Source organism: Vibrio sp. 1F169 (genome assembly GCF_041439605.1).
Lineage (GTDB): Bacteria > Pseudomonadota > Gammaproteobacteria > Enterobacterales > Vibrionaceae > Vibrio > Vibrio tasmaniensis_A.
This window is the reverse complement of record NZ_JBGOOI010000026.1, coordinates 1-57,671: the sequence shown is the minus strand read 5'-3', so window position 1 is coordinate 57,671 and position 57,671 is coordinate 1. Positions and strand designations below refer to the sequence as shown.

Annotated in this window: 46 protein-coding genes and 1 pseudogene (1 of these 47 running past the window's edge); 24 read left to right on the top strand and 23 right to left on the bottom strand. The window is 44.6% G+C overall.

Annotated elements, in window-relative coordinates:
• Positions 1-368 carry the 5' portion of a hypothetical protein gene (locus ACED53_RS12090; RefSeq protein ID WP_017099814.1) on the bottom strand. Its footprint begins 130 nt before the window's first position, so 368 of the gene's 498 nt are visible here — the first part of the coding sequence; it begins with the start codon at positions 366-368; the stop codon falls past the left edge of the window.
• Positions 369-507: 139 nt separating this feature from the next.
• Entirely contained in the window at positions 508-1,074 is a 567-nt protein-coding gene (locus ACED53_RS12085; RefSeq protein WP_102580030.1) for a dihydrofolate reductase family protein, read from the bottom strand.
• A gap of 60 nt (positions 1,075-1,134) precedes the next feature.
• Between ACED53_RS12085 and ACED53_RS12080 the strand changes: the two genes are divergently transcribed.
• A complete protein-coding gene (locus ACED53_RS12080) occupies positions 1,135-1,698 on the top strand; it encodes a TetR/AcrR family transcriptional regulator (RefSeq protein ID WP_017097576.1) in 564 nt (187 codons plus the stop codon).
• A 160-nt stretch (positions 1,699-1,858) separates the two neighbouring features.
• A complete protein-coding gene (locus ACED53_RS12075) occupies positions 1,859-3,391 on the top strand; it encodes a phospholipase D family protein (RefSeq protein WP_017099812.1) in 1,533 nt (510 codons plus the stop codon).
• A 109-nt stretch (positions 3,392-3,500) separates the two neighbouring features.
• On the opposite strand, the gene nfsA is transcribed toward ACED53_RS12075, so the two are convergent.
• The 3 genes from nfsA to ACED53_RS12060 form a co-directional block, all read right to left on the bottom strand.
• Positions 3,501-4,223 (bottom strand): oxygen-insensitive NADPH nitroreductase, encoded by a 723-nt coding sequence (nfsA, locus tag ACED53_RS12070; protein ID WP_017099811.1) that lies wholly within the window; start codon positions 4,221-4,223, stop codon positions 3,501-3,503.
• Between the two features lie 237 nt (positions 4,224-4,460).
• Positions 4,461-5,573, bottom strand: coding sequence for an OmpP1/FadL family transporter (locus ACED53_RS12065; protein WP_017100595.1), 1,113 nt, complete (start codon positions 5,571-5,573; stop codon positions 4,461-4,463).
• 140 nt (positions 5,574-5,713) lie between these two features.
• Complete coding sequence (locus ACED53_RS12060; RefSeq protein ID WP_017100596.1) at positions 5,714-7,114, bottom strand: DUF1254 domain-containing protein; 1,401 nt, start codon at positions 7,112-7,114, stop codon at positions 5,714-5,716.
• Positions 7,115-7,356: 242 nt separating this feature from the next.
• Here ACED53_RS12060 and ACED53_RS12055 point away from each other — a divergent pair, with 242 nt between their 5' ends.
• From ACED53_RS12055 to ACED53_RS12030, 6 genes are all read left to right on the top strand, one after another.
• Entirely contained in the window at positions 7,357-8,508 is a 1,152-nt protein-coding gene (locus ACED53_RS12055; RefSeq protein ID WP_032499169.1) for an anaerobic sulfatase maturase, read from the top strand.
• A gap of 17 nt (positions 8,509-8,525) precedes the next feature.
• Positions 8,526-9,422 carry a LysR family transcriptional regulator gene (locus ACED53_RS12050; RefSeq protein WP_017100598.1) on the top strand — a complete coding sequence of 299 codons (897 nt, stop codon included), beginning with the start codon at positions 8,526-8,528 and terminating at the stop codon, positions 9,420-9,422.
• A gap of 186 nt (positions 9,423-9,608) precedes the next feature.
• Complete coding sequence (locus ACED53_RS12045; protein ID WP_017096312.1) at positions 9,609-11,147, top strand: sulfatase-like hydrolase/transferase; 1,539 nt, start codon at positions 9,609-9,611, stop codon at positions 11,145-11,147.
• Positions 11,148-11,219: 72 nt separating this feature from the next.
• Positions 11,220-12,668 carry a DUF1254 domain-containing protein gene (locus ACED53_RS12040; RefSeq protein ID WP_017100311.1) on the top strand — a complete coding sequence of 483 codons (1,449 nt, stop codon included), beginning with the start codon at positions 11,220-11,222 and terminating at the stop codon, positions 12,666-12,668.
• Positions 12,669-12,844: 176 nt separating this feature from the next.
• Positions 12,845-14,089 (top strand): NADH:flavin oxidoreductase/NADH oxidase family protein, encoded by a 1,245-nt coding sequence (locus tag ACED53_RS12035; RefSeq protein ID WP_017100310.1) that lies wholly within the window; start codon positions 12,845-12,847, stop codon positions 14,087-14,089.
• A 218-nt stretch (positions 14,090-14,307) separates the two neighbouring features.
• Positions 14,308-15,222 (top strand): LysR family transcriptional regulator, encoded by a 915-nt coding sequence (locus ACED53_RS12030; RefSeq protein ID WP_017100309.1) that lies wholly within the window; start codon positions 14,308-14,310, stop codon positions 15,220-15,222.
• 90 nt (positions 15,223-15,312) lie between these two features.
• Here ACED53_RS12030 and ACED53_RS12025 read toward each other — a convergent pair whose 3' ends face one another.
• The gene (locus tag ACED53_RS12025; RefSeq protein WP_017096307.1) at positions 15,313-16,353 is read right to left on the bottom strand and encodes a DUF1214 domain-containing protein; all 1,041 of its coding nucleotides are present in this window, start codon (positions 16,351-16,353) and stop codon (positions 15,313-15,315) included.
• Between the two features lie 669 nt (positions 16,354-17,022).
• Here ACED53_RS12025 and ACED53_RS12020 point away from each other — a divergent pair.
• On the top strand, positions 17,023-17,259 hold the full coding sequence (locus tag ACED53_RS12020; protein WP_017100308.1) for a YdcH family protein: 237 nt from the start codon (positions 17,023-17,025) through the stop codon (positions 17,257-17,259).
• Positions 17,260-17,517: 258 nt separating this feature from the next.
• On the opposite strand, the gene glpD is transcribed toward ACED53_RS12020, so the two are convergent.
• The 5 genes from glpD to ACED53_RS11995 all read right to left on the bottom strand — a co-directional run bounded on the left by glpD (position 17,518) and on the right by ACED53_RS11995 (position 23,733).
• The gene (glpD, locus tag ACED53_RS12015; RefSeq protein WP_029224413.1) at positions 17,518-19,077 is read right to left on the bottom strand and encodes a glycerol-3-phosphate dehydrogenase; all 1,560 of its coding nucleotides are present in this window, start codon (positions 19,075-19,077) and stop codon (positions 17,518-17,520) included.
• Positions 19,078-19,357: 280 nt separating this feature from the next.
• The gene (locus tag ACED53_RS12010; protein WP_017100307.1) at positions 19,358-20,143 is read right to left on the bottom strand and encodes a DeoR/GlpR family transcriptional regulator; all 786 of its coding nucleotides are present in this window, start codon (positions 20,141-20,143) and stop codon (positions 19,358-19,360) included.
• Between the two features lie 275 nt (positions 20,144-20,418).
• Positions 20,419-21,939, bottom strand: coding sequence for a glycerol kinase GlpK (glpK, locus tag ACED53_RS12005; RefSeq protein ID WP_017082581.1), 1,521 nt, complete (start codon positions 21,937-21,939; stop codon positions 20,419-20,421).
• 59 nt (positions 21,940-21,998) lie between these two features.
• Positions 21,999-22,853, bottom strand: coding sequence for an MIP/aquaporin family protein (locus ACED53_RS12000; protein WP_004732234.1), 855 nt, complete (start codon positions 22,851-22,853; stop codon positions 21,999-22,001).
• Between the two features lie 448 nt (positions 22,854-23,301).
• A complete protein-coding gene (locus tag ACED53_RS11995; RefSeq protein ID WP_017096304.1) occupies positions 23,302-23,733 on the bottom strand; it encodes a PACE efflux transporter in 432 nt (143 codons plus the stop codon).
• Positions 23,734-23,860: 127 nt separating this feature from the next.
• Between ACED53_RS11995 and ACED53_RS11990 the strand changes: the two genes are divergently transcribed.
• Entirely contained in the window at positions 23,861-24,751 is an 891-nt protein-coding gene (locus ACED53_RS11990; RefSeq protein WP_017096303.1) for a LysR family transcriptional regulator, read from the top strand.
• A gap of 78 nt (positions 24,752-24,829) precedes the next feature.
• On the opposite strand, the pseudogene arsB reads toward ACED53_RS11990, so the two are convergent.
• Positions 24,830-25,885 (bottom strand): annotated as a pseudogene (gene arsB, locus ACED53_RS11985) (ACR3 family arsenite efflux transporter).
• Between the two features lie 105 nt (positions 25,886-25,990).
• A complete protein-coding gene (locus tag ACED53_RS11980; protein WP_017096301.1) occupies positions 25,991-26,332 on the bottom strand; it encodes a helix-turn-helix transcriptional regulator in 342 nt (113 codons plus the stop codon).
• A gap of 482 nt (positions 26,333-26,814) precedes the next feature.
• Here ACED53_RS11980 and ACED53_RS11975 point away from each other — a divergent pair, with 482 nt between their 5' ends.
• The 3 genes from ACED53_RS11975 (at position 26,815) to ACED53_RS11965 (ending at position 29,669) form a co-directional block, all read left to right on the top strand.
• Positions 26,815-27,612 carry a Cof-type HAD-IIB family hydrolase gene (locus ACED53_RS11975; RefSeq protein WP_017096300.1) on the top strand — a complete coding sequence of 266 codons (798 nt, stop codon included), beginning with the start codon at positions 26,815-26,817 and terminating at the stop codon, positions 27,610-27,612.
• Between the two features lie 181 nt (positions 27,613-27,793).
• Positions 27,794-28,441 (top strand): DsbA family oxidoreductase, encoded by a 648-nt coding sequence (locus tag ACED53_RS11970; protein WP_017096299.1) that lies wholly within the window; start codon positions 27,794-27,796, stop codon positions 28,439-28,441.
• 34 nt (positions 28,442-28,475) lie between these two features.
• Complete coding sequence (locus ACED53_RS11965) at positions 28,476-29,669, top strand: winged helix-turn-helix domain-containing protein (RefSeq protein ID WP_102580029.1); 1,194 nt, start codon at positions 28,476-28,478, stop codon at positions 29,667-29,669.
• Positions 29,670-29,734: 65 nt separating this feature from the next.
• Here the strand turns inward: ACED53_RS11965 and ACED53_RS11960 are convergent, their stop codons facing one another.
• Positions 29,735-30,592 carry a LysR substrate-binding domain-containing protein gene (locus ACED53_RS11960; RefSeq protein ID WP_017096297.1) on the bottom strand — a complete coding sequence of 286 codons (858 nt, stop codon included), beginning with the start codon at positions 30,590-30,592 and terminating at the stop codon, positions 29,735-29,737.
• A 106-nt stretch (positions 30,593-30,698) separates the two neighbouring features.
• Between ACED53_RS11960 and ACED53_RS11955 the strand changes: the two genes are divergently transcribed.
• The 3 genes from ACED53_RS11955 to ACED53_RS11945 all read left to right on the top strand — a co-directional run bounded on the left by ACED53_RS11955 (position 30,699) and on the right by ACED53_RS11945 (position 32,537).
• Positions 30,699-31,022, top strand: coding sequence for a putative quinol monooxygenase (locus tag ACED53_RS11955; RefSeq protein WP_017100305.1), 324 nt, complete (start codon positions 30,699-30,701; stop codon positions 31,020-31,022).
• Between the two features lie 3 nt (positions 31,023-31,025).
• Positions 31,026-32,000, top strand: a complete 975-nt coding sequence (locus ACED53_RS11950) for a Gfo/Idh/MocA family protein (protein ID WP_017100304.1) — start codon at positions 31,026-31,028, stop codon at positions 31,998-32,000.
• Between the two features lie 198 nt (positions 32,001-32,198).
• Positions 32,199-32,537, top strand: coding sequence for a hypothetical protein (locus ACED53_RS11945; RefSeq protein WP_017096294.1), 339 nt, complete (start codon positions 32,199-32,201; stop codon positions 32,535-32,537).
• An 81-nt stretch (positions 32,538-32,618) separates the two neighbouring features.
• On the opposite strand, the gene ACED53_RS11940 is transcribed toward ACED53_RS11945, so the two are convergent.
• The gene (locus ACED53_RS11940; protein ID WP_017100303.1) at positions 32,619-33,518 is read right to left on the bottom strand and encodes a GyrI-like domain-containing protein; all 900 of its coding nucleotides are present in this window, start codon (positions 33,516-33,518) and stop codon (positions 32,619-32,621) included.
• Between the two features lie 409 nt (positions 33,519-33,927).
• On the opposite strand from ACED53_RS11940, the gene ACED53_RS11935 reads away from it, so the two are divergent.
• The 4 genes from ACED53_RS11935 to ACED53_RS11920 all read left to right on the top strand — a co-directional run bounded on the left by ACED53_RS11935 (position 33,928) and on the right by ACED53_RS11920 (position 40,141).
• Positions 33,928-36,159 carry a hypothetical protein gene (locus ACED53_RS11935; RefSeq protein WP_017100302.1) on the top strand — a complete coding sequence of 744 codons (2,232 nt, stop codon included), beginning with the start codon at positions 33,928-33,930 and terminating at the stop codon, positions 36,157-36,159.
• A gap of 56 nt (positions 36,160-36,215) precedes the next feature.
• Entirely contained in the window at positions 36,216-37,385 is a 1,170-nt protein-coding gene (locus ACED53_RS11930; protein WP_017100301.1) for a glycerate kinase, read from the top strand.
• A gap of 201 nt (positions 37,386-37,586) precedes the next feature.
• The gene (locus tag ACED53_RS11925) at positions 37,587-39,038 is read left to right on the top strand and encodes a catalase (protein ID WP_017100300.1); all 1,452 of its coding nucleotides are present in this window, start codon (positions 37,587-37,589) and stop codon (positions 39,036-39,038) included.
• 230 nt (positions 39,039-39,268) lie between these two features.
• Complete coding sequence (locus tag ACED53_RS11920; protein WP_017100299.1) at positions 39,269-40,141, top strand: patatin family protein; 873 nt, start codon at positions 39,269-39,271, stop codon at positions 40,139-40,141.
• Between the two features lie 120 nt (positions 40,142-40,261).
• On the opposite strand, the gene ACED53_RS11915 is transcribed toward ACED53_RS11920, so the two are convergent.
• The 3 genes from ACED53_RS11915 to ACED53_RS11905 form a co-directional block, all read right to left on the bottom strand.
• On the bottom strand, positions 40,262-41,254 hold the full coding sequence (locus ACED53_RS11915; RefSeq protein ID WP_017081793.1) for a 2-hydroxyacid dehydrogenase: 993 nt from the start codon (positions 41,252-41,254) through the stop codon (positions 40,262-40,264).
• Positions 41,255-41,742: 488 nt separating this feature from the next.
• On the bottom strand, positions 41,743-42,075 hold the full coding sequence (locus ACED53_RS11910; protein WP_017100298.1) for a DUF1971 domain-containing protein: 333 nt from the start codon (positions 42,073-42,075) through the stop codon (positions 41,743-41,745).
• A 62-nt stretch (positions 42,076-42,137) separates the two neighbouring features.
• Positions 42,138-42,941, bottom strand: coding sequence for a ferredoxin--NADP reductase (locus ACED53_RS11905; RefSeq protein WP_032499110.1), 804 nt, complete (start codon positions 42,939-42,941; stop codon positions 42,138-42,140).
• A gap of 341 nt (positions 42,942-43,282) precedes the next feature.
• On the opposite strand from ACED53_RS11905, the gene ACED53_RS11900 reads away from it, so the two are divergent.
• Positions 43,283-44,227 carry an acyltransferase gene (locus ACED53_RS11900; protein WP_017100296.1) on the top strand — a complete coding sequence of 315 codons (945 nt, stop codon included), beginning with the start codon at positions 43,283-43,285 and terminating at the stop codon, positions 44,225-44,227.
• 149 nt (positions 44,228-44,376) lie between these two features.
• Here ACED53_RS11900 and ACED53_RS11895 read toward each other — a convergent pair whose 3' ends face one another.
• The 3 genes from ACED53_RS11895 to glgX all read right to left on the bottom strand — a co-directional run bounded on the left by ACED53_RS11895 (position 44,377) and on the right by glgX (position 49,272).
• Entirely contained in the window at positions 44,377-45,120 is a 744-nt protein-coding gene (locus ACED53_RS11895; protein ID WP_017100295.1) for a tRNA (adenine(22)-N(1))-methyltransferase TrmK, read from the bottom strand.
• 153 nt (positions 45,121-45,273) lie between these two features.
• Positions 45,274-47,016, bottom strand: coding sequence for a diguanylate cyclase domain-containing protein (locus tag ACED53_RS11890; protein WP_032499109.1), 1,743 nt, complete (start codon positions 47,014-47,016; stop codon positions 45,274-45,276).
• Positions 47,017-47,298: 282 nt separating this feature from the next.
• Complete coding sequence (gene glgX, locus ACED53_RS11885) at positions 47,299-49,272, bottom strand: glycogen debranching protein GlgX (RefSeq protein WP_017100293.1); 1,974 nt, start codon at positions 49,270-49,272, stop codon at positions 47,299-47,301.
• Between the two features lie 432 nt (positions 49,273-49,704).
• Between glgX and ACED53_RS11880 the strand changes: the two genes are divergently transcribed.
• The 3 genes from ACED53_RS11880 to ACED53_RS11870 all read left to right on the top strand — a co-directional run bounded on the left by ACED53_RS11880 (position 49,705) and on the right by ACED53_RS11870 (position 53,080).
• The gene (locus ACED53_RS11880) at positions 49,705-51,111 is read left to right on the top strand and encodes a carbohydrate porin (RefSeq protein ID WP_017100292.1); all 1,407 of its coding nucleotides are present in this window, start codon (positions 49,705-49,707) and stop codon (positions 51,109-51,111) included.
• A gap of 78 nt (positions 51,112-51,189) precedes the next feature.
• Complete coding sequence (locus ACED53_RS11875) at positions 51,190-52,071, top strand: MalM family protein (protein WP_012600160.1); 882 nt, start codon at positions 51,190-51,192, stop codon at positions 52,069-52,071.
• Between the two features lie 181 nt (positions 52,072-52,252).
• Positions 52,253-53,080 carry an alpha/beta hydrolase gene (locus tag ACED53_RS11870; protein ID WP_102580028.1) on the top strand — a complete coding sequence of 276 codons (828 nt, stop codon included), beginning with the start codon at positions 52,253-52,255 and terminating at the stop codon, positions 53,078-53,080.
• Between the two features lie 116 nt (positions 53,081-53,196).
• Here ACED53_RS11870 and ACED53_RS11865 read toward each other — a convergent pair whose 3' ends face one another.
• Entirely contained in the window at positions 53,197-56,073 is a 2,877-nt protein-coding gene (locus tag ACED53_RS11865; RefSeq protein ID WP_017101562.1) for an amylo-alpha-1,6-glucosidase, read from the bottom strand.
• A gap of 50 nt (positions 56,074-56,123) precedes the next feature.
• The gene (gene malE, locus ACED53_RS11860; RefSeq protein WP_017101561.1) at positions 56,124-57,302 is read right to left on the bottom strand and encodes a maltose/maltodextrin ABC transporter substrate-binding protein MalE; all 1,179 of its coding nucleotides are present in this window, start codon (positions 57,300-57,302) and stop codon (positions 56,124-56,126) included.
• Positions 57,303-57,671: the final 369 nt, after the last annotated feature.

Below are 57,671 nucleotides of genomic sequence, written 5' to 3'. Positions count from 1 at the left end.
AGTCGGGTTAACTCATCGTTGAGGCGCACAAACATATAGTAGCCATCGGCATGGGTATTGGCGTAACTCGCGATTGTTGCGATATCACCAGAAGGTAATTTTACGTATCGACCCAGTGGATAGAGCTGGTGCAATGCGAAACTCACTTTGGGATCTTCAAGTTTGCCTTGCTTAAAGCGTTCTAATCCGATGGCGGTTGAAGTAGTGCGCGGCTTCCACCCCGTGAGGAACAATCCACTCAAGTTATCTTGGAACGGTTTACCCTTTCGATTGCCTTCATTGGTAATGAATTGAACCGTCAGCGTGTCTCCAGATTCTTGCAGAATTTCTAAAAACTGTTCACCAGTGCGATCGACCAAAAGCTTCATAATATCCAGCTACCATCAAGAATGAGAGACGATAAAGGGTACTACTTTAGGGGAGGCTTGTGTAGAGACGGTAAAGCTTACGTCGCGTGAACAATGTTTTCGGTGTTGATCCTTTCATGCCCTTAGAGCAACAACAGCTTTAACGCTTACGCAAGTAATGAGTTTGCACTATCTCATCAAGGTACGTCGTGACGCCTTTCAACGTAAAGTCGACGGGAGATACTAAGTCACCAAATAACGGGGACCCACCACCAAGCACGACAGGAATGGTCGAGATGATCAGCTCATCAATCAGGTCTTCTTTCATGAAGTTTTGAATGGTAATGCCGCCATCAATGTACAAGTTCTTTAGGCCTTTGTTATTCAAATCCGCGACAATCTGTTTAAGCTCGCCCTTCATCAAAAATACTTTACCTTCAAGCTCTTGAGGTACTTCATTTAAAGTGTTGCTCAGTACATAGACTGGCTTGCTGTAAGGCCAATCAATGCCAAAGCTCAACACCATGTCCATTGTATTACGTCCCATGACCAGTGCATCGATATGATCAGTATGAGCGTTGTAACCCATGTCGTCACCGTCTGGATTTGGAATCGCTTGCAGCCAATCTAAGCCACCTTGCTTGTCTGCAATGTAACCGTCAAGGCTGGTTGCGATGAATACAATATTTGACATTTTTAACTCCGATATCAATGAGAAACTTGGCATCTACACGGTAATAAATTAAAATATTCTACAGTGTAGAAATAAAGTTTAAGAGGTGACGGTATGACTGTCAAGGATCAGAAACGAGGTCGACCAAAGAGTGGATCAAGCCAACTCAGCGCAGAGAGAATTCTCACTATTGCTAAAAGCATGATGCGAGAGAGTGGCAAAGTGCCAAGTGTTCGAGGGTTGGCGACGGAACTCGGGGTCGATGCGATGGCTATATACTATTACTTCAAAAACAAAAACGATCTGCTTGAGGCAATCACAGTTTCTTTGATTGAAGAAGTGGCACAGCCAGAGCTGAATCAAGACTGGCAAGATAACCTATATCGGCTCAGTGTGAGTTACTTGTCGATGCTCAACGAATATAGAGGCTTGTTAGAGACCTTATTGACCATGAAATCCCTCGGGCCAATGGAAGTATTTAGTGAACGCTTTGAAGCGGTGTTGAGCCCGTTAGCGTTAACCGATGAGCAAACCAAAAACGCGCTGGATTTGCTGGTGGATTATTTACACGGCTACGCTTTGGCGTTGAACTGCAACCCAGACCGAACTGAACTCACCATTGAAATGGTCGAAAAGCCGCTGAGTTTATACTGTTTAGCACTCACTCAACTTAAGTGATCTGTAGGCAATTTACTGACCTTTAAATTTATACTGGATAATTACCTATAAATTTCAGGATTTAGCAGTAATAATCAATGAATAGATCGGAATAGCTTGTTCATTGAAAAGCTGTACGGAAAGTTTCTAAAGACGCCATCGTGAAAAGGAAGTCAGATACATGCCTGTGCTCCAACGCATCAGTTTAACGTTAATCTTAATCGCCGTTTTAGGTGGGTGTTCTTCACTTCCTGAAGGCATCGATCATCCAACAGAACCGCCAACCTCTCCTGCACCTAGTTCTTTATCGGTTCTAACCAATGAATTTCAGCCTGAAGCTTTAGAGCAAGGCACCACCGCGGTTCGTCTGCAAGAGTCTGGTTGGGATGCTTTGGCACAGCGATTAGCACTGGTCGAAAGTGCCGAGCACACCATCGACATTCAATACTACATCTGGAACTCTGACGAATCGGGCAGCTATCTCGCTAGCCGTTTGTTAGCCGCGGCTGAGCGTGGTGTGAAGGTGCGCGTAATGCTGGATGATATCAACCTCAACGAACGTGAAGGTTTGCTGTCGGCACTGGATGCGCACCCTAATGTCGAGATTCGTATCTTCAACCCAACACCAACACGTCGCGGTTTCAGTAAATGGCTGAGCTTTGTCGGTGACTTTTCTCGTTTAAATCGCCGTATGCACAATAAGTCGTTTACCGTAGATGGCACTTTGTCTGTGGTGGGCGGCCGTAATATTGGTGATGAATACTTTGACCTTTCTGATGAAATTAATTTCCGAGACCGCGATGTATTAGTCATGGGCTCGGTAGTTAACACCATCCAAACCAGTTTTGTTGAATACTGGAACAGCCGTTGGTCTTACCCTGTCGATATGCTGGGTGATGACGAACAACCTGATCTCTCGAAGATAGATAATATTGTCGTTCCGCATTATCAAAATTACCCTGAATTACCATTAGACCGTGAGGCTGCTGATAGCTTACTGAAAGAGGTGATTGGTGAGATGACATGGGTGAATGCGCGTTTTGTTTACGATCAGCCCGTTCCTGATGATTCAGACAATACCGATGAACCGAAAGCGACCGCGATTCTTCTAGGGAAATTAGCGAGCGAATCGAAACAAGAGATCTTGCTGGAATCCGCTTACCTTGTATTCGATGATGGTCAGCTTGAAGAGTGGCAGGTATTGAACAACAAGGGCGTTGAGATAAAAGCGCTAACTAACTCTATGGCGTCTAATGATCTGGTGACTAATCACTCCGCTTATGCAGGCAGACGTTACGACATGTTGGAGCATGGCATCGACCTGTTTGAGCTAAAACCAGAATCTAAGCTGTGTGAAGCATCGACTCAAGACGTGTCTAAATGTGCGCCTGAGACGGCCTATGGCTTGCACGCTAAATCAGTCGTATTCGACCGCAGCATCGCGAGCATCGGCTCATTTAACTTCAACTTGCGTTCTACCTACTTGAACACGGAATCGGTTTTGATCATCGAGAATAAAGAGATTGCTGAAACATTAGCAGAAACCATTGAGCAAGCAATGAGCGAAGAAAACAGCTGGCGATTAGAGCTTGAAGACGGTGATGTGTATTGGTATTCAGGCGACCAACGTTGGGACAGCGAACCTGACACTGGTCAATGGGAACGAATGCAGTCAGGCTTTTTGCAATTGCTACCGATTGAGAAATATCTGTAAGCTAGCCGCCTCCGGATAAATAAAAATGTCAGCGTATATTACGCTGACATTTTTGTTTGTACTGTTGTTTGCTGTTGTTTGCTGTGGTTTGTTGCAAGCTATTAACGGCTTAACGCTTGGTCAGCTGCTTGCTGTTCAAGTAAGGCAGGATATGCGGGCGAGATTCGCCAGACAGCTTTTGCGTGATCTGCTGTGACCAACTGCTCTGTTTTTGGTTGCTTGAACGGCTTGCGTAGTAGCTTTGCATCGAATCGTCGTAGCTGGCAATTTCATCTAAGCTCAACGGTTGGTATTGATTTTCGTGCATGACCACGTGAGCAGGAAGGCGAGGTTTGACTTCAGGCTGCTGCGCAGGGTGACCTAAACACATACCAAATAGCACGGCCGTGTGTTGTGGAAGTTCCAGTAGTTCATCGACTTGTTGCGCGCTGTTACGCAAGCCACCGATGTACACGCCACCTAAACCAAGAGACTCCGCAGCCAGCATGCAGTTTTGCGCCATGATGCCCGAATCGACCGCGCCAATCAGGGTCAGTTCAGTAAAGTCGGTTTTCACTTCAGGGTTGATTTGAGCGTGGCGTTGATAGTCGATAGAGAACACCAAAAACTCAGCCGCGTTCTCAACGTAAGCTTGGTTGCCTGCGTATTCGGCTAACAGTTTGCGCTTCTCTTTGTCTGTCACTCTCACGATAGAAACAGCCTGCAGTAAGCTTGATGATGAAGCCGCGAGACCAGCCTGAATAATCACATCAAGTTGTGCTTTTTCAATCGGTTGATTTGTATATTGACGAATGGAGCGGTGCCCCAGAATAGTTTCAATCGTGCTGTTCATAACTCTCAGACAGTCCTTGTGATGATGGCGTAGAGAATCACAATAACGACAATTACCATGAGCGTAAAGGGTGTTCGAGCCTTTCTGGTTGGCAGAATGATATTCATGAATTTAAAAGGATTGCTGTCACAGCCAATCCTTTTTTGTACTGTTTCCTGCTAGAAGCTAGAAGCTAGAAGCTAGAAGCTAGAAGCTAGAAGCTAGAAGCTAGAAGCGAATAACGCTCAAGAGTTCGCTTTAATGGCGAAGAGACAAAGTGATGAAGTGAACTCTGTTGGTCGAATAGCTGCCAGAAGGCTGAAATAGTCCTGAGTCAGCATTAATTTCACCATGGCCTAAATCTTGGTATTGGTAGCTCAATCCTAGATGTAAGTCGTTGGATATCTTCTTCTCAGCGCCGAATCCGATACGCCACTGTTTATCGAGCGGGAGTAACACATCTCTGTTTTGACTGCTTACAGGGCTCGTGTCACCGCTCACTCCGCTGTACAGCAACCAATCCTCGTATGCGTATTCCACACCAACCCCAAGAGAATAGGTGGTTGAGTATTTGTCATCATAATCTTGCCATGTCTCCATGTTGGAGCTGAGTAGAAGGTTTAAGTCTTCATTTAATGAATGCTTCAACCCTAAGTTTAAGCTTCGAACCCATGTTAGTTCAGAGCTAATGCCAAAAGCGTTGGCGTTATCAAGGGAAAGGTCGTGATCAAATTGGCCCTGATAACTGACACCCAATTGTGTGTTGTCACTGATGTGGTGATTGAGACTCAGGCCGAATCCTAGGTCGAGGCTATCTCCTTGAAGCTCTCGACCATTCAATGCTTGAGTTTCAAGCGCAGCGTGCTGCAATATCAAAGAACCACCAAGAGACAGTTGTTCATTGACCTGATATGACAATGACGACGTAAAGTTGAGTGCCGAAATGCTATTTTCTTTGATCAATAAAGCAGGGTGTGCGCCAACGCCGTGTGAGTATTTAACGCCAGTGCCGCCAGCTGCGTGCAATGCTGCGCCGACGACCCATTGGTCATTGAGCCTTGATGCGTAAGACAAATGAGGGAGAACATCGGCGCTGCTTCCTGTGGTCGAAGCCGAGTTATCGTCACGGACAAAAGTGGTTTCAACATCGAGGTATTGAACGCCGAGAATCCAAGCGCTTTCTTCAATAGCCGATAACCCCGCAGCATTGGTGATCACGGCGGATGCATCGTTCGCGGTTACGTTTCCTGCGCCTGCTGTGCCAACGCTTTTGGTTGTCGCAATCTGAGATAGATTTAACCCTCCCGCGTGAGCGAGAGAGTTGACTATCCCTGTTACTAACAGAGACAGTGTGATGAAAGGTGTTTTCAAGAATAGAACCTCATTTTCAGTGTATGAGTTATGTTGCTAGCAGCTTGAGCCATGTATTTGGGGAGAGAACGAATTGCCACGAGCGAACATTAAGAACGCCGTGGCAATCGACTTGACCTACTTAATTGACCAAGTTGGGGCTAGAGCTTTTCAACTTGTGGCAGTGGATATTCATTGTCGAGAACGGCTTGAGTTGGCTCATACAGGCGCATGTGAAGATAGAAGTCATCTTGAGGCGCGGGTAGCCAGTTACACGTCGGATCGGACGGTTTTACGTATTGAATGCATATTGGCAAGGTGCCGTCTTCTGCGTATTTCAGCTCATCTTTACGATTGGTTGAAATGGAGTAGCGTTGAATGAAGTTCTCAACCATGAACAGGTTTTTAGCGTCGTACATGGTCAAAGACCAAAAGGCGTCAGCGGGTGCATCGGCAGGCATGGTCATTCGATATTGATTGGATCCCGACAGTTGCTCGCCATTCGAGTCTGTGTATCGATTTGGGTAGAGTGCTCGCTCTGGTACATTCAAACCAGCCGCACGCATATTGATGCTCGCTCGGCTCAGGTAATCATTTCCGTAGCGGCCACCCTCGTACATCATCGACCAGCCATTATTGACATCGCCGATGCTTCGACCAGCGTATTGAATGATCTGTTGTGAAGACTCAATCGCGCGCATTAGCCCTTTTTTCTGTGCTGAGGTTAGCGCTTCAGGGTTAAAGGGGGTCGATCCTCCAATACCAATTTGTTGGAATTGATCAACGATGGCAGCATCTTCTGGAATCGGGTTTTTTCGTAGTTCACGGTCAATTAGCGAATACCACTCTAGCCCTTCAGGCCTCGCCATGGGTGGGATACGACCTGTCGAAGCTTTGAGCTCTACGATGTCATGCTCTGCGCCGAGTTGATCGAGTGGGTAGCTGAGGAATTTATCGTGAATAACCAGTGCGTCATTGAGGTCTTGCTCGCCAAACACGCCCGTTCGTTGAATCAACCAAACCATAGGAGTGCGAGATTCTACGACACGATCAATTCCCTCTGGTACTTCACCAGCCCATCCTTTGTTGACCAAAAGCACTTTTGAACCTTGGTCGCCTACATTCTTCACGTGCAGATCTTCAATCGAATCTGAGTAAGCATCCAATAGCTGAACAATGTAGTAACGGTTATCGGTGCGAGGAATATCAATCACCATTGGACCTGATAAATCCAGATCGTAGTGAGCTTGTGAGTAGAGCGTATCGTTGTTGACGGTCGGTACAATCCTATCCTGAGGTCCGGATAGAACGCGTGTTTTACCCATCTCATTCAATGGTGCCATAGCGTTGTCCATCGGCGCATCAACAGATGTGGTCGTTTGCCTAACCGCAGCCACGGTTAATGGACCCGTACCATAGATAAATGCTTGAACACCTAGATTGTAAGCGAGCTCTTCTTCAGGATTAATAGATTGTTGGGCAAGGGATGGCATCGCGATAATACTGGATAAAGAACACACTAAGCTGGTCAGTACACTTTTCTTATAGAGGAGCTTTCTCATGGAACACCTTAGATCGTAGGAACAGAATTAGGCATTTATCATATGAGCAAGTGAGATTAAGGAGTGTAATAGCCGATATTAAGGATGTTAATAGTCTAATTTTACCACTCAAGTATTTGTTTTAGTTAACATTATTTTAGGGTGGTGAAGCGACTCTACGACGTGTGCAGGTAGGGGGCGTGAGGCGCTATTGTTTGATTGATTTTCGGTTGATATGTTGGCAAAAAAGTACGGGAATCGATATGAACACATCTACTTATCCTTTTAGCTTATTCATTAAAGCAGAAGGGGCTCAGTGCAATCTGGATTGTAGCTACTGCTATTATCTCAATAGACAAGATGGCGATAAAAGATCGTCAATGTCTCTGGACATGATGGAGCAAATTGTCGTTGCTCATATCGACGCGCAGCCAATGAAAGATCAACAAGTGGATTTTATCTGGCACGGTGGCGAGCCTATGTTAAGAGGGCTCGATTTCTATGAAACGGCGATGAAAGCACAGGCAAGCAAAGCGACGAAAAAGCGCATCGTGAATACGATGCAGACCAACGGAACCATGATTAACGATCGCTGGGCGAGTTTCTTTGCTAAACATAATTTCATGATGGGCATCAGTATCGATGGCCCCAATATTCTGAATGACATCGCTCGGATCGACAAAAATGGCGAGTCGTCTTTTGATCGCACAATGCGTGGCATGTCTTATCTAAAGAAGCACAATGTTGATTTTAATACGTTAACGGTCGTGAACAATAAAACCTACAAACACGGTAAAACGATCTATCAGTTTTTGGTTGAAAATGGCAGTGGTTACATGCAGTTTCAGCCTTGTATCGATCATGAGTTGGACAGGCGAACAGGGCATGATTGGTCGTTAACCGGTGAGCAATGGGGGCAATTTCTTTGTGATTTGTTTGATGCATGGAGCGCCAATGATGTCGGTAAAGTGTATATCCAGTTTTTTGAAAACTGTCTAATGGTATTGATGGGTTACCAAAGCCAAATGTGCCATCACAGCGCGACTTGTGGACAGCAATTAATGGTTGAGCATGACGGCAATGTTTACAGTTGTGACCATTATGGGTATCAAGATCATCAACTGGGCACCATGAACAGTGATAAGCTTGCAACCATGGCGAGCTCACCAGAACAAATCGCGTTTGGCACCAACAAATATGAAGAGTTAAACAGCACTTGTCGACGTTGTGACTTTGTTGAACTCTGCCAAGGTGGTTGTCCTAAAAACAGAATAGCAACAATCGAAGATGGCAGTCCGATGAATCATTTATGCCAAGGGTATGAGATGTTTTTTCGTCACGCATTACCCAAATTATTGCCTATGGTAGAAGCGATGAAAAAAGGGTATTCGCCAGCGTACTTTCCACTTTTCTAAATCATTTGGAGTAGGGCATGACCAAAGACCTAAACTTACTGCGGCTCATTTTGGTGCTTAATGAAACTCGTCAAACGGTGAGTGCAGCCAAAACCTTGAACGTAAGTCAGCCGACGATCAGTGTCATGCTTCGTAAGCTCAGAGAACAATTTGATGATGAGTTGTTTGTTAGAGATAAAGCAAGGCTTGAACCCACCCCAAAATGCTTGAAGCTCATCGAAACCTTGCCTCTACTATTAGAACAGCTAGACAACCTTTACATACCCAATGATGAGTGGGGCTTGGAAGATTTAAGAGGGGAGGTTCAAATCATGCTGCCTTCCCCGCTGTTGATCCCAGTGGGTGTGCCACTAATCAAAAAGCTGACCAAAGAAGCGCCGCAAGTGACGTTTCAATGCTCACCTTGGTTAGATAACGGCGTCCAGTCTCTAGAGACCAACCGAATGTGTTGGGGAGTGAGCTATCTTCCTATGGACGTTAATAAAACCCTGACTGAGCGCCCAGTTGGCTTTGATAAGTTCATGTTGGTGCTAAGAGCAGACCACCCAATTCAAGGCAACTCCCTTGAGGACATTCTGAAATCCCCACTCTGTATCAATATGATCCCTGGTTACATTCAGCCGACCAAGACGGAAATGTTGATCAAAAAATACGACTTAGATAAACACATCGGGCTCAGAAGCAACAATATGAATTTGATGCTAGAAGTCGTTAAGGACAGCGACTTCATCTATGTAACATCGTCGAAATGCCGCTATTTGCTTGATCACTCTTATCGTTGTATCGATTTACCGCCGGAACTATTGAAAGATACCTATCGTCGAGAATTGGCACTGTTTACTCATCAAGCAAACCGCAATAATCCGTTCACGGATTGGCTTCAAAAAGAAATCACGTCGATTATTCAATCCTAGCATCACGCTACTATTCTCTTTAAATAACTCCCCCTTTCTAACGGCCACTATTAAGAATCGTAATAGTGGCTATCAAGCCATTTTTGGCCTCTTTCTTATACCATTTACCTCAACAATGGTTCGCTGAGACATGCACAATTTTCGTTGTGACTTCAGCGATTTACTCATAGTGAATGAGGGTTATAAATGTATAAGTCTTTTGTTAAATCCGCTCTGGCGCTTTCGGTACTGGCGAGCGTCAATGTACACGCAGCGAGCCAACCCAACGTGGTTGCCATCATGCTCGATGATGTGAGCCCAACGGATCTGTCTGCTTACCACCGTGGTTTAGGCGCGGTGGATACGCCGAACATTGATCGAATTGCCGAACGCGGCATGATGGTCAGCGATTACTACGCACAAGGCAGCTCTACTGCGGGGCGATCTGCCTTTATCACGGGTCAATATCCTTTCCGAACAGGCTTAACGTCTGTCGGTCAGCCGGGCTCTTCACTTGGCCTTCAAAAAGAAGATCCAACCCTAGCCGAAATGCTGAAAGACAAAGGCTATGCGACCGTGCATGTCGGTAAAAGTCACCTAGGCGATAACAACAGTCACTTACCAACGGTGCACGGCTTTGATGAATTCTTCGGTTTCCTTTACCACCTCAACGTTATGGAGATGCCTGAACAGCCGGAATTCCCAACAGACCCTAACTTCAGAGGTCGCCCTCGTAATGTTCTTCACACCATCGCTACCGAGAGTGTAGACATGCAAGAAGACCCAAGGTTTGGTGTGGTTGGAAAGCAAACGATTGAAGATAAAGGTCCTTTAGGCTCTAAACGCATGCAAACCGTTGATGGCGAATTTTTGGAGTTTGCTACGAATTGGCTTGATAGACATGAAGCAGAGAAAGACGAACAACCTTACTTCATGTGGTACAACCCGACTCGTATGCATCAAAAAACACACGTGCGTCCTGAGTATCAAGGCGCGAGCCAAATCAACACGTATTACGATGGCTTGATCGAACTTGATGACCAGATCGGTGTATTACTCGATAAGTTAGAAGATCTTGGTGAAATTGATAACACGATAATCTTGTTTACCTCAGACAACGGCGTAAACCTAGATCATTGGCCTGATGGTGGTTCTGCCTCTTTCCGTGGTCAAAAAGGCACGACATGGGATGGCGGTTTCCGTGTACCAATGCTGGTCAGCTGGCCAGATAAAATCCCTCAAGGTGAATACACCGATGGCTTCATGACTTCTGAAGACTGGGTGCCAACCATTATGGCTGCAGTGGGTGAAGGCGACATTAAGCAAGAGCTGCTAGATGGAAAAGAGTTAAACGGCGAGCGTTACCAAGTCCACTTGGATGGTTATAACCAGCTGGATATGTTGACCAAAGGCGAGCCGAGTCAACGTCATGAGTTCTTCTTCTACAACGAGCAAGATTTGAATGCGTTCCGAGTTGATGATTGGAAAGTACACCTAAAAACCAAAACGGAGTGGATTGCGCCTCCTGAAGAGTGGCCACTAGGGATGCTCATCAACATCAAGGCTGATCCTTACGAGCGTAGCCCTGATACTCGTGGTTGGTTCTTATGGATGAAAGAGAAGTCTTGGGTATTACCAAAGCTGCAAAAATCAGCGGCGGAATATCAGAAGTCACTCAAAGCGTTTCCACCAAGACAGAAAGCCGGTGGTATTGGTATGGCAGACAAATCAGTGGTTGCTGACTAATGCCAAATACGACTAATGCAAGGTGTGCTGTAACAAGCGCACCTTACATATTGCTTTTAGTTGGGACATTAAATGATGAAAAAAAACATACTTGCGGCAGCACTGACTTGTGCTTTCATGGTTGCACTTCCGTCTCCGGTACTTGCGAGCCAATCCGTGGACGCGACCAGCGCATCTGTCGCAACAAAAACAGCAATGGGGATCAAGACGGAAACTCTACCCATTGAAATGGCGAGTTTAGCGTCGCTCAAAAAGGATAATCAGCTATTGGCACAACTTGCCTATGAGTACGCGTACTCGATAGATGAAGCCTACAAATACTTTTACAAAACCGTCGTTGAGCAAGACTACCCTTTGAATCGATTCCAAAATATTCGAATACTTGCTGACGACACTTACACTGCGCATCCGACGATTAACAATGACACGTTACATTTGATGGGTTGGATGGATCTAGCAGCAGAGCCTGTCATCGTTACGATTCCAGACCATGATGACAATCGATACTGGTTGTTCCATACCATGAATATGCAGCACTTTACTGACTCGGCTTTTGGCTCTCCACAGCGAGGCACAAAAGGCGGCAGCTTCATGTATGCAGTTGAAGGGTGGAAAGGTGAAGTGCCTGCGAGTGTCGATCAAGTCATCTATGTCGAGCATCCGCTGGTCAAGATGATGGGGCGAATCATGGACCTTGGCGGTGACGATTCTGCAACTGCTCAAAAGTTAATGGATCAATGGAATATTAGGACGTTGTCGGAATATTTAGGTCAGAAAGGGCCAGATCCTGTTGTACGCGAGTATCCAGATCTTAAAGACTCTAATTGGGTCGAACGAACCAATTTCATCCTGTCTGAAGGAACAATGAAGACGCATGACCAAAAGCTGCTTGAACTGTTCGAGTACATTGGCTTAGGAGATGTTGAATTAGGCAAAGCCAATCATCCATTTACGGCAGAGCAGCTTAGTATGATCGAGTCTGGTCAAAAAGACGGACTGGAACGAATCATTAATGCGGGCTTTGATGATTCACGTGACGTATTAGGCACTCGCGATGAAATGACCAAGGTTCCAAGCTTTCAGCACGCCTACGGCACCTTAATGGGCCAATGGGGGCTGCCTGCAAAACACACTATGTACAGCGGTGACTTCTTCGATAGTGAAGGTGGTGCGCTCGATGGTAGTAAGTATGATTACACGGTGACCTTCGATGCGCCGCCGCTAGAAGAGGGTGGTTTTTGGTCATACACGGCCTACAGTGGTGAAACCCGATTGATGGAGAAAAATGACTTAAACCGTCATTCCCGTGGAGACAGAACGCTAACGCCTAATGCTGATGGCAGCTACACCATTTACATGAGTAGCGATGTAAAAGGGCATGAAGATGATCCTAACTTCTTACCTATCCCCGATCATCAATGGTATTCAGTGTTACGTATGTACACGCCCGGTGAAGAGGTAAGAACAGATAAATGGAAATCGACACCATTTACTAAGGTCAAGAAATCCACGATAAAGTGATGACTTAAATCGCCTGTTTAAGGTTTTGTTTATAATCGATTAATGCCAGCTGCTATGCCGCTGGCATTTTTTATTGAGCGAAACTTGCTTCGAAATAGGCGTTAAATGCTCAGAACTGTCGGATAAAATAAGGCATACTGGACGCAATATATAAACCAAAGAAAGTAACCACGCGCATGAATCCGATTTGCCTCAATGATCCTTTTTCTCTTCCTAATGGCCAAGTGACCAAAAATCGCCTGTTCAAATCGGCAATGAGTGAACAGCTAGGTGATAAACACCATAACCCTAAGCGAGGTTTAGTCACGCTCTATCAGCGTTGGGCTCAAGGAGGAATTGGCTTATCCATGACGGGTAATGTGATGGTCGATAGAGGCGCGCTTGGTGAACCTAAAAACGTTGTGTTGGATGAGCACAGTGATTTAAGCGTATTTCGTGAGTGGGCGAGTGCCGGAACACAGAATGGTTCGCAGATATGGATGCAACTGAATCACCCAGGTAAACAAATTCCTAAGTTCTTATGTGATAGCCCGGTTGCCCCTTCAGCTATCTCTTTAGAGCGCGGATTAGAAAAAGGCTTTAATACGCCACGAGCTCTGACTGAAAAAGAAATAATCGCGATTATTGATAAGTTCGCGCTGAGTGCAAAGCTTGCAAAACAAGCGGGTTTTACTGGTGTCCAGATTCACGGTGCTCATGGTTATCTTGTAAGTCAGTTTTTGTCTTCGAGACACAATCAACGCCAAGACAAATGGGGTGGCTCACTCGAAAACAGACTTCGTTTTGTGCTTGAGGTTTATCGTGCGATTCGAAAAGAGGTCGGTGACGATTTCCCTGTCGGGATTAAGCTCAACAGCGCTGACTTCATGAAAGGTGGCTTCACTGAAGAAGAGTCGATGCAAGTTGTGCAAACATTGAGTGATAACGGTATCGACCTGATTGAGATCTCTGGCGGCACCTATGAAAGTCCATCAATGATGGGTTCAAAGAATAAGGCTGAACCAATCAAGGCCAGCACGGTAAAGCGTGAAGCGTATTTTATGGATTACATGGTGAAGGCGAGAAAACTCGTCAGCACTCCGCTGGTGGTCACGGGTGGTTTTCGAACCGCGCAAGCAATGAACGAAGCATTAAACACCTCGGCGACCGATTTTATTGGTATTGCACGCACAATGGCGGTTGATCCTGATTTCCCTAACAAGTTAATTGAAAACCCTAGCCACGGTATGCCGCTAACGGTGCCAACCACAGGAAAACCTGCATTAGACAAGGTGGCGATGGTCGGGCTGGTTTGGTATGAACATCAAATGTGGCGCATCGCCTCTGGCAAGAATACCGACCCTAAACTAAGCGCATTAAGTGTGGTGGTAAAAACAATTCTCAGCGCCGGCTGGCACGCTTTCAAGAAGCGCAGAGCGTAAGCAGTCATGGATTGTTAAATCAGAACTTTAAGGAATTGAAGTTCTGCTTTTTTCTATGATGATTTATTGTTTAGTTTGTCTAGAGAGTAAGAAAGAGTTAAAGATCGTTAAGCGAATCAATCGTCAAATGAGCCATAATGAGAGAGATATTCGCTAAGTTAGCGTTTATCGCCAGACGGCTAAATATCTCCCTGACCAAACTTTAATGACAGGTAACTATGAAACAATTGGATCTCAATTTAATCCGCGTTTTTCTGGTTTTGCTAGAAACCAAAAATACTCGCATTGCTGGCAATAAATTGGCGCTGAGTCAGCCCGCAGTGAGTAAAGCACTAGGGCGATTGAGAGAATACTTTGATGACGAATTGTTTACTCGTGTCCATTCCGGTTTGAAGCCAACTCCACGTGCGTTAGAGCTTGGTGAACGGCTGCCAATGATCATGGAAAGCTTGGACGACGTGATTCTTGAAACCCCAAGCTTTGACCCTGCCGAGTATCAAGGCAACATCACGATTGCAATTAACGGTTTTATCTCGAACTGGCTTGGTGCGCGTTTATGCCTTGGTCTCATTCAAGAAGCGCCCAATGCTCAAGTCAATATTGTTAATTGGGGCTCTCAAACGCTGAAAAAATTGTTGGATGGCGAGATACAAGCAGCTATCAACTTTTCTCCAATCGACACGAATAAGCAGTTTACCCATCAGATTATCGGTGAGGATGACTTTGTCGGGTTGGTTAAAACCGGCCATCCATTAGCTGGCAAAGTGATTTCACAGCAAGAGATAGATGAAGCGGAATACGCGAGTTTGGTGATACCGGGGTGGAATGATATTCAGCCTTATATCGCCAAGCATTTGTCGACAGAGCAGCTTAAAGTGAAAGCAAGAAGCTCGTATTTGCACACGCTATTAGAGGTCATTAAACAAAGTGACATGATTCTACCGTGTTCCAAGCAGCTTGCGCTTTATCTTAATGAAGAGTTCGATTATCTCTCTTTTCCTGATTATGCACCGGAAGAGCTCAAAAAAATCGTGCTGGTGGAATCTCATAACAAGAGAATGCCCCCGATGAATCAATGGCTTAAGCGAAAAATTATCACTACCTCCCAAACCATCATAAAAGAAAAGCAATAAGCCTCTCAAATGAGAGGCTAGGTTATTGTTAGTAGCTGTTATTGCCAGTTAATTAACACTAATCACTCGCAACTCAGTCGTTATTCCCCGCTATTGAGCAGTGACCTGTGGGAAGTTGTGCATCTCACCTGATGCTACCGCTTCATCACTAGGACGGTATGCACGAACCGCAAAGTTCCAGCCATCATCGTTTACTTCAATTACGTTATTTGCAGCGTCACAGGTTTGTCCTTTTGGCGCAAAGTGGATCGTGTAAGAACCGTCTTTATTGGGTGTTGATGTCGTTGAATCAGCACTGTTGTTGTTCGTCATCAACCAGCCTTGGCTTGAATAGGCCGTAATTGACCAATAACCGCCTTCGTCATAACGTAATGAGGGTGCTTCAAACGTGATGTTTGCACATTCTGTTTTACCTGTGCCCGCTCGTGATGTATACACAGCATGCTCTGCCGGCATACCAGCCCAACCCACCGCAGTACCAATCATAAACTGCTTGTTATCTGATGTTGCTGTGATGTTTGGTGTGAAGGCTTCTTCTGTCTTGATGTCATTAACTAGCTTCTCCCATTTTGCTCGGACGTTATCTCGAGATGCATCATCCCAATCTGAAGCAGGTTCAAAAGGCTTAGCTGATTTCGCATTAATGACCGCCGCATCTTGCAGTCGATGCGCTTCATCTGCGCCAGCACTTGTTGCAGTTCGCATCAGTATGTAGATGTAGTCTGAACCTGCGATTTCTGAGTCGATGTAAATTTCTTCGCCACCATAAATGGCCATGTGGTTATCATGATTGTTATTGAAGATATGCATGATCTGGTACGCATCGCCTTTCGCCAGTTTGAATGTTGCGCCTTCTGAGACATCGACAACCGCGGTTGAATAGAGCAGGTCGGTGTTAGAGCGGATAATCATTTGGTTCTCTACCGTTACGTTTTCGCGATTATGCTCAAAAACATTAACCGGTTGATGCTCTAACTGTTGAGTGAAGTAAAGGTCGCTTTCTGCACGAGCGAAGTTTTCGTCGGTTACTTCAACTGCTGCCATTGTTTGCATTGATGTGATGGTAATCAGTGTTGCTAAAATGGTCTTTTTCATATCGTTTACCTTGAGGTCGTCATTAGGAGATGACACTAATGTATCGGTTTGGTGGTGATTCTAAAAATGAATTGATGTTATTTATGTAATAACCAAAAGGAATTGAAAGGCCGGTTTTTGTGAAGCTTAGAGAGAGAGTTGTGACTGTTTTTTGTTCGTTTGGTGAAAGTTTTTTGCACGAAGACAGGTCGTTAGTTAATGAAGCGATGCTTTGTTCATTAACTAAGGCTTTATCGGCAGGTAAGGCTTTAGTTAATGACTGAGGTATCCGCGCTTTTAAGCACTATGCTTTAGTCATGACTAAAAGAGGATTAATTATGAAATGGCTTATCTTATCTGTAACGCTATTGTTCGTGGCAGGATGCCAATCGACAGGCTCTGACACGTCTTCACATGATCAAATGAATCGAGTTCATTCTGGTGGTTGTAGCAGCTAATCCTTTTTTGAAAATACTTTTTAGCTGCTGTTATTATCATTTCTGTCACTGTTCTTATAAAGAACTCACTTCTACAAAGCCTTGCGATTACGTGAGGCTTTCTTCTATGTAAAACAACGCATCCCTGCCGATTTATGTTGTAAATTTGTGAATCTGAACTGTCTATATTCTAGGCTGTGTACTGGATCTCATTTGTTATTTGAGTCCCTTGCTAAGGTAAATAATGAATGTGTACTACCAATCACTTTACTCAACTTAAGAGGTTTCTATGCTAGGTGAAAATCACTCTCTTGTTCACGAATTTCCTGAAATGAAAGACAAAATTGCTGAGCTTGCTAAAACTGACGATGGCTTTGCAGTAGATATGAAGACATACGACAACCTTGATAAAGAGATTCGTAAACTAGAGCTGAAAGATTCACCCATTGATGACGGCTCGATGCACCAATTGAAACATGATCGTTCTGAGCTTAAAGATTTACTGCATGCTCGTTTAACGGGCTAGTGAGTTGGTAATTTTGCTGACTAGCTAAATGGCGAATTACAGACTTAGACAAAAACTCCTTCGGGAGTTTTTTTTCGTTTCTGCATTCCAGTCTCTATCTGAACGCATAAGAATATTTGGATACAAGAAACCGTAGATATAGACAAACTCAGTTAGCACTAAGGTTTTGTAAATAGGGTGGATATAAAAAAGCTTAGCGCGGGGGACGCTAAGCTTCGTTGTTAAGTATGTTCTTGAACCATGCTTAGGCTGGTGGGGTTAGCCTACTTGAGAAAAGCTCACTACCTTGCTTTGTAGTTTCTCTTTCAGGTAATCCGTTACTGCTTGCTGCTCTGATTCACTCATGTACAGGCCAAGCTTGGTTCTGCGCCACAAGATGTCTTCGTCTGTCATCGCCATCTCTTCATTGATCAAGTAATCGATTTCAACTTGATAAACGCCATGTGCCTCGCTTGAGAATTGAATGCCAAGGTCAGCTTCGCTATTCGCGCCTTCCAGTAGCTTCCACGTGTAAGTACCAAATTGAGTCACGTAGCGAAGTAACAACGCTTCAGATGCCCAAGGGTATTTAGTGTGGATCATCTTCGCAAGTTGCTCTCTGCTGCAACTAAAGTTACCACCTGGAAGCGTGTCGTTTGCTGTCCATGGTGCACCCATGTTGGTTAGGTGTGGCTCAAGCTTCTTAAGTGCCGCTTCGCCGAGCTTACGATAAGTGGTCAACTTGCCACCGAAGATCGAAAGCAGTGGTGCTTGATCGAGCTCTGCGTCCAATTCCAACGTGTAGTCACGAGTGATCGCTTGTGGTGAATCCGATTCGTCGTCACAAAGCGGTCTTACGCCACTGTATGTCCAAACCACATCTTCACGGCCAAGCTGTTTAACAAAGTGTTGGTTAACAATATCAATCAAGTAATCCACTTCGACATCATCAATTGCGACGTTACGTGGGTCGCCTTTGTATTCAAGGTCGGTAGTGCCGATGATCGAGAACTTATCTAGGTAAGGGATCATGAACACAATACGATTGTCTTTGTTTTGCAGGATGTACGCTTGTGGTTCGTCGTGAATACGTGGCACAACAATGTGAGAGCCTTTGATCAGACGAATATTACGAGGCGAAGCTTGCTCTAATCCATCATCAAAGAACTGCTTAACCCAAGGGCCAGCTGCGTTGACCAGTGCTTTCGCTTTACGTTCAAAACGCTGGTTTGTCATCACATCAAGGATCGTCACATGCCAGATGCCGCCTTCACGGTGCGCTTTTTCAACTCGGCAGTAGTTACGAACTTCTGCGTTGTTTTCTTTTGCTGCTAATACGTTGAGCAACACCATACGCGCATCATCAACCCAGCAATCTGAGTATTCGAAGCCTGTCTTCATTTCTGGTTTCAGTAGGCCTGATTTCGCTAAGTTGACGGTCTTACTTCCAGGAAGAGTGGTGCGCTTACCCAAGTTATCGTAAAGGAATAGGCCACAGCGAATCATCCAAGCCGGGCGTAAAAATGGTCGATGTGGTAAACGGAAACGCATTGGTTGAGCAACATGAGGTGCTTTTCTTAACAAGACTTCACGTTCCGCGAGTGCTTCCGAAACCAAACGAAACTCGTAATGTTCAAGGTAGCGTAGGCCACCGTGGATAAGCTTTGAGCTGGCAGAAGACGTTGCAGATGCGAAATCATTTGCTTCGTATAAGCCAACGTTTAGACCACGACCTGATGCGTCTGCCGCGATGCCTGCACCATTGATGCCGCCGCCAATCACGATCAAGTCTAAAGTGGAAGATGTACTGTTGTTTGAATTATTTTGTTGAGCACTCATGGTTTGACCTCTTCTGAGCGAACGAGCATTTTAGAGCATAATTGAATCCTATATGAACTTTCGTTTGCGGTCATTTATTATTTTCGTTTATGCGCGTTTTATGTGATTTGCGCATAAAAAAACCTCTGCTTATGAAAGCAGAGGTTCAAATAAGACTAATTCGAGCATAGAAGCGACAGTGACAGTGACAATGACAGTGAGCAAGTTTTACTTTATTAACTTTTTTATAAAGAATCGTGAATCATTTAAGAAAGTGGCGTCACTGAGCTCTTATGTTTAGTTATTCGCTCATAGGACGAGCGGTATCGATCACTTCTAATGGTATTGCGGAATCTTTAAGGATGTTGAGAATCTCTTCTGGTGGCTGCTTATTAGTAAACACCATGTGGGCTTGAGAGATATTACCGAGCTTAACCATCGCGTTACGGCCAAACTTAGTGTGGTCGACGGCTAAGAAGATGCTGCGACTGTTTTCGATGATGGCTTGTTTCACTCGAACTTCGTGGTAGTCAAAATCGAGTAACGAGCCGTCAAAGTCGATGCCACTGATGCCCAAGATACCGAAATCGAGGCGGAACTGCTTCACGAAATCGAGTGTCGCTTCACCGACGATGCCACCATCGCGGTTACGTACTTCACCGCCCGCCAAGATAACCTTGATCTCAGGGTTCGGTAGAAGGATGCTTGCAACGTTAATGTTGTTGGTCACAACTCGTAGCTGTTTGTGGTTTTTGTTGAGTGCGCGAGCAACCGATTCAGGTGTGGTGCCGATATCAACGAACAAGGTTGCGCCATCTGGGATATGTTTAACCAGCTCGTCGGCGATCACGTCTTTTTCGTTGAAGTTAAGCGCTTTACGCGTGTTATAAGAGGTGTTTTCTGAGCTTAAAGGAATGGTTGCACCACCGTGATAGCGACGGATTTTGTTGCTATCGGCAAGTTCATTGAGGTCTCGTCTGATGGTTTGTGGGCTAACATCGAACTTTTCAACGAGCTCATCGGTACTCACATATCCTTGTGTTTTTACCAGATCTACAATCTGCTGGTGTCTTGGTATCTGCTTCACTTAACTTACCACTCCCTGCGCGCAAAGGGCTCTAGCGCGTCAAAATCGAAAATATAAACTCACACTATTGTGCTCGAATTGATGAAAAGAGAGAAGTAATGATGGTAAGGAATCATGTCTAAACCGCAAAAACGCTGCTCAAAACATGGAATTTGAGCCTGAAACGCAAAAAAGAGCACAAAATAGTGCTCTTTTTAGTTTCGTTTGCTGAGGTTCGAACAATCGAATCGATTAATAAGGGATTATTCGTGCTCCTCTGTTAACTCACGCTTAGATTACTCTTCGTCGTCATCGTGCAGTTCAGACCAAACCTGTGCACACTTGATAGCACGCTTCCAACCTTTGTAACGGCGGTTACGCTTCTCTTCGTCGTGGTGTGGCATGAAGGTACGGTTAAGAACGGCTTTGTCTTGAAGCTCGTCAATGCTGTCCCAGAAACCAACCGCTAGGCCAGCAAGGTAAGCGGCACCAAGAGCCGTTACTTCTGTTACTTCCGGGCGGTGAACTTCAGTATCCAGCACGTCTGATTGGAATTGCATTAGGAAGTTGTTCGCTACTGCGCCGCCATCAACACGTAGTTTCGCTAGCTTGATGCCTGAATCCGCTTGCATCGCGTCTAGTACGTCACGCGTTTGGTAAGCAATGCCTTCCAGCGTTGCACGGATGATGTGGTTAGAGTTAACACCACGAGTTAGGCCGACAATCGTACCGCGAGCATAAGCATCCCAGTAGGGTGCGCCTAGGCCAGTAAATGCAGGAACCACGTAAACGCCGTTTGAAGAGTCTACTTTGGTTGCGAAGTACTCAGAGTCTTCTGCACCAGCCAGTAGCTTCATTTCATCACGTAGCCATTGGATAGATGCGCCACCCATGAATACCGCACCTTCAAGCGCGTATGCAGGCTCGCCTTTAGGGCCACATGCTAGCGTTGTTAGTAGACCATTCTTCGATGTTACTTTCTCTTGGCCTGTGTTCATTAGAAGGAAACAACCCGTGCCGTAAGTATTCTTAGCTTGGCCTGCTTCTACACACATTTGACCGTAAAGTGCAGCTTGTTGGTCACCCGCAATACCCGCGATTGGGATACGAGTACCGCCTTTACCACCAAGGTTCGTTTGACCGTAAACCTCAGAAGAGCGCTTCACTTCAGGCATCATGATTGCTGGAATGCCCATTTCATCAAGTAGCTTCTGATCCCAGCATAGGTCGTTGATGTTGAACAACATAGTACGTGACGCGTTGGTGTAATCCGTAACGTGTACACGTCCTTGAGTCATTTTCCAAACTAACCAAGTATCAACCGTACCGAACAATAGTTTGCCAGCTTCAGCGTCTTCACGAGCGCCTTCAACGTTGTCTAGAATCCATTTTACTTTGGTACCTGAGAAATACGGGTCAAGGACTAAACCTGTATTGTCACGTACGTAGTCTTCTAGGCCACGCGCTTTAAGGTCTTCACAGATATCTGCTGTACGGCGACACTGCCATACGATTGCGTTATAAACAGGCTTGCCGGTCTCTTTGTTCCAAACAATGGTGGTTTCACGTTGGTTCGTGATACCAATGCCCGCTAGCTCATCGCTGCGGATGCCTGCTTTAGCAAGAGCTTCAACCAATGTAGAGCTTTGAGTCGCCCAGATTTCCATTGGATCATGCTCAACCCAACCCGCTTTCGGGTAAATCTGAGTGAATTCTCGTTGAGAAGAACTAACGATGTTTGCATCGTGATCGAGGATTACAGCGCGAGAACTTGTGGTGCCTTGGTCTAGGGCAACAATGTATTTTTGCTCGGTCATGGTAAGAATCCTTTTTCTTTCGTTATTTATATTTTAGTAAATGTAAGGTCGCTTAGGGATTAAGCTTGAGCTTGTTCAGCTTCTTCTTCTGTTTCACATTGGTTTGGAATTGTGCAGCCTTGGCCTTCTACTGGTAGGTAAGCACCGATAACACGTGGGTACAACCAACCACCAAAACACGCACCAGCAATTGGAGCAAGAATTGGAACGATGAAGTAAGGAATATCACGAGCACCGCTTAGTGCGAAATCCCAACCTGCAAAGTAAGCGAACAGTTTTGGTCCGAAGTCACGAGCAGGGTTCATTGCAAAACCCGTCAGTGGACCTAAAGAACCACCGATAACCGCGATAAGAATACCGATCAGTAGAGGGTTCATTGCACCGCGAGATGCGCCGTTGTTCTCATCACCTAACGCTAAAATGGCAAACATCAACACTGCAGTAATCACGAATTCCACAGCAAAAGCGCCGAAGAAAGAAAGTGAAGCATGTGGGTAAGTCGAGAAGATACCAGCAGTTGATAGTGCGTCTTGGCTGCTACGAACGAAGTTATGTGCGATCTCGTAGTCAGTAAATAGGTTGCTGTACAGGCTGTAAACCAATGCTGCAGAGCAGAAAGCGCCAAGCAGTTGCGAAATGATGTAAGGCACCACTTTCGCTTTATCAAAGCCATGGAACATGGCCAGTGCAATCGTTACGGCTGGGTTGATGTGTGCGCCTGAAACGCCGGCAGTACAGTAAATTGCAATCGCAACACCGAAGCCCCAGATGATGCTGATTTCCCATTGTCCGAATGTCGCACCAGTTAATACCAGAGCGGCCACACAGCCAACGCCAAAGAATATGAGTAATCCTGTACCGATAAATTCAGCCAAGCATTGCCCAAATAAAGAAGGGTGTTTGTTTGTTGTCATGTTCGAGTCCTTTTTAGTTTTGCTTATCTAGCACGCGTATTGTGCATAAATTTGCGAACTCGAAAATAAACGAACATCAAAAGTGAGCGTTTGAGCATGAAATTGTTAATTAAAGTCACTTGAAATGTTAATCCGAACACTTTTGCTCGAAAAAGATGCTCGCATGAACGTCATTGCTCGAATTGATAGGTTGCGAAGTCGCTCAAACTACCTATATGTAAATGAATGCGCAACTGGTACGAGGAGTTTGTGCTCGGATTTGTGATGCCACTTCGTGAGTGGTGGATTATTAGACTTAATTAGGGAGGGCTGTGTGATGTTTTTGCTATGTAACAAGGGCGTTAACCAATGAGCTTATATGCATAAATGAATAAACTGCCAACTAAGTTGTAGTTTGGCAGTTTCAATTTGGATGTTTGTTCTTATTATAAGTTAAGAACTTACAGCTCTAAACCAGAGCTGCAACTTTTCCTCTCGCAACCAACTGAGCTCGGATTGAGTCATACACCCAGTTGAACGTAATCGCGTACAGCACGAAGAAGATAACAATTCCGATATCCATTACTAGTACTGTCCAGAAATCGAGTTGAAGTACCCACATCAGTAGCGGGAACGTCACCAGCATCAAACCCAGTTCGAAACCTAAGCCGTGCAGAATACGTGTTTTCTTGGTTCGTTGGCTGCGGTCAGCGCCGTAAATCTTGTCGTAACCGTAGTTGTAGACGTAGTTCCACGTCATCGCTATCAGTGACAAAGACAGTGCCAAGCCTGCCATTTTTACTGCTCCGCCCCCAACAATGTAAGTTGCCGCCACGGCCATCAAAATCAAAGCTGCTAATTCAAATAGCACCATGTGTAACATGCGTTCTTTATGTGACATCTTTTTACTCTCTTTATGTTTTCTAGCCTCTATGGGCCAATGACTTGCCTAGATAATATCTATTTAAGTGATAATATAAAGATAGTTAGCATCACATATGGTGATAGTAAGCGTTAGGAGATACCGAATGTACAACATAGAACAGCTGAAGATGTTTGTGTATGCCGTTGAATTAGGGTCATTTTCTGCCAGTGCTCGTGAGTTGGGCAAGGTCCAGTCGGCGGTAAGCCAAGGTATCAGTAATCTTGAAATAGATTTTAATGTTGAGCTTTTTGATCGTTCGACTCGAAAGCCTTCACTAACCAAAGCGGGCGAGCAGTTATTTAAACAGGTGAAAGCAATCGTGCTTCAGGTTGAAGATCTGAATGTGACGGTTAGTGCGATGGGTAGCGGTGAAGAGGGGCTCATCAAAATTGCATTAGATGATTCATTACTGGTTCCGAATTTATCTAAGATCCTTAGTCAGTTCAGTCAACAATTCCCTGCTACTGAAGTTGAACTGGTTGCGTGTACCACAACAGAGGTTAATCCGTTAATTATCGAAGAGAGAGCCGACATTGGACTGATGTTTACCAATTTGGCTTTTGATGTAGGCTCTGAGCCTTGCTTTATCGGTCACTTACCGTTTATTGCTGTGTGTCATCCAAGTCATTCGCTCGCAAAAACAGGTGTGGCGAAACTCTCTGATTTACTCCCGCATCGTCAGTTAATGTTGAGGGGAGACAAAGGCAAGGTGATGGACCAGTTTCCGCTGATTGCCGGAAAGGTATGGTGGTCGAACAGCTTTATTGTGATCAAAGAGATGGTACTTGGCAGCGATATTGGCTGGGCATACTTACCCAAGCACCTTGTCGAAGAGGAGCTGAATAAGCAGCGTTTAGTGGAGATTAATGTCTCATTCGATCACAAAACGTGGTCGCCGCCCGTTGATCTTGTTCTGTCTAAAACACGCTCTAAAGGTCCTGCATTACTTTGGCTTGAACAAGCATTGAAAGGCTTATTAGACGAAACTGAATAAAGAAAAGGCTCACCGCTTAGCGTGTGAGCCTTTCTGTTTAAAGTGATACTGCTTGCTTGCTAGATGTAGATGTAGACGCTAGACGCTAGGTTTAACCGTCTGACCGTTGTAGTACTTGTCTTTCATCTTAAGCGCCACGTTCACTAGGTAAATCAACACAGGTACTTCAATCAGTGGACCGATAACACCGGCAAACGCTTGGTCTGAGTTGATACCGAATACTGAGATAGCAACGGCAATCGCTAGCTCGAAGTTGTTACCTGTCGCTGTGAATGCAATTGAAGCGTTCTTGTCGTATTCAATACCCATCTTCTTACCAATGAAGAAGCTGATGAAGAACATCGCTGTGAAGTAGATAGTCAGTGGAACCGCAATCAACAATACGTCCATTGGCAGCTCTACAATCATCTCGCCTTTTAGGCTGAACATCAGAACGATAGTCGCCAATAGCGCAATCAGTGTGATTGGCGAGATGCGTGGAATGAACACATCGTTGTACCACTGCTCGCCTTTCATCGACACCAGGATCTTACGGCTTAGGAAGCCCGCTAGGAATGGGATTCCTAGGTAGATAAGAACACTGTGTGCAATATCGATCATCGAGATATCAACCATCATGCCTTCGTAACCAAATACTGGTGGAAGAACGCTGATGAATAGCCACGCCATAAAGCTGTAGCTCACCACTTGGAATGTACTGTTTAGAGCAACCAATGCCGCGCCATACTCTTTGTTACCGCCGCCGATGTCGTTCTAAACCAGAACCATCGCCACACAACGAGCAAGACCAATCAGAATCACGCCGACCATGTAACCTGGGTGGTCACCCAAGAAAGTCAGTGCCAACACAAACATCAGAATTGGGCCAACAAGCCAGTTCATGATCAAAGATAGTTTGATGGCTTTCTTATCTTTGACCACAGTGCCTAATAGGTTGTAGTTAACCTTAGCCAGAGGCGGGTACATCATTAAGATAAGGCCAATCGCAAGTGGAATGTTGGTGGTACCAACCGACATAGATTCGTTCCACTGCTCGATCTGTGGGAATAGGATGCCAAGCAGTACACCAAGACCCATGGCAATAAAGATCCACAGCGTTAAGTAGCGATCTAGAAAACCTAATTTTGGCTTCATGATATTTTCTCTTTGGTTGATATCGTTAATCGTCGAAAAGCGATATTGGGAAGCAAAAAAATACGCTTAATTTATTCCGTATTCGACAAACTAAGCGCGATAAATCTATTTCAAAATAGTGTCGATTAGCGTCTCAAATTGATGAATATTATCTCGATTAATGCGGTAGCACATCTTCGGTGGTATCGATTCAGCAGTGATGAAACCAGAGGTTTTCAAGATTCTTAGGTGCTCTGATACTGTCGATTGCGCCAAACCTAATTCACTAACCAAGTCACTGTTCAAACAGCCGCCCGATTTTTCTAGCGTTGAAAGGATACTCAATATACGAACTCTTGCCGGGTGAGCGAGCGCTTTGGCCAGAGCTGCCATTTGCGTTTCAGCTTCGGTATCACCATGTCCGATTGGTAGAGCACAGCCACCAGTTGTAGGGCAAGTTTCGTTCATATTGATGTTTCGCTTTCCATAATCGTTAAAAGACGATTGATGGTAGGCCTATTTCTTTTATTGGTCAATGCGAAATTTATAAGTCGCCTTAAATTGGCATCTCAGAACAATGGTTTTAGTTAAGCTTGATATTCGATTTTTATCTGTTTTTGCCTTCTTATTGCGCATAAACAAGATCTTAGATTTAAACAGAGAAATCGACCGAAAAGCATTGCATTCACTGGCTACTCTAGCGATATAATTGAACGCAGAACCGTTACACAAGATAACGAAAAATCATAATTTGCTATTTAATTTTCATACCAATCACAGTAAGTAAATGATCAGAAATAGCGCAGGGAAAAGACTTGAGAACAAGGCGGAATTTTTTGATAAGTAGTTATTCTACAATCAAAAATTCTAACGCAGTTATCGAGTATTTTAACCAGCTAGGATGAACAGTTATTTACTACGATTGGTATTACTTATAGGTAAGCCCTGAAATGCCACAACAGAACATCAAATTTATCGCTGCTGATATGGACGGCACTCTTCTTAATGAACACGGAAAGTTAGACCCAGAATTCTTCAATCTTTATGAGCGGCTAGAAGCTCAAGACATCATTTTTTCTGCGGCATCGGGCCGCCAGTACTACAGCTTGATGGAGACTTTTGCTCCACTTAAAGATCGCATGATGTTCGTTGCTGAAAACGGCACATTAGTGATGCACAAAGGCCAAGAGCTCTACAGCTGCTTGCTTGATACTGATGCCATCAAAGACATCATCAAAGAAGCGCGTGCCATTGAAGGTGCACACGTTGTGCTTTGTGGTAAGAAGTCTGCATACATTGAAACCAAAGATGAGCGTGCTTTAGCGGAGATCTCTAAGTACTACCATCGCCGTGAGCAAGTAGAAGACTTACTGGCGGTAGAAGACGATTTCATCAAGGTAGCTATCTGTCACTTCGACGGTTCACAAGAGAAAGTGAACCCAACTATTGATGCCAAATTCGGTGAGAACTACCAAGTGGTTGTCAGTGCAAAAATTTGGTTGGATGTGATGAACGCTGAAGCGTCAAAAGGTGCGGCGATTAAACATCTACAGAACACTTTAGGTTTCACTTACGAGCAGACCATGAGCTTTGGTGACTACCTCAATGACTTGGAAATGCTTAAAGAGAGCTACCACTCTTACGCGATGGAAAACGCCCATCCTAAGCTGAAAGAGATTGCGCGTTTTGGCGCGCCAAGTAACGTTGACGCGGGTGTGTTCCAAGTACTTGAGAAGTTGCTAGCGTAACGCTCTTAAGCTCGACCCGATTTTTGTCAAAGCCAACTCGTGAACATGAGTTGGCTTTTTTGTTCGTTAATGTTGAATTTAGTTAAATTTGAACGATTGTTCAGGTTGTTGTAGTCTGAAGATAAATTGGATGCCTGCTTTTACTGCAGACATGCCTTATCAATGATCACTTGGAATGACGATGAGCAAGAAACTTCAACTCGATATTATTTCTGACGTAATGTGCCCATGGTGCGTAGTCGGCTACAAAAACTTAGAGCAAGCCATTATAGAACTTGGTTTAGCGGAGCAAATTGAACTTGAATGGCAGCCGTTTGAGTTGAATCCAGATATGCCGCAAGAAGGTGAAAACCTGCGTGACCATATCATGAGAAAATACGGCTCTAGCGCAGAAGAGAGTCAAAGTTCACGCGAACAGCTTGCGGCGCGTGGCAAAGCGGTTGGTTTCGATTTCAATTTCTATGACAGCATGAGAATGGTGAATTCACGTCACCTACATGTGTTGCTCGATTTCGCGTTGGCGCATGGCAAACAGACTGAGTTAAAGCTACGCTTCTTTACTGCTCATTTTTCAGAGCAGAAAGATTTGTCCGATCTTGAGGTTATCGCGCAAGAACTTGAAGCAGTTGGCTTAGACTCAACGAAAGCACTGAAGCGCCTAAAGAACATCGATAACTTGAAGCAAATTGAAGCGCAAGAGTTTGAATGGCAACGCATGGGAATCTCAGCGGTTCCTACCGTGGTATTCAACCGAAAGAGTGCAGTCACTGGTGCGCAGACGGTAGAAACATACAAGCAAATTCTTCAAGAGCTTATTGCTGAATCATAAGCCGATTATTGGTATCAATTAGAGTCTGAATTTCATGGAATCACTGTCACTCGCTCAAGCGCAAAAAATTGTACTGCTTTCGCAAAAATTGCCGCCCAAAAAGCAACGCAATGGAGGCACTTTGGCGAACACGCTGTCTGCGATTGAAAACCTTGGATATGTGCAAATTGATACCATCTCTGTGATTCAGCGAGCTCACCATCATACGCTGTGGAATCGTAATCAAGACTACAAGCTTGATCATCTGGATAAGCTGTTAGAGCGTCGAGAAGTGTTTGAGTATTGGTCGCATGCCGCTGCGTATTTATCCATGCGTGACTTCCGATTCAGCCTACATCGCAAGAATGGCTTTGCGAGCGGTAAGCTCAAGCATTGGTATAAAAAGGATGACGCACTCATGGATCATGTTCTCAAGCGAATTGAGAATGAAGGGCCGTTGATGGCGAAAGACTTTGAAGGGGATAGGCCAAACCCCGGCGGGTGGGGCGGTAAACCGGCCAAGCAAGCACTAGAAACCTTATTCATGCAAGGCGACTTAATGGTGCCAAGCCGAGTAAACTTTCATAAGGTGTATGACCTTACCGAGCGAGTTTTGCCGAGTGGCATTGATACCTCTGAACCGACTGAACAAGAGTACATCGAGCATCTCATAAAGCGTTACTTAAAGGCTAACGGAGTTGGAATAGCGTCCGAAATGAGCTACCTACTCAAGAACACTAAGCCTTTGATTCTGAAAGCACTCCAACAGATGCTTGAAGATAAGCAGGTTCTGAAAGTAGATATTCAAGGCTCTGATTACTATGTCCAGCCAGGTGCTTTTGAACTGCTGAATCAACCTCTTTCCAGAACCAAGTTAAAGATATTGTCTCCGTTTGATAACCTGTTGATTCAACGAAAGCGAATGCAATCATTGTTCAACTTTGACTACCTCCTTGAGTGCTATGTGCCAGAGGCCAAGCGTCAGTTTGGTTACTTTAGTTTGCCGATTCTGTGGCAAGGTAAGCTGGTGGCGCGAATGGATTGTAAGGTCGACAGGAAGACCCGTTTACTCAACATTCGTAACTTGGTTGTTGAAGACAGAGTTAAAACCCATGAGTCATTGATTCACGCTTTGTGCGAAGAACTTAAACACTTCATGGTGTTCAACCAATGTGATGAGATGATCGTCCATAACACCACACCTTCTGATCTTGGCAAACGCTTGATGAACCATTGGCAAACGGTTTAGTGGCTTTGTTGTTTAGAAAATTCTTCATTACTTAAAAGCCTTTTTGTGAATTAGTCAGCGCTTAGCTATTCGGAAAGAGAGGCTAATAAAAACTCGACAAAGGTTCGGTTTTTCAATGACAGTTGTTTGGTTTTGTAGAGCAAGTGAATCGGCTTTGGTAACGGCGCCATGCCGGGTAGGATTTCCAATAGCATTCCACGCTCAATTTCTTCGGTAACTAAGATAGTCGGCTGTAACAACACACCTACGCTTTGTAGAGCGGCATATCGCAACACATCACCATTATTCGACATCAAGCGCACACGTTCTTTGTTCGGTGTGGCGTGAGGAGCTTGGCTGCTGTAACTGAACCCAAGCGACGGGTGCTGCGCCAAGTCTTCTAATACTCTGATTTCAGCATGTTGGTTAAGGTACTCAGGAGCCGCGCAGTAACACATCTCATAATCCCCTAAGTATCTGGCGACTAAACTTGAATCGGACAGGTCGCCAATTCGCACAATCAGGTCAATGTCGGATGAATAAGGGTCGACAAGGTCATTATTCAACATCAGCTCAACGTTAATGGTTGGGTGATGTGCGAGAAATTTGGCCACAATCGGGGCGAGCACCTTGTTTCCATAGGTAACTGGGCAGTTAATTTTTACCGTGCCTTGCGGTTGATTTTCCAAGGTCTGAATCAGGTTCTCTGCATTGCTGATGTCTTCGAGAATTCGCTTACACTCACGATAGTAAAGCTGCCCTGAGTCGGTTAACGATTGCTTACGCGTGGTGCGGTGGATCAGCTGAGAGTTCAGACTGGTTTCTAAGGAATGGACATGCTTACTGATCATGGTCGCCGACAGGTTGAAGTGGTTGGCGGCGCTACGAAAGCTGCCTTGTTCCACCACGTAGACGAAGACTTTCATGCTGGTTAACTTATCCATTAAACACTCTTGGTTGATAAACAATAAACAAAACGTGAGTTTATCAATTATTAGGGGTTAATTATATTAATGGCAAACCGATAATTAACTAAAATAAGAGCGTGAAATGCCTCAAATGAACGAAACCATCTTTGTTACTGCCGAACTTAAGATCAAAACTAACATAGAGCGAGCTGCTGCGATCGAAGCCATCGAACAGTTTTGTTTAGACATGCAAAGCGAGCCGGGCTGCCTGCAAGCGATTGCAACCTATGATCAAAGTCAAAGCGATCGCGTGATCTTGCTTGAGCAATACGCAAACCGCGAGGCGATCAATCAGCACTTTGTGATGCCTCATACCCAAGCGTTTATTGAGCGTGGTATTACGGAATTAGTGCAAGCATTTGAAACGCAACGTGGACCTATCAAAGCACAAGAGCAGGAGATCTAAGACATGAAATGGGGAATCCTAGGAACCAGCTTTATCTCAGGCGTAATGGCGGATGCGATCAAAGGCGATGCTCAAAGCGAGCTGTATGCCGTTGCTGGTCGTACTGAAAAAACACTAAACGAGTTTGCTGCCCAATACCGACCAACATTAACCTTCAACAGCTATGAAGCTTTGATTGAAGATGAGTCAGTCGACATTATCTATATTGCCCTACCAAACCATATCCATCATGAGTATGTGAATAAAGCGGCTCAAAAAGGCAAAGCGATCTTGTGTGAGAAGTCTCTATCGGTTGATATGGAAAAAACCGAGCAAGCTCTGCAAGCGGTGAAAGAAGCGGACGTATTCTTTGCTGAAGGTTTGATGTATCTAAATCACCCGCTTATCGCTAAGCTTCATCAAGAGTTGGCAACCGGTGAGATTGGTGAAGTGCGCTCAATCCAAGGTTCCTACGTTGCGGCGATTGATCAGTTCGTAAATCCTGCAAGTAAAGGCGCGTTGTACAACCTGGGTTGTTATCCAATGTCGCTGATTCATTCTGTTGCGCAGCAGCAATCTGGCGAGAGTGTGTTCGATGATGTGCAGATCTCGGCAATCGGCCGACGTGGCCAAGATGGCAATATCTGTGAATCGTCGGCGATGATGCGTTTCAACGGCAGTTTTACCGCGCAAATCCACACTGCTGAAGATCACGGCTTAAAGCATGGCTTCACGATTCTAGGTAGCAAAGGCTGTATCACGCTAGATACTAATCCATGGCTACCGACGGCAGAAAACACGTTTACGGTAGAGATCTATGAGACGTCGACACGTGAAGTGAAAGTCGAAGCGCAAGGCGATGGTTTCCATTATCAAGTGCGCAATATCCGCCAAGCGGTTGAGCGAGGTGACACACAACTTGCTGCCCCAATGGCAACTCACCAAGACTCTCGCGTGATCATGAAGTTACTGACTGATTGGGAACAAGCGGCGAGCTAAGATCTTCGTAAATTCGTATTCGACTCATGTTTGATTGCCTCGTCAGTGATCAAGCATGAGGCGTTTCCTCTATATCTTCCAGTAGACTCTTCCCAATAAATACTTTGCATTTGAAACAGCCACAGTGTCCAATGTCGGTTAAAACAATATTGACCGAAAAACCTTATTTTTTAAGGTGTTGAATAGGAACTTTGCTTCATGCGCAAATCAGATAAGAAGATCGAAAATCAAATCAGAGACGTGTTAACGGACGTGTGTGAAGATACGTTGAAAAGCTACGATGGTTTTCTTTGGGTGACTCATACGGTCAATTTCTCTTCATTCCCGCAAAGTTTGAAAATCGTCTGCGTATTCGACACCAATCGAGATAGAACGAACTTTTTAGAGGGGAGAGGTCAGCAGAGTGCCTCTCGGGCTATCCAACAAGCGTTCAATCAAGTTGGGGTTCAACTGAAGAATATCGATAAGCATGTTAGCTACGATACACAAGAAAATTGCGACCGCGACCATCAAGGGAAGTGGAACAAAAGGCTTTAATAACCGGTAGCGCTACTTTGAAAGCGACCTAAAGAGACGAAAGCCTACGCGAGGTAGGCTTTGTTACTGAATTTTGTTTTGTTATTTAATTGCGGTGCAGAAGCTGACGTCTGAATACTGAGTTTGCGGATCGTAGCTGTGGTAGAGCTCAAAACAAGGTCGGTCTTCGGTTTCAATGCCGGATTCAATGACGTTACTCATTAAATCATCCCATGCTTTTGCATATTGACCGACTTCGGTGATCGTTTGTCTCATCACCGCATATTGCCCACCGGGAAAATCTTTTAATTCGATCCCACTTGGCACTTCAGTGTCGTCTGAAACCATCAAGCAGATGTCTGTTCGGCACTTATCTGTTGGAGTGATTTCTGGATTGTCATGATAGATAAAGATGCAACTATTACTCGCTAGTCCTTTCATTTCTGCCCATTGATAAAGACGACCGCTTGGCTCTTCATAGCCTTGTCCATAGGGGCCTGTCACTCGTACATACGCCAGTTTTGATGCTTCAAATTGTTGTGTCTTCATTGTCATACTCCATGTTGAAAGTTCGGAGTTAGTATATGAATTGCCGTCAATTGCATCGTTTCCATTCTTGCGCAATGAGTGTCCAATCTTGCTATTTCGAGTTAGCTCGCTGAACGCTTGGTAATCTTCGCAATCGCGAAATGCACTCGGTGTTACACCGAAATGTTGTTTGAATGCCTTGGCAAAGCTTTGAGACGATGAAAAGCCATAATCCAATGCGACGTTAATAATAGGTTGTTTGGATTTGAAGAGATCATTGGCTGCCGCTTCGAGTCTCAATCGTCTGATGAAATCAGCAAGTGTCTCACCCTGAACAGCCTTAAAAGTACGATGAAAATGGTAGGGTGAAAAGTTGGCTAACGCCGCGACTTCTGGCAGGTTCAATGGCTCGTTAAAGCGTTTTTCTAGATAACGGATAACGGGAATCAGCCGTTTGTGATAGTCAACGTACATTACTTTATTTACCACTCTCTGTTGTCATCGTTCTTGTTTAGATCACCGAGACTAGCTTATCTAAGTTGAGTTTCAATAGAGGAGCCTTGAAACTGAGATTAGATGCGTTAATCCAATCATCTCGTTATGTTTCTCTATCTACTAACGCGATTATTTAACCTCAAAATTAGGTCGTGTTTGTATTGAAGCCGTCATTTCCCCCTTAAGCTGGCGGTAGTTTCAGATTGTCTTCATTCGGGTATTCGATGGCACACTTAAATGCTCGTCGAACCGGGTGGCTTAACGCTTGAACTATGAACTTTTCTAGACGATACTTTTTTCGTACATTGTCCCCAAAGTTGATGTTTAATATGTTGATTTTAAACGAAGTATTTTGAGTGGTAATGGTATCGATTAGGAAGTTTTAATCATGAAAACTTACATTTCTGGGCTGCTCGCACTTATACCGTCATGTTTAATCGCTGGCTACACTTTTGCTGTTGGTACAGCGGTTGTGCTGCCAGGGCAACATGAAGCTGGTGTTAATCTTTCGGGCTCCCCAATGTCTGCGAATGCTGTCATTGATTGGGAAATTGCGAACAGTGACCTCGTATTTGGCTCTTATGCAGATAAAACCGACAATAAGCGAGCTACGACAATTGGGTATATGTATAACCAAAAAATGGAGATCAATTCTGGTTGGTTGGAGAATGACCTTCGTAATAACGCAGAATTACATGGCGTTGATTTTGAAGACTTCTTTCTCCATTTTTCTGAAGATACAGTGCTCGCAGAAGTTGATAACACCCACGGTGAAAATACTCTCTTAAGTGGAAAGCCTATGACCTTGGGCTATACAGCCAGTGAAGATCATGCGGGCTTTTGGCTGTATCAAGAGCCTCCTTGGGATGCCGATGTGTTTGAGAATTTCGAACAGGGCGGGGCTTTGTATGTCTATCATGCTGAACAGTTCGAAAGGCTGACCTTTAAGTTCTCACAGTTTGCTGTCAGCGGCGAATTCTGGATTGAATACCCAACAGCTATTGACTCTCACGGAAGGGTTTCACAGTGGGAAAGGCTCGATGTAAAGAAAGACAAAACGCTCAATATGACCAGAAACCAATCGGTGATTTGGAACCTTCCGGGTAACTGGGTAAGAGCCACAAATCATGATGGCAGTGGGGTGAGTTATGGTGGCGGCCAGTATTTTGGTTCAACCTTTTTGAGAGAGGGTGGCCGTTTATACGTTGTGAGAGTTCGTTGGCAAAGTGAGAACGCAGACGACAGGCCGCGGTTAAAAGAAGTAAAACTCAAAAACAGCTTTCCAACCGTTAAGTTAACCGACGCTCCGACCACAACTCCGGATGGCAATGCTATCAGCCAATGGCGAAAAATTCGTGGCTTTGACGTGTCTGCAGACCTGAATGGCGATAACTACTTGTCGCCAAGCGAGTATCGAAATCGAACCAATAAGAATGCGACAGCGCGTTTTCGTTGGGAATCAAGAGTGGTGCCATTTGGTCGAATGTGGAGCACGAATTCATCTTGGTCGTTAACGAACGTCGCAAACGCGGATTATTTATCGGCCATTCATCGCTACTACAAGCAAAGCTGGGCAATCCAAGGTTTGAATGGAGCATACAACGACGACACAAATAAACTCATTGGCTCGAACCAGTTCTATGTCCATTCTGGCGGACATGTTCAAGAGTTAGGAGCTGTTGCGGGTTCAAATCAAGCGGATGCTCTCTACACGCAACAATTTTCAGCGTTTCTCAAAAATCTATCTGCTTTAGAAAGTGATGCGTCTATTGGGTTGAACATCGGTACGGCGAACTTGCTGGGTCGAAATGGGCAGTCTCATCTTAGCGAAGCCGGGTCTTTGTATCTGAGAGAGCATTACATTTTTCCGTCTACTGGATTTAGTGGTTACTCGGGGATCTCTAAATTCTGGGATAATTCTGCGCTCGCCTACAATGGAAAAGGAGTAATTTTTCAGGCGACAACGCGTTACGGGCGAGTCCAGTATCTAGGAAATAGTGAAGAGAATTGGAAGAAAGACCAATACTCGACCCTAGCGATTTACCACCTCAATCGACATGCTCAACACAGCTATTTTAATCAGTGGAACAATAGTTACGTCTATGGGAGTGATAACACGACTGCAGACATTTTCTGGCAAAGTGGTGTCCCTAAAAATATCGCTTATCAACCAAGTTCGTTATTAGCCGTTGATTTGGGAGAGCCGAGTCATCAGGTCCTACAGGGATTTGAGCCAATTCCTTTGATGCTGTCGACAACGACACCTCAACCCGCAGACTACACCATCGTTGGTGATTCATCGATGAGTGAAGTGGTGCATGCTGATCTGCCCAATGGTATGACTCACGTTCTACCTACGTTCACGTACTTTATGTATCAATCTAAAAATCAGGTGGCCGCTGGTGGCCCTGAAGATATGGTGTTAGCGAGAGAGTTCAGCAATGGTCGTGTGTTGTATCGCACGGATTTCCACGGTAAGAATTCGAGCTTTTATGAGGCAGAGAAGCTGATGATTGTATTGGACGTGCCGATGAAGCCTGTCGATGAAAACGGCAACAGCGGAGAGTATGTGACTGAAATTCATATTGGCGGTTATGAAGGGCTGTTCTTGCTTTATTAGAGTCAATAGAATGAGAATAAGCTGTCAAAACGAATATTCAATTGGAACTCATCGCTATGAAAATTGTTATTGCACCAGACTCGTTTAAAGAATCTTTATCGGCGGTATCGGTGGCGGCGTGTATTGAAAAGGGCTTTCGTGAAATCTTTCCTGACGCTGACTATGTGACTTTACCTCTGGCCGATGGTGGCGAAGGTACGGTAGATGTATTGCTACAAGGTTTAGCCGGACAAAAGCGAACAAATAAAGTTCAAGGGCCATTGGGAACATTGATTAGTGCTGAATGGGCGATGTTAGAACCGTCAGTTCAGAGCTCCAAGAGAACGGCTTTGATAGAGATAGCTGCTGCGTCTGGTTTAGACTTGCTGACACCAGAACAGCGCGATCCTTTGGTTGCTTCTTCTTTTGGTACCGGACAGCTGATATTAGAAGCGATAGAGCAGGGTGCTCAAACCATCATTCTTGGATTGGGTGGCAGTGCGACCAATGATGGTGGTGCAGGCATTGTACAAGCGTTAGGTGGTAAATTGCTTGATCGTGCAGGGCAAGAGCTCAGCCGAGGTGGCGCTGTGCTAGCGGATTTGGCTTCAATTGATCTTACTGGCGTAGATTTGCGCTGCGCTGATGTCGATTTGATTTTGGCGTGTGATGTTGATAACCCATTGTGTGGCGATAAGGGTGCCAGCTATATATTTGGTCCGCAAAAAGGAGCGACACCTGAACAAGTCTTAATGCTTGACAAGGCGCTTGAGAATTTTGCTCAAGTTGCAGAAACGCAAGGTTATGTCGGTGGCGATGAGCCTGTTTACAAGCGCGTGGGTTATGGCGCAGCGGGTGGCACGCCGATGGGGCTTGGTTTGTTATTCAATATCCAAATTAAACCCGGCATTGAGATGGTGCTCGATGTTTTGCAAGCTGATGATCTATTGAAAGGTGCCGACTTGGTGATTACTGGCGAAGGGCAGATGGACAACCAAACTCTGCAAGGGAAAACGCCTTATGGCATTGCTAAACGAGCGAGCTTACAAGGCATTCCGATCATAGGCATTGCTGGCTCACTGGGAACAGAAGTAGAAGCACTTTATGGTGAAATGAACAGCTTGTTTGGTACGGTTCGTTCTCCTCAGTCACTTGACCAAGTTCTGCTAGAAGCCGAACTAAACCTTACCAGAACGGCGAGAAATATCGCTGCGACTCTGAAAGTAGGCCATGCGATCTTGAAATAAAGTGAGGTTTGACAATTGGTTACTTAACATCATGGTTCGATAGGTTTTATAGATAGCAACGATAAATAGAAACGATTATATTTTATACCATTAGAGGTCTATTCTATATCCATAATATTTTAGGGGCTTTTGAAAGGAAGCCAGTATAAATATCAAGGTGCACTCACTATTGCTGCACCTTTGGACCTTAAGGAATAGATCATGAGTAAAAAACTAACTACAGCTGCGGGTTGTCCTGTTGCTCATAACCAGAATGTTCAAACTGCGGGTAAGCGCGGTCCTCAACTTCTTCAAGATGTTTGGTTTTTAGAAAAGATGGCGCATTTTGACCGCGAAGTCATTCCAGAGCGTCGTATGCACGCGAAAGGTTCAGGCGCTTACGGTACATTTACTGTTACGCATGACATTACCAAATACACCAAGGCAAAACTGTTTTCTGAAATAGGCAAAAAGACCGACCTGTTTGCACGTTTTACTACGGTTGCCGGTGAGCGCGGTGCTGCCGATGCTGAGCGTGATATCCGCGGCTTTGCATTGAAGTTTTATACCGAAGAAGGCAACTGGGATATGGTGGGTAACAACACCCCAGTATTTTTCCTTCGTGATCCTCTCAAGTTCCCAGACCTAAACCATGCGGTTAAGCGTGACCCTCGCACCAACATGCGCAGTGCGAAGAACAACTGGGATTTCTGGACCTCTCTACCTGAAGCGCTTCACCAAATCACCATCGTAATGAGTGACCGTGGTATTCCTGCTACTTACCGTCACATGCATGGTTTTGGTAGCCATACATTCAGCTTTATTAATGCAGACAACGAGCGTTTCTGGGTTAAGTTCCACTTCAAATCTCAGCAAGGTATTAAAAACCTGTCTGATGCAGAAGCGGCACAAGTGATCGGTGACGATCGTGAAAGCCACCAACGTGATTTGCTAGACAGCATTGATAACCAAGACTTCCCTAAATGGACGTTGAAAGTACAAGTGATGCCAGAAGCGGATGCAGCGAAAGTGCCATACAACCCGTTCGATCTAACTAAGATCTGGCCTCATGCAGATTACCCATTAATAGAAGTGGGTGAGTTTGAATTGAACCGTAACCCGCAAAACTTCTTCGCTGAAGTTGAGCAGTCTGCATTCAACCCGGCAAACGTGGTTCCGGGTATTAGCTTCTCACCAGACAAGATGCTACAAGGCCGTCTGTTTGCTTACGGTGATGCACAGCGCTACCGTTTGGGTGTTAACCATCAGCATATCCCAGTAAACGCACCTCGTTGTCCTGTACACAGCTACCATCGTGATGGTGCGATGCGTGTTGATGGTAACTTTGGTAGCACACTTGGCTATGAGCCAAACAACGAAGGCCAATGGGCAGAGCAACCAGACTTTGCTGAACCAGCATTGAACCTAGATGGCGCTGCGGCGCACTGGGATCACCGCGAAGACGAAGATTACTTCTCGCAACCGGGTGATCTGTTCCGTTTGATGACGCCAGAAAAGCAAGCGATTCTGTTTGATAACACTGCTCGTAACCTAGGCGGCGTTCCTAAAGAGATTCAACTGCGTCACCTAAGACACTGTTACAAAGCCGACCCTGCATACGGTGAAGGCATTGGTAAACTGCTTGAAATCGACGTGAGCGAATTTAAGTCGTAATCAATAAGTTTGATTAGTTAAATGAAAGGCCGTTGAGTGAATCATTCAACGGCCTTTTTTGATCGTGCTGTGTATTAGGTGAGTCATGTAAGTCGTACCAATTACTTGAAAATTAGCACCATTTCTATTGATAGTTTTTGCCTATCGAATTGATAAATTTATCCCATTATCTTTGTAAGAACGATCGGATTATTCTACGACTATCAGTTTATAAAGTAGAAGAGTTTGAGATGAGTAAGAGCGCATTAATCGTTGAAGGTGGGGCAATGAGAGGCATCTTCGCTGCCGGAGTGTTGGACGCCTTTATGCAAGACGATTTCCGTCCTTATGATTTTGCCATCGGCGTATCAGCAGGTGTGTCCAATTTGGTTGGTTACTTATCTCAAGCTCCGAAGCGTAGCTACAACGTGATCACCACTATGGCGACCGATAAAACGTTCTTTAACCCTGCTCGCTTTGCTAAAGGTGGCAATTTGGTCGACGTTAAGTGGTTGTGGGATGAATCTAACCAACGTTATCCGCTTGATTGCGGTCAGCTGTTCTCAAGTGTTCCTTTAATTGCTGCTGTAACTAACGTCGATACTGGCAGTGCAGACTACTATCACATCAAGCCAGAAAACCTTTCTAACGTGGTTGAAGCAACAACAGCTCTACCTATCGCTTACCGTGAAACACCGTGCTTCTCTGGTGGTTGCTATACCGATGGTGGTGTAGCCGACTCTATTCCGGTTCGCGAAGCCTATCGTCGTGGTGCACGAGACATTACCGTGATTCTTTCTCATCCTTTGAGTTACCGAATGAAGCCTCAAAAGCACCAATGGATGCTGAAAAAACTATTAAAGAAATTCCCTAACATTGCAGAATCGATGGCAGTGCGTGCTGAAAACTACAACCAGTCTCTGGAGTTCATTCGTAACCCACCCAAAGATGCGACCATTAAAGTGATAGCGCCGCCAGAAGCCTTCGCGGTGAAGCGCTTGACTATGGATCAATCAACGCTTGATGCCGGTTATGAGATGGGTGTTAAAGCAGGGGAAGAGCACCTTGCTATTCGAAAAGGCGTGTATGGTTTAGACACCGAAGATTGTCATTTCTGCGTCTAGGAACGGTTTTTGAATACTGGATAAACGAAAAAGCCACGCTGTTCACTTAGGAATAGCGTGGCTTTGTATCTGTAGAGCTCGTTTGTTTTTAACTCAGTCTGCTATTAGCTCAGTCTGCTATTAAACGAGTTCGTTTCCGCTGGTGTTTCCAGTAAAGAAGGCATCAACACTGGTGAGCGTTGTATTGGCGATGTTGAACAAAGCATCTTTAGTCAAGAAGGCTTGGTGACCAGTGAACAATACGTTGTGACAAGCAGATAGGCGACGGAATACGTCATCGACAATCACGTCGTTAGATTTGTCTTGGAAGAACAGCTCTTTCTCATTGTCGTAAACATCAAGACCAAGCGCGCCGATTTTGCTTTGTTTGAGTGCTTCAATTGCAGCAGTTGAATCCAGCAGTTCACCACGACTGGTGTTGACGATCATCACGCCATCTTTCATTTTGCCAAATGCCGTTGCATCCAACAGGTGGTAGTTCTCTTTACTCATTGGGCAATGCAAAGAAATCACGTCAGATTCTTGGTAAAGCTCGTCGAGTTCTACGTATTTAGCACCCAGTTCTTTTGCCAATGGGTTCGGGTATGGGTCGTAGCATAGGATGTTCATGCCTAAACCTTTCAGAATACGCATCGTCGCTAAGCCAATCTTTCCTGAACCAATTACACCAACGGTTTTACCGTGGAAGTTGAAGCCAACTAGTCCCTCAAGAGAGAAGTTCGCATCACGAGTGCGTTGGTATGCCTTGTGTAGTTTACGGTTCAAACACATCATCATACCGACGGTGTGTTCTGCTACCGATTCTGGTGAGTAAGCCGGAACGCGAACCACTTGCAGACCAAACTCTTTGGCTGCATCTAAATCGACTTTATCAAAACCGGCACAGCGCATTGCAATCAGCTTAGTGCCGCCTTTCGCTAGAATCTCTAGCACATCTCGCGATAGGTCGTCGTTTACAAACGCACAAACGACTTCGTTGTCGTGCGCCATTTTTGCTGTTGTTGTAGTGAGGCGAAAATCGTGAAAATGGAACTCGGCGTTGAGTTCGCCTTTTGCCAGTTCAAATGATTTTTCGTCGTATGATTTTGAGCTAAAAAAAGCAATGTTGAGCATGGCTTCCTCTCTTACCTAAAATATAAATAACCCACTGATTCATTCTCTGAAACGGGATTAAAACAAGGGCATGTTGACCTTTCGCGGTTAAGTTTTGTTCGAGATAAAATCGTTTTAATCGCGACGAGAGGTTTGCCGCCTAGTCATTCTAAGCAAAACCCTCTCAACAAAGAGTAAAACGATTTTAGCCGAACCCTTCGGGCAGTGTTTGTGGTTCCTTTCTACAGCGTTATCGAATTCTCATGTAGGCGAGCTACACCTCGAATTCTCTGCCTTGTATAAATAACCCACAAACGGCTGCAAAAATCAGCTCGATAGGTCAACATGCCCTGCAACTCTGTCCAGTGTGCTAGAGTTTTTTTGTCTTGTCTATCACCATTAGTCACTGTAATTACTATGGTTATTTGGTCTGTTGTCTTCACTTATTGAACATTAAAAATCACAGTACGAGGCAGCTTGCTTATAAGTTCATCAATATTGAATGGATCTTACTTTCGGGTGTTGAACATCTTCTTAGTCTCTTTCTCAGACCAGAAGTTAATGTTGAATTGTGCGTCGTCGCTCAGCTCTACTCGATGCCAATATTGAGGTGGACTTGTGGCAAATTGCCCTGCTTGGATCGTGATAACACTTTCTGGTTCTGTCGCGTCGGTATCGGCAAAACCATAGAAGGTGACGGTGCCTTTCATTACGCAGATCTGCCCGAATACACCTTCTGCGGTGTTGTGGTGATTAAGCAATGCAGCCGGTATGTTGTCTTTGGTGAAAAATGGCGTTGAACGTTGAATTTTCCAGTGTGACGGAATACGTAAATGACTCATATAAAACCTCTTGTCTGTATTTTGAATACAAGCTTTAGCTTTGATTGAATTGGTGACCGTGATTACCAGTAGTTTTCACTGCTGAATTGGCCAGGCTTTCGGCGTAAGTGCTTCTCGAAACCTAAGTTGGTTAGTGCTTCACTTGTGTCGCGAACCATTTGCGGATTGCCACAAAGGTAGAAAAAACTGCGGGTTTGATTGAAAGTGACAGACGTGGTTTGCTCAAGGTCGCCTCCAAGTAACAAGCTTGGGATTCGTCCGCGCAAAGTTCCGGTGACTGATTCTCTAGAAATAATTGGCACATATTGTAGTTTCCCCTGAAAGTGTTCAACGAGTTGATTGATTCGATCTTGATACGTGAGGTCTTGCTCTGTTCTTACGGCATGAACCAGTACAAGGTTTTTGAACGAGGTGATTTTTTCAGATTCAGAGCCGTTTTGCTGTTGTATCTGCATGCTTTCGAGCATTGAGATAAAAGGCCCAACGGCGGTTCCGGTTGAAAGCATCCATAGATCCTCGGCGATCTCTGGAATCTCATTTAGCGTCATAAAGCCGCTTGGGTCTTTGCCTACAAATATGTCATCGCCTACCTTCAACTCATGAAGTTGAGGTGAAAGCTGCCCGTTCTGATCCTTAATAATCAAAAATTCCAGATGTTGATGACCTTGTTCGTGCTCTGGCGCATTCACCATGGAATAAGCACGTCTGACAAGCTCCTCCTCGTTGTTAAGTAAACCAAGTTTCGTGAACTGACCTGCCTGATAGGGAGAGACGGGAGCACTGACTTGCAGCGAGAACAGTTGATCTGTCCATTGTGTTTTATGTAAGACTTTGCCAGTTACCAAACCATGAGGAATATCTGTCATATCATCACCTTTACTTAGAGAAGTTATCTCATTAAGGATACTCAACTATTTACACTTTGGAGTTGCATGTACCATGCCATTAATGAGAATGCTTATCAATACTAATCGTTTTGGTGAGGGCGATTCTAAATGATGTCAAATGGACTCTGCCTTGGTTAGTCTAAATGACCTCTTTATTGTTTTTTGATGTGGCACTTTCAGATTAAGGGGAGAGATTGATTTATGGGCACAGACCAAAATTAGTTCCGTGGTTTGACCCTTAATGTATTCACCAATAACTAAAGAGAATATTTTATAGATGAGTATAATGGCGGCTTTCGATCTCAATATAGCCGTGTTTTATGCTTGATAATCTTCGTATGGCCTTGAACGTGTTGTTCGTGACCATCAATACCGCAATGACTGCGTTTACCGTGAGCTTTTTTGGCCTCATCAAACTGATTCTTCCAATCTCTATTGTTCAAAAGTCATGTACTCGCTTAGCGAATTTCACATTTTGGTGTTGGGCTTCGCTCAATCTTTGGATGTTGAATGTGAATAACGATATCGAGTGGCAAGTTGAGGGCGGGGAAGACATCTCGACTAAGCAATGGTACTTGATGATGTCGAATCACCTCAGTTGGGCGGATATCGTGATCTTGTCTTCGATCTTGAAAGACAAGATGCCAATGACTAAGTTCTTCCTTAAGCATGAATTGCTGTACGTTCCTTTTGTTGGTTTGGCTTGTTGGGGCTTGGATATGCCTTTCATGAGACGTCACTCACGTGAGTTTTTGATTCGTAACCCTGAGCGTCGCAATGATGACTTTGATGCAATTAATAAGGCATGTACTAAGTTCAAATGGGCACCGACAACCTTGGTAAATTTTGTGGAAGGAACTCGTGCAAACCACGAGAAACTGGCGACAGCGAAAACACCTTATCGACATCTACTTAAACCGAAAACAGGTGGTGTGGCGTTTGCTCTATCGGCAATGGGCCCAATCTTGGATGGTATTGTAGATGTCACTTTGGCTTATCCAGAAAATCAGGCTTCTCCATTTGAAGACATGCTGAAGGGTAAAATGACCAAGGTGGTGGTGCGTATTAAACTGCACCCAATGGATGAGAACGTGAACGGCAATTATTTTGAAGATAAAGCGTTTAAACGTCGTTTCCACAGTTGGTTGAATAGTACGTGGAAAGAGAAAGACGACTATCTTGATACGGTTTATGGGGTTGATACGCCCTGTGAGGTTGAAACGACTGATGAACCTGATGTGGCTTATAAGAAACAAGAACAGTAAGCTCATACCAAATCGATAGCATCAAAAAAGCCGATAGTTCATTGAACTGTCGGCTTTTCTATTGATTGGGCTTTGTCTACTCAAACAGTGCAGTCAGTGCTCACTATGTTTTAAAGTGCTAAAACAAGGATGGTCAAAGAGTGAGGAAGTTAAATCGCTTGGTAAGCTTCAATGATGTGCTTAACCTGACTGGTTTTGCCTTGCTTCTCTTGTCCTTGATGGATGCGCAAGTAGTGCTGCAATGTTTTGGCTTTGTATTGCTGTGATACTTGCTTCTGTTGTTCACAGTTCGGAGTCCAGATCTTGTCGCCGACGCTTGATATCTTAGTTACCGTTCGGTTATTGCCGTTTTCATCTAGATTTTTGTCGCTTTCACCTTGGTTATTGCTGACCAATAAAATCTCGTAGTACCGACGGTTCTCTTCAATTAACACTTCATCAATTAGGCCGAAATTGAGCGCCTTTAAATGATTTCTTAGCTCGAACTGCTGATGAACCGGGCAAAGCAAAAAATCGATCGCTTTGTCTGGATGCTTACAATGAATATCGTCGACGAGCTTTTGTGTTAGATCGCCTCCCACACCCGCAATAATGACCAGATGTCTGCCAGTGTGCTTTTCCAATGGAATCGCTGCGACATCCAAGCAGTAGACTTGCCATTGGCTAGTAACCTTTTGCTTTGCGGTTTCACCTTGGGGAAAGTAACGAGTTAGTTTGCCTTCTAGTTCATTCATCAGAGAAGGGACGATATCGACAAAATGAATCTGCGGTGCTTTGTGGTCAGATAATAGTTGAACACCCAAGAAGCCGTGATCACAACAACAGTCCCAAATATGTTGGTAGTCATTACTGACAAGGGAGTGGAGAGTTTGCAGTCGGTTACTTAGCTTCATAAGGCTCGTATCGTTAAAAAAGGGTATTGTTGTATCGAACGCGCATTGTAATGACTTTCCATAAAAACAAAAGCACCTAGGGGATTAATCCTAGGTGCTTTTTTGTTATCGGTATCGTACCAATCGGTGTGATACGAGCGTGTTAGCTAATGTCTACGACGCTTTGGCTACGCCTCTAATGTGACCTTCTACTCGATTCTTTCCAAGTTGTAGTGCGATAAGCTTTGCTTGTTCCGCAAGGGCTAAAGCAGAGTCTGTTTCGCCGTCTATTTGCGAAAACCCGACGCTGATACTGAGTGACAATGTGATATCCGGAGTGACTATGGTTTTCTCGGCGATGCTGACTCGACATTGTTCCAATTGGTGCTTGGCATCCTTCGCATCATTCGCTTTGAATAAAACGGCGAACTCCTTATCCCCAACTCGAGCAAGGCAAAGCCCTTTTGGCTTAGGGAAGTAAGAACGCATCGCTTCTGCGGCGAGCTTTATCATCTTGTCGCCAATCGCTTCACCGTAAGCTCGATTTACGTGGTCAAAGTTATCGATATCGAGCAGAGCTACATAGGTATCGGGTTCGCATGCGTAGTTGTCGATCGCGATGTTAAAACTACTTTTGTTGTTTAACTGAGTCATGAGATCTTTACTGCTCAATTGATGGTGGAGCAGTAAGTTAGACAACGAGACTTCCGTGTAATCTTTGATCATACGTAAAATACTTTGACTGATCGGCAAGGGCGCATTGACGTAAATCACCGCGATTAGCTGGTTACGAGAGTGCAAAGGGATACAGTAGTGGCGTTGGAGTATTTTGAGTTTACGTGCCAATGGATCTGCGTATTTGCTGCTTCGATAAGCCATGGCCTCGGGAGCAAATCGCTCAGCAAGGGCTTTGTCAGTATGTAGCGTTGATTTGTTTCCATGATAATCGATAGTACTGAATGAATGGCTCTCTGCTTGATAAAGGCAGAATTGAATGCCTTTTTGATAGGTAAAGCTGTTGAATATGGCTTTTAACTCTCGTTTAAAGCTGGCGAGATCATCAACTTTATTCAGTTGAGATAACGACATGTTCAAGCTGTGAGCCAGGTAGTGTGCGCCAATCCATAATAGAAGCAGTGACCCGAGTACCACGCCAGTTAGCGTAAATTGGTGTGAGCTGGTGAGTATGTCGTGGCGATCAGTGCCCGAGACGAATACCCAGTTTAAGCTGTTGTCAGCATCAAATACCGTTATTTTGAAATTATCTTGATAGTAGTATTCGTGTTGGCCGACGGTCTCACCTTGCGAGAGCTGGTGGCTGATGCCGGCATGATAGCTGATGGATTTGGAGCCAATGCGTTTCGGATCAGGATGGAAAACCAATCGTTCGGTTGCTCTATCAACCACAAATACATAGCCACGGTCTAATGTCTTTAAGTCTCTCAGGCCTTGTGTGGTATGCAAAAGGTCAAACTCAATCCATATTTCTTTGTTCAACTTTTCCGTCGTGTGTTTGATCGCGAAAACCCAACGACCATCGGGTTTTTGATAGATAGAAGAGATGTAAAAACCTTCTACAACACTATCTATTGGATTCCACTGGATGGCATCGATCTGCTCATTAGAAAGAGGCAGACCACGAGTTGAAATATATTGTTGGGATTGAGGCTGGTATTGAACAATATCGGAGAAGTTAGGTGTTCTCTTAAGAATATTGTCACTGATGTCCCTGAATTTTTGTTCACCGACTGGGCCTGATGTAGATAAGCTTAAACTGGTTTCCAAAAAATAGAGTTTGCCGAATGTGGCTTCGATGTTGGAATTGATGATGGAACTTGCGATACGAATATTTGATAGTGATTGTTCTTTTGCCGTCGTTTCTACTTTTTCAAGTTGAGCTGCAGCAAGATAGAGCATCCCTCCAGTTAATAAAATAATGTATGGTTTAAAAAGCCGAATTAATGTTTTAGGTAAAGCCATGATATCCAAAGACGTTATAGATTCATTTTTATAGTACGGCCATACTAAACAGTTTTCGTAATCACATCAATGCAAAATGTTCCATATAAAAAATTGAGTTTGTGACGTTCAGCTAATAAAAAAGCCAGTCATAAATATAACTGGCTTCTATGGCTTCGCGTGTTCTATTAAGCTGATTTGGCTTTTAACCTAAACCTAAACCTAAACCTAAACCTAAACCTAAACCGAATCAGTCTTGTTTGGCGAATAGTGCAAAATTGCCATTGAAATGGGAGATAACAGCATTTCACCTTCGGCATGACCCGGTTTCACGTTTCGCAAGTTGGTATCACAGATGGTTACCCAGTTTTGCTGACGGTCACTCGGTAAAGAAAATCGAGCCGGTGCGTTGGTTTGGTTGATCAGATAAATCAACTCGTCGCCATCTTTGCCGATGCCTAAATGTAAGGCTACAGAGCTTAAACGGTTCCAATCATCATGTTCCATGATTGTGCCATCAACACGGCTCCAGAATATACGGTTAGAGTTACGTTTATCGCCACTGAACGCCTTGATAAACGGCACCATGTATTGCTGACGTGCGGAGATCATCTCAGACAACCAAGCCTTGAAATAAGCCTTACGCTCGGAATCTTCCCAGTTGAGCCAGCTAGTGACGCTGTCTTGGCAGTACGCGTTGTTGTTGCCCTTTTGAGAATGAGATAACACATCGGCCGTCAAAATATGCGGAATACCGAATGCAAATAACAGGCTAGCCATGAAGTTACGCTTTTGCTTTTCGCGTGTTGCGATAACCAAAAGGTTTTCTGTATTGCCTTCTACACCATAGTTTTCAGAGCGGTTATCACCGTGTCCATCGCGGTTGCTCTCACCATTTTCTTCATTGTGCTTATGTTTATAAGAAACAAGATCTTGCATGGTGAAGCCGTCATGATAAGTGATGTAGTTGACGGTTAATTTGTACGGCCAGTGTGCGGCACTGTAGATGTCACGAGAGCCCATTAAGCGAGTCGCAAACTCTTTCAAGTAGCCTTGATCACCACGCCAGAAGCTACGAGTGATATCTCGCAGTTTGTCGTTACATTCATTCCACCCCAACGGAAAATTGCCAACTTGGTAGCCATTTGGCCCGATGTCCCATGGTTCTGCAATTAACTTGGCTTCTTTCAATACCGGATCTTGGGCGACGGCTTTGAAGAAAGCAGCCTCAGGATTGTAGTTATCGCCTTCGCGCCCCAGTGTTGCTGCCAAATCAAAACGGAAGCCGTCGACTTGGAACTCACTAACCCAGTAGCGCAGTGTATCCATGACTAAGTTAAGTGCTGGTTGGTGGGTGAGGTCGACCGTGTTACCACAACCAGTGAAGTTCGCGTAATGACAGCCATGCTTAATGTAGTAGCGGCTATCCAGTGCTTTTAGGTTGAAGGTTGTACCACCTTCACCGCCTTCTGCTGTGTGGTTGTAGACGACGTCGAGAATGACTTCGATACCGTTGCGGTGCAGTTCTCGAATCGCGGTTTTGAGTTCACTTACGGCGTCTTTCTCTGCGTAGCGTGGGTCTGGCACCATAAACAAATATGGATTGTAACCCCAGTAATTCACTTTCCCCATATCCAATAGGTGGGGTTCATGCATACATGCAGCAATAGGTAAAAGTTGTAGAGAATTGATGTTTTGCTGTTTATAGAATGCAAGCATTTCGGGACTAACTAACCCCAAATAACGGCCTTTTGTATTGGTCGCGACTTCTGGGTGAAGTTGAGATAGGCCTTTAACATGGGTTTCGAAAAGAACGGTCTCTTCGCGGCTAATACGCGGCTTTTCGACATCTTGCCAATCGAACGTGTCATCAACTACGAGACACTTCGCCATCGAAAAGCTTTTTTCATTGGTATATGGCGTTGCGTAATCGAGCGGTTCGCTTATTGCTTTAGCGTAAGGGTCGGAAAGTAAGATCGGGCCATTATCAGTTTCAGCAATGAAACCGTATTTTTGTCCCGCTTTAATACCATCAACAAATACATACCTGATATCAGCGTATTCATTTTCCAATTTATAAGTGGTGAACTCATCGTTCTCGTCAAAAAGAGCGAGAGAAAGGGATTTACAGTCAGGGGAATAAATTGAGAAGTTACAGCCAGTGTTACCTAGCGTTGCGCCTAGTGGATAAGGGCGAGCGAGCGTTCTAGTCATTGCTTGATTTCTTGTTCGTTTATCAACATCAGTGAACTATTAGTAAAAGGCTTTGTCCCATTAAGGTCAAGCAACTTCATAGAATAAATTTTGTTGAAAAATAATTCATCGATGAAGTTCAAATTATATATTTGAAGTAGATCTCACTTATGCTGAATAATTAGATCTGTGTGCTGTCTACTCCTCCTAGATTAAGTGATCCAACCCTTTAAAATACCATTCTGTATAAACTCTACTCCCTTCTCATCCCCCTTAATTTAGTTCGGGGTGGAGGAAGTCAAACTTGTCATCCCCTCTTAATATTGGCTCCGTTGAAACGAATCAGGGGAAACCCTAAACCTCTCTATCTTACGCCCACCATTACTGCCTTTGGTTGTCGCAAGAGAGCAAAAATATAAAACCTAAAATAAATCGTCCTTAATGGAGTTAAGAATGAAAAAAGTAAGTTTGATTGCTGCTGCAGTGGCTTCTGCACTTGTCGCTGGTTCAGCGTTCGCAGAAAATGACGTTGCACTTGATGTAACAAGTGGTGACTCTTCAATGGAAGTAGAGGTGAAAAACCCTACTGACGTTATCACTGACGGCTGGGAAGTTCACGGTTACATGTCTTCTAACGTTCGTGTTGTCGACGGTAAAACAGTAGACACTGAATTCGGTAAGCCAGATTACAAAACAGCGGGTACTCACGGTAAGAGTACTAACCAAGTTGAATTTGTAATTAAGAAGCACTCTGAGTACCAAAATGGTGTGTGGGCGGACTACGTTCTTCGTACTGAATATGGTAACGGTAACTCATACGCTTATTCTTCTGAAGGCGGACAAAAGAAGAATGATGATTCTCAGTTCGAAGTAAAAGAAGCTTTCGTTGAGCTCGGCGGTATTTTAGGTGAAGACACTTCTATTTGGGGTGGTCAACGTTACCTAAACCGTGCAGCAGGTCTTTTATCTGGTGAGTTCTGGAAACAATCATCTGGTATTGGTGCAGGTATTCAAACTAAGCTTGCAGGACATACTGCTGGTATCGCTTATGTAATGGCTGATCCTGATGCAGGTTCTGCAGATTCTTATGCGATTGACTGTAAGCAAAAAGATGGCACTACATCGACAGATCCTAATAAATGTAAAGTTAATAAAAACGGTGCAAAAGAAAGAGAAACTCTCTCTTCTATCGATTTGTACTACTACGGCGTGGATGCGGGTATCGGCAGCCTAGACTTTGACTTTAAATATGGTCAGAAACACATTAATAATGGTGAGGATCAAGATGGTTTCGGAGCTGCTGTAACACTAAACACAAGCTACTATGGTCTAGACGGTTGGACTCAAAATGCCATTGCTTATGGTTCTGGTGTAATGCAAAACCGTGGTGTTAACTTCGGTGGTTGGTCTGGCGGCGATGATAAAGCTGAGTCTCTATTCTTAACTTCTTACGGTGTACTAAACATTTCAGAAAGATGGCAGCTAGGTACGGAAGCTGTGTACTTTACAGCTCTTGACCAATTGTTTGGTGCTGACGGTTTGACTCGTTACATGGTTGCTGCTCGTCCTTCTTACAAGCTGAACGACAACGTTCGTTTAGAAGCAACGGCTTCTTACGGTCACGAAGAGGGTGATGAAGGTTACTTTGGTGGTCGTACTGGCGATGCTGTAGAGAGCGATATTCTTAACCTAGAAATTGCAACTGCATTTACAGCGAACTCTGACTACTTCGGTCGTCCACAAGTTAAGCCTTACATTAGCTACATTAAAGCTGATGATGAAGCAAGTGCTAAACAAATTGGTATCGATAACGGTAAAGACGAATTTGTATTCGGTGTACACACTGAAATTTGGTTCTAAACCGTTTAAAGTATAAGGCAGCCATTGGCTGCCTTTTTCCGTTTCCCCCAACAACAACCAATAGTGAGAGAGATTACAATGACAAATAAAAGCTCTATGTTAGCCGTGGTACTAGGTGCCTTGCTAAGCGGTTGTGCTTCCGATGCTCAGGTTCAAACTAAACTCGATGCACCCACTAATGCAGAAGTATGCTGCAGCGATTTTTCGCAGTACCCATACGCACAATTGAATGATAATGAAGATTTAAAGTTTGATATCGACTTGGGGTCACCTGTCGGTACATTTACAACAGGTAATAGCCACTTTGCAGCGTTCAAGTTCAGCGAGCGCTCAGGGGAGATGGTCGTTAAGCTATCGAGCTTGATGATCGATGATTCAGTTTTTGCTCCAGAAGCCATGCTTCTAGATGAAAACTTTAAGCCAGTGCAAACATTGAAGTTTGAAGACTTTAAGGTTCAGGCATCCGACGCTTTTACTCGCACGAGTTACATTGAGCGCTTGCGTATTGATGCGAGTAAGACACCTTATATTGTTATCTACACGCCTGCTGATGAACTTGGCAATAAGGTGAAAGTTGATCACCCAGCAAAGGTGAGAGCGAAAGAATTTGGTGAGGTGATGCCTATGGTCACCGATCCGGTATACACCAATCAATTAGGTGGTCGTTTAGAGTTAGAAATTAAAACTTTAAAACTTCGCCCTTACCGTGCAAAACCTGCCGTAGCGCCGGTCGTTGCTGCCCCTGCCGCTCTGGCAGCGACTGCAACAGCTGTTGTACCTAAGAAAGCAGACACGCAGATACGTGTGCAGCAAGAGACAAAAGACTTCTATTTGTCTGCTATACAAAATGCGGTGAAGTCAGGTGATATACCGAAAGCTTTAGGTTTGTTAGATGAAGCGAAGGCGCTTAATGTTGAAGGTGCACAAGAAGCTTTTGTGCGAGCCGTCAACGCAAAATAGCTTATTAGCTTATTAGCTTATTAGCTTATTAGTTAGCTTAATAACTTAATAGATTAGTAGGCTTAATGGCTTAGCAGCCCAGTATCTTAGTCGCTTAGAGATAGAAATAAAGATAGAACGCTCCTTTAAAGGGGCGTTTTTTATATCTGAATTTATAGACACTTCAAGTTTAGAGGTCGTTATGCAATCTGAATTGATTATTATCGATGAGTTCTTTATTCCACAGTTGAATCGAACTCGAACGCTCCGCATTTACCTTCCTGCGGGGTATCACCAAGCAGAGCACGCTTATCCTGTCTTATATATGCATGATGGGCAGAATGTCTTTGAGAAGTCTACAGCGACGTATGGGATGTGTTGGGACGCACAAACGACACTCGATGAGATGCAAAGGCTCGGTAAGTTATCAGGGGTAATTGTTGTCCCCATCGACAGCAGTCATGAGCTTAATGGCATGGAGCGTTACAATGAGTATTCGCCTTGGCGCGCTAACCAAGAGATAAAAGAGTTGGGTGTTGGTGATGAGCTACTTAAATTTGGTGGTGAAGGGGACGAGTACATGGCGTTTATCTGTCATACATTGAAGCCCTATATAGACCAAACATACAGAACAAAGCCGAACCGAGAGTTTACGTACCTTGCTGGCAGTTCAATGGGCGGGCTAATTAGCTTATATGGTGGCTCACTGTATCAGAATACCTTTGGCGTGCTTGGGGTTTTCTCTCCGGCATTTTGGTTCAATAAATCCTCATACTTCGAGTATATGAAAGAGTTTAGCTTTCTGTCTCCAACGAAAATATATATGGATATGGGAACGAATGAAGCTCGTGAAGAGGCAAGCGCAGATTTTGCTGACGTTTACCTGAGTGGTTCAAGGGCAATGAACACGTTACTCACTCAAAAGCCGAACGTGACGCTGTTTTATCAAGAAGGGCAAGGTCATCAACACAATGAACTGGCTTGGTCGTTGCGATTCCCGGATTTCATCGACTTTATTTTTAGACAATAAAAGAAGGCCTAACTCCGTTTTGTCTTCGTAACCGGTGTATTAGGCCTGCTTTTTTATCGCTTTATAGCCGTATCACTTTATACGTCTATAAAGCGATAGGCTTAGTATCAGCAAAGCTAGTCCTTGGCTGCTGACAATTTTTGCTTATTGCGCTTGTTCAACAAGTAGTCCTTGCTCATCAAGCTGTTGTGTTGCCTTGCAAAGTCGGGCTTGGCAAATTGTAAATCGCGTAAGATGGCGTTATTTGGCTTTGGTTGAATCTCAAACTGCGCTTGTTTGTCGTTGACCGTGACCTGTTGTTGGTGACTGTCGATCATGATCTCCAACGATTGTGTTAATGGTGTCGAGATTACGGCAACAGACTCATGGTTTATGTCTAGCGTAAGCACCAATGTGATTTCGGGACTTACCGTATCTTCTAGATTTGACTGAATCTTGTAATGAGAAATCCCATTTTTGGATTCAAATGACAGTCGTAGCTGGTTTCCTTGACCAAAAGGCAACGAAGCCACTAATTCGCTCCAACAACTTGGGAAGTTTGGTGTTAGGTGTATCTGATTGTCCAATAAGCGTGGGCAATATCCCAAATAGTCCTGTTGCGCGTTACGAGCGTATTCTGAAACGGACCAGGCTTGAGCAAACGTCCCTGATTCTACAAGGTCGCGGTCACTATCTTGGAAAGCGTCTAAATTCTCACTCATTGTCCCTCTACAGCCTTGTGTAAGGATCTGTTTTGCCAAGTTTTTGGATAGTTGGTAACTGAGATCTTGCTGCTTAAACTTATTGAGCGCCGTAATGGTAAAGCCCGCATTCCACCCCCAGATCGTCCCGTTGTGATAAGCCGCGTCCTTGTGGTACATAGCTTGATTGTCGTGATAAGGATGAAAATCGACATGCTCTTGTTGTAAGGAGCAGATGCCCCATGGGAACAATAGCGTTTCTACCGCGTTCTTGACGATGTATTGCTCTCTTTCATTCTGATTAAGCGGACTTTTCTGAGGAATTGAAATCGTCATCAACTGATTCGGGCGCACGCTATAATCAGGCACATCACCTTGCGATAAATGGTCGGCTAGGCGATGGTTTTTATCATCCCAAAACTTGGTGGCGAAACTCTCTTTCACTTTTCCGGCTTGGATTGCCCAGCTCTTTTCTGATTCAGAGTCGCCCACCAGATTAGCGAGTTGAATCGCGCAGTTTAAGCTTTCAAACCACAAAGCTTGGATGTCATTAGCTTTAGGCCCGCGAGGAGACCAAGGTGTCATCCCATCAATTTTCGCATCCATCCACGTATCAGGGTGGCGATGTGCCATCAGGCTGTCTTTATTCGAATAATCTTCATTCAAGCCATCTTTATTCAAGCTATCTTCATTCAAGTAGTGTTTTTCGACACCCGTGATGAAATGCTTGAGAGTAGGATAAATGGCCTTAGCGAACGCCACATCGCCAGAGTAGTTGATGTACTCAAGGGCTTCACGAATCATCCAAGGAGTGCCATCGGTGGTGTTATAAATGATGTTCGTTTTACTCGTCACTCGATTCGGGATTCGTCCGTAATTTGTGGAATCTTCGTCGAGCATCTGCATGGACGCAAAGTTTTCAATGATCTCTTTTGCTTCACTAAACAGCCCATTAACCAAGCTTGTGCCCGACAAAGCGATAAAGGTGTCACGACCCCAACAGTCCTTGAACCAAGGTAATCCAGCCCAAATGCCCGTGCCGAACTCATGACTCACAAAGGTTCGGCTTGCAAGGCGCGACCACATGACGGCTTGGTTGTATTCAAGGTCGTTGGTCCACAAATAATTATTGGTTAAGAACTCATAAATCCGCTGTTGGTGAAGAACGTGTTCGTTATTTTTGATCGCTTGATTAACCAATGAGCTAGCGGTTTCAAGAGTTTCAGCAAAGCCGAGGTAGACGACAAGTTCAGTTTGTTTATCTGACGTCGTGAGCATGAGTTTTGCGTTGCTCTCTGAGAGCTGAACTAGGTCGCGAAGTTCAGGGTGAGCATTTAGCGAGATCTCTCGTGCATGTACAGCATGGTTACTCGCGATAGCGACAAACCTTGGGCAGCCGTCTGGGCAAACTTGAGGGCTGAGTTCAATGACGATGTTTGAGTCTGAGGTATGAACTTTAGAGTGAGTGGTCGGTATGTTGAGTTCTGGAATTAGGCTTAAAGCACTCGGTTTGTTTGACGACACAGTGAGTGATACAAGTCTGGAACCTTGAATCAAGTTCAGTGACTCTCGGCTATGATCATAATGATGTTCAATACCATAAGGCGTCAGGCTGGCACGTTCAGCCTCTAACTTATTATTGAACTTGCCGTCGATATAGCTAGCGAAGGTTCCCAGTATCCAACCTTGGTGGTGACGATATTTACCACCGTTTACATAGCTATAGGTTGCTCCATGATAGTAACCATCGACATTATCCCCGAACACAAACGGGAATGACCGTGTCTCTGTGATGGTGAGCTTTTGGAATAGTTGGTCATGTGACATTGCAAATTCAGGGTGTTGCCAGTGAGGCAGCGTCTCCTCAATCTCAGCCTCAATCAGGTGAGTATCAATAGGCTCACGTTGAGGTGTTGATAGATCATTGTATTCCCCCTTGGTTACGGTGATCGTTGGCGTCGAAGATCCAAATTGCACCTTCAAGGAGTATTGACCAGCGACAGCGGGAGAGAGCAGCAGATCATTGCCAATACCTTGTGTGTTGATAAGAGGCATCGCTTGTTCTAATTCGCAGAGTGTGGCTTCACTTTCATGCCCTGAAAGCGTCCATTGCTTGGTGCCATCTGAATCCGAAATTTTGAAGCGATAAAGGTCGGTAGATAAGCATAGGTTTGCTCGATAGGAGCCGTCTTGCTCTTTGAACAATGGGGTGTCTAACCCCCAACCATTGAATGTACCTTTTAGGTAAAGAGTAGGGATTTGCATAGCGACTTGATTTCCAAAACAAAAAAGGCACAGCATGCGCTGTGCCAAAGGACAATAGGATATTAATATGAGGAAAGGGTTATTAATATGAAGAAAGCTTATTTGGTAATTTGTTTCGCTGCTGTGTCTAGCGCTTCTCTAACGGTTTGCTTACCCTGCATTGCGTTATCGATAGCCGCACCTTCAGCGAACCAGTAAGCCGTCATTTGCGGAATGTTTGGCATGATTTCGCCGTTTTCAGCATTCGTCATGGTTGATTTGATGCGATCATCGCTCTCAAGAATTTTTTGGAATGATTTTAGTGTCACCGCGCCAAGAGGCTTGTCATCATTCATAGTTTTCAGAGCGTCGTCTTGGAATAGGTAGTTTTCTAAGAACTCGACAGCAAGATCAGTATTTGGACTCGCAGCATTGATACCCGCACTTAGGATCCCAACAAATGGGTTACCTTTACCGCCATTTAATGTCGGCAGTTCAGCAACGCCATAATTAACACCAAGCTTGTCTAAGTTACCCCAAGACCAAGGGCCATTAATGGTCATTGCCACATTGCCGTTGGTGAATTCTGCTTCTGCTACGGAGTAATCCATATTCGGGTTAACTACCCCTTGGTTTACCATATCAACTAAGAATTGAAGGCCGCGAACACCCGCTGCATTGTTAACACCTGTGCTTTTAGCGTCATAGCCTGTTGCTGTTTTTTCAAACGCGAAGGCACCACCAGCAGAAATCATCGGCCATGTGAAGTACGCATTTTTCACATCCCACATGATGGCTTTTTTGTTTTGCTTAGCCATTTCTTTCTGAATGTCAGCAAGCTCTTCCCATGTTTTTGGTGGGTTTGGAAGTAGGTCTTTGTTGTAGATTAGAGAAGGTGCTTCGATTGCTAGAGGGTAGCCCACAACTTTACCGTTGACTGTCACCGCACCCCAACTGAAGTCGACAAGCTTTTCTTTGAATTCTTTACTTGGGTTAAGTTCGTGAAGTAGCCCTGATTCTGCGTAGCCACCAAAACGGTCGTGTGCCCAGAAAATGATGTCAGGGCCGCCGCCTGTTGCTGCGTGTTGTTGGAATTTAGCTTCCAGTGAGTCTGGGTACTGAACGTTAATTTTTACACCAGTATCTTCTTCGAATTGTTTACCAATTTCAGCAAGACCGGCATAACTTTTATCGCCATTGATCCAGATTGTGATTTCACCTTCTTCCATAGCAAAAGCTGGTGCATTGAAAAGAGCAGCAAGGGTACAAATAGACAGTGTTTTCAATAGAGGTTTCATAATTTCATTCCATATTCAGAAGGTTATCCATAACGATAATCACTTCTATCAGTTCTTATTATCTGCTGAAAATAATATCGACTAATTTAGCCTTTGAGAAATAGGTAAACGCACCTTTGATATAGTAAAAAGCTATAGCAACGCCGATACAGTGCTGTTTTACAGGCGATCGCCATAGTTTTGTGAAGTGGCGCGTATAGAGAAATGTGAAGGCGGGCTCAAACTATTTTTGGGTGATGAAAGCCATCCAAAACTAAGCGTTAGGTTGCTTAGGTTAAGATGTGAAATGTTGGAGAGAATCGATGGCTTTGGGTAATAAAAAAGGTTCATCGCGGATTAGCGGGAACTCAAAACAAAAACGGTAGTAAG

What these genes read in the sequence shown, in the direction of transcription:
- ACED53_RS12085 (WP_102580030.1), bottom strand. Translation starts at nt 1,074, where the DNA reads ATGCCAAGTTTCTCATTGATATCGGAGTTAAAAATGTCAAATATTGTA.
- ACED53_RS12080 (WP_017097576.1), top strand. Translation starts at nt 1,135, where the DNA reads ATGACTGTCAAGGATCAGAAACGAGGTCGACCAAAGAGTGGATCAAGC.
- ACED53_RS12075 (WP_017099812.1), top strand. Translation starts at nt 1,859, where the DNA reads ATGCCTGTGCTCCAACGCATCAGTTTAACGTTAATCTTAATCGCCGTT.
- nfsA (WP_017099811.1), bottom strand. Translation starts at nt 4,223, where the DNA reads ATGAACAGCACGATTGAAACTATTCTGGGGCACCGCTCCATTCGTCAA.
- ACED53_RS12060 (WP_017100596.1), bottom strand. Translation starts at nt 7,114, where the DNA reads ATGAGAAAGCTCCTCTATAAGAAAAGTGTACTGACCAGCTTAGTGTGT.
- ACED53_RS12055 (WP_032499169.1), top strand. Translation starts at nt 7,357, where the DNA reads ATGAACACATCTACTTATCCTTTTAGCTTATTCATTAAAGCAGAAGGG.
- ACED53_RS12050 (WP_017100598.1), top strand. Translation starts at nt 8,526, where the DNA reads ATGACCAAAGACCTAAACTTACTGCGGCTCATTTTGGTGCTTAATGAA.
- ACED53_RS12045 (WP_017096312.1), top strand. Translation starts at nt 9,609, where the DNA reads ATGTATAAGTCTTTTGTTAAATCCGCTCTGGCGCTTTCGGTACTGGCG.
- ACED53_RS12040 (WP_017100311.1), top strand. Translation starts at nt 11,220, where the DNA reads ATGATGAAAAAAAACATACTTGCGGCAGCACTGACTTGTGCTTTCATG.
- ACED53_RS12035 (WP_017100310.1), top strand. Translation starts at nt 12,845, where the DNA reads ATGAATCCGATTTGCCTCAATGATCCTTTTTCTCTTCCTAATGGCCAA.
- ACED53_RS12030 (WP_017100309.1), top strand. Translation starts at nt 14,308, where the DNA reads ATGAAACAATTGGATCTCAATTTAATCCGCGTTTTTCTGGTTTTGCTA.
- ACED53_RS12020 (WP_017100308.1), top strand. Translation starts at nt 17,023, where the DNA reads ATGCTAGGTGAAAATCACTCTCTTGTTCACGAATTTCCTGAAATGAAA.
- glpD (WP_029224413.1), bottom strand. Translation starts at nt 19,077, where the DNA reads ATGAGTGCTCAACAAAATAATTCAAACAACAGTACATCTTCCACTTTA.
- glpK (WP_017082581.1), bottom strand. Translation starts at nt 21,939, where the DNA reads ATGACCGAGCAAAAATACATTGTTGCCCTAGACCAAGGCACCACAAGT.
- ACED53_RS12000 (WP_004732234.1), bottom strand. Translation starts at nt 22,853, where the DNA reads ATGACAACAAACAAACACCCTTCTTTATTTGGGCAATGCTTGGCTGAA.
- ACED53_RS11995 (WP_017096304.1), bottom strand. Translation starts at nt 23,733, where the DNA reads ATGTCACATAAAGAACGCATGTTACACATGGTGCTATTTGAATTAGCA.
- ACED53_RS11990 (WP_017096303.1), top strand. Translation starts at nt 23,861, where the DNA reads ATGTACAACATAGAACAGCTGAAGATGTTTGTGTATGCCGTTGAATTA.
- ACED53_RS11980 (WP_017096301.1), bottom strand. Translation starts at nt 26,332, where the DNA reads ATGAACGAAACTTGCCCTACAACTGGTGGCTGTGCTCTACCAATCGGA.
- ACED53_RS11975 (WP_017096300.1), top strand. Translation starts at nt 26,815, where the DNA reads ATGCCACAACAGAACATCAAATTTATCGCTGCTGATATGGACGGCACT.
- ACED53_RS11970 (WP_017096299.1), top strand. Translation starts at nt 27,794, where the DNA reads ATGAGCAAGAAACTTCAACTCGATATTATTTCTGACGTAATGTGCCCA.
- ACED53_RS11965 (WP_102580029.1), top strand. Translation starts at nt 28,476, where the DNA reads ATGGAATCACTGTCACTCGCTCAAGCGCAAAAAATTGTACTGCTTTCG.
- ACED53_RS11960 (WP_017096297.1), bottom strand. Translation starts at nt 30,592, where the DNA reads ATGGATAAGTTAACCAGCATGAAAGTCTTCGTCTACGTGGTGGAACAA.
- ACED53_RS11955 (WP_017100305.1), top strand. Translation starts at nt 30,699, where the DNA reads ATGCCTCAAATGAACGAAACCATCTTTGTTACTGCCGAACTTAAGATC.
- ACED53_RS11950 (WP_017100304.1), top strand. Translation starts at nt 31,026, where the DNA reads ATGAAATGGGGAATCCTAGGAACCAGCTTTATCTCAGGCGTAATGGCG.
- ACED53_RS11945 (WP_017096294.1), top strand. Translation starts at nt 32,199, where the DNA reads ATGCGCAAATCAGATAAGAAGATCGAAAATCAAATCAGAGACGTGTTA.
- ACED53_RS11940 (WP_017100303.1), bottom strand. Translation starts at nt 33,518, where the DNA reads ATGTACGTTGACTATCACAAACGGCTGATTCCCGTTATCCGTTATCTA.
- ACED53_RS11935 (WP_017100302.1), top strand. Translation starts at nt 33,928, where the DNA reads ATGAAAACTTACATTTCTGGGCTGCTCGCACTTATACCGTCATGTTTA.
- ACED53_RS11930 (WP_017100301.1), top strand. Translation starts at nt 36,216, where the DNA reads ATGAAAATTGTTATTGCACCAGACTCGTTTAAAGAATCTTTATCGGCG.
- ACED53_RS11925 (WP_017100300.1), top strand. Translation starts at nt 37,587, where the DNA reads ATGAGTAAAAAACTAACTACAGCTGCGGGTTGTCCTGTTGCTCATAAC.
- ACED53_RS11920 (WP_017100299.1), top strand. Translation starts at nt 39,269, where the DNA reads ATGAGTAAGAGCGCATTAATCGTTGAAGGTGGGGCAATGAGAGGCATC.
- ACED53_RS11915 (WP_017081793.1), bottom strand. Translation starts at nt 41,254, where the DNA reads ATGCTCAACATTGCTTTTTTTAGCTCAAAATCATACGACGAAAAATCA.
- ACED53_RS11910 (WP_017100298.1), bottom strand. Translation starts at nt 42,075, where the DNA reads ATGAGTCATTTACGTATTCCGTCACACTGGAAAATTCAACGTTCAACG.
- ACED53_RS11905 (WP_032499110.1), bottom strand. Translation starts at nt 42,941, where the DNA reads ATGACAGATATTCCTCATGGTTTGGTAACTGGCAAAGTCTTACATAAA.
- ACED53_RS11900 (WP_017100296.1), top strand. Translation starts at nt 43,283, where the DNA reads ATGCTTGATAATCTTCGTATGGCCTTGAACGTGTTGTTCGTGACCATC.
- ACED53_RS11895 (WP_017100295.1), bottom strand. Translation starts at nt 45,120, where the DNA reads ATGAAGCTAAGTAACCGACTGCAAACTCTCCACTCCCTTGTCAGTAAT.
- ACED53_RS11890 (WP_032499109.1), bottom strand. Translation starts at nt 47,016, where the DNA reads ATGCTCTATCTTGCTGCAGCTCAACTTGAAAAAGTAGAAACGACGGCA.
- glgX (WP_017100293.1), bottom strand. Translation starts at nt 49,272, where the DNA reads ATGACTAGAACGCTCGCTCGCCCTTATCCACTAGGCGCAACGCTAGGT.
- ACED53_RS11880 (WP_017100292.1), top strand. Translation starts at nt 49,705, where the DNA reads ATGAAAAAAGTAAGTTTGATTGCTGCTGCAGTGGCTTCTGCACTTGTC.
- ACED53_RS11875 (WP_012600160.1), top strand. Translation starts at nt 51,190, where the DNA reads ATGACAAATAAAAGCTCTATGTTAGCCGTGGTACTAGGTGCCTTGCTA.
- ACED53_RS11870 (WP_102580028.1), top strand. Translation starts at nt 52,253, where the DNA reads ATGCAATCTGAATTGATTATTATCGATGAGTTCTTTATTCCACAGTTG.
- malE (WP_017101561.1), bottom strand. Translation starts at nt 57,302, where the DNA reads ATGAAACCTCTATTGAAAACACTGTCTATTTGTACCCTTGCTGCTCTT.